Annotated in this window: 56 protein-coding genes, 1 tRNA gene and 1 pseudogene (1 of these 58 running past the window's edge); 23 read left to right on the top strand and 35 right to left on the bottom strand. The window is 59.2% G+C overall.

Annotated features, from left to right (window positions below; translation table 11 throughout):
• Positions 1–407, bottom strand: the 5' portion of a protein-coding gene (locus ACIOWA_RS01635; protein ID WP_401157836.1) for an FMN-dependent NADH-azoreductase. 193 nt of this gene lie to the left of the window's left edge; 407 of the gene's 600 nt are visible here — the first part of the coding sequence; its start codon is at positions 405–407; the stop codon falls past the left edge of the window.
• Between the two features lie 230 nt (positions 408–637).
• The gene (locus tag ACIOWA_RS01630) at positions 638–952 is read right to left on the bottom strand and encodes a 3-phosphoglycerate kinase (RefSeq protein ID WP_221729354.1); all 315 of its coding nucleotides are present in this window, start codon (positions 950–952) and stop codon (positions 638–640) included.
• Between the two features lie 49 nt (positions 953–1,001).
• Between ACIOWA_RS01630 and ACIOWA_RS01625 the strand changes: the two genes are divergently transcribed.
• The 5 genes and pseudogenes from ACIOWA_RS01625 to ACIOWA_RS01605 form a co-directional block, all read left to right on the top strand.
• The gene (locus ACIOWA_RS01625) at positions 1,002–1,925 is read left to right on the top strand and encodes a LysR family transcriptional regulator (protein ID WP_339431060.1); all 924 of its coding nucleotides are present in this window, start codon (positions 1,002–1,004) and stop codon (positions 1,923–1,925) included.
• A gap of 14 nt (positions 1,926–1,939) precedes the next feature.
• Positions 1,940–2,743 (top strand): alpha/beta hydrolase, encoded by an 804-nt coding sequence (locus tag ACIOWA_RS01620; RefSeq protein ID WP_339493613.1) that lies wholly within the window; start codon positions 1,940–1,942, stop codon positions 2,741–2,743.
• Positions 2,744–2,746: 3 nt separating this feature from the next.
• Positions 2,747–3,310 carry a peptidylprolyl isomerase gene (locus ACIOWA_RS01615; protein WP_339431058.1) on the top strand — a complete coding sequence of 188 codons (564 nt, stop codon included), beginning with the start codon at positions 2,747–2,749 and terminating at the stop codon, positions 3,308–3,310.
• A gap of 88 nt (positions 3,311–3,398) precedes the next feature.
• Positions 3,399–5,231: an ABC transporter ATP-binding protein gene (locus ACIOWA_RS01610; RefSeq protein ID WP_339431057.1), complete on the top strand. Its 1,833-nt coding sequence runs from the start codon at positions 3,399–3,401 to the stop codon at positions 5,229–5,231.
• A gap of 26 nt (positions 5,232–5,257) precedes the next feature.
• A pseudogene (locus ACIOWA_RS01605) lies at positions 5,258–5,638 on the top strand (aquaporin); the annotation flags it as partial.
• A gap of 110 nt (positions 5,639–5,748) precedes the next feature.
• On the opposite strand, the gene ACIOWA_RS01600 reads toward ACIOWA_RS01605, so the two are convergent.
• Positions 5,749–6,873 (bottom strand): GNAT family N-acetyltransferase, encoded by a 1,125-nt coding sequence (locus ACIOWA_RS01600; RefSeq protein ID WP_401157833.1) that lies wholly within the window; start codon positions 6,871–6,873, stop codon positions 5,749–5,751.
• A gap of 281 nt (positions 6,874–7,154) precedes the next feature.
• Between ACIOWA_RS01600 and ACIOWA_RS01595 the strand changes: the two genes are divergently transcribed.
• On the top strand, positions 7,155–8,477 hold the full coding sequence (locus tag ACIOWA_RS01595; protein WP_221729360.1) for a putative porin: 1,323 nt from the start codon (positions 7,155–7,157) through the stop codon (positions 8,475–8,477).
• A 132-nt stretch (positions 8,478–8,609) separates the two neighbouring features.
• Here ACIOWA_RS01595 and ACIOWA_RS01590 read toward each other — a convergent pair whose 3' ends face one another.
• The 5 genes from ACIOWA_RS01590 to aceK form a co-directional block, all read right to left on the bottom strand.
• The gene (locus ACIOWA_RS01590; protein WP_401157831.1) at positions 8,610–8,846 is read right to left on the bottom strand and encodes an anti-sigma factor family protein; all 237 of its coding nucleotides are present in this window, start codon (positions 8,844–8,846) and stop codon (positions 8,610–8,612) included.
• Positions 8,840–9,451: an RNA polymerase sigma factor gene (locus ACIOWA_RS01585; RefSeq protein WP_339431054.1), complete on the bottom strand. Its 612-nt coding sequence runs from the start codon at positions 9,449–9,451 to the stop codon at positions 8,840–8,842. The genes ACIOWA_RS01590 and ACIOWA_RS01585 overlap by 7 nt, the downstream gene beginning before the upstream one ends.
• Positions 9,452–9,597: 146 nt before the next feature.
• Positions 9,598–10,719: a beta-ketoacyl-ACP synthase III gene (locus tag ACIOWA_RS01580; protein WP_339464887.1), complete on the bottom strand. Its 1,122-nt coding sequence runs from the start codon at positions 10,717–10,719 to the stop codon at positions 9,598–9,600.
• A 328-nt stretch (positions 10,720–11,047) separates the two neighbouring features.
• Positions 11,048–14,959 (bottom strand): ATP-dependent RNA helicase HrpA, encoded by a 3,912-nt coding sequence (gene hrpA / locus ACIOWA_RS01575; RefSeq protein ID WP_401157829.1) that lies wholly within the window; start codon positions 14,957–14,959, stop codon positions 11,048–11,050.
• Between the two features lie 135 nt (positions 14,960–15,094).
• Positions 15,095–16,816: a bifunctional isocitrate dehydrogenase kinase/phosphatase gene (gene aceK, locus ACIOWA_RS01570; RefSeq protein WP_401157827.1), complete on the bottom strand. Its 1,722-nt coding sequence runs from the start codon at positions 16,814–16,816 to the stop codon at positions 15,095–15,097.
• Between the two features lie 227 nt (positions 16,817–17,043).
• Between aceK and ACIOWA_RS01565 the strand changes: the two genes are divergently transcribed.
• Entirely contained in the window at positions 17,044–17,952 is a 909-nt protein-coding gene (locus ACIOWA_RS01565; RefSeq protein ID WP_339431051.1) for a DMT family transporter, read from the top strand.
• 58 nt (positions 17,953–18,010) lie between these two features.
• Here the strand turns inward: ACIOWA_RS01565 and ACIOWA_RS01560 are convergent, their stop codons facing one another.
• The 4 genes from ACIOWA_RS01560 to cysK all read right to left on the bottom strand — a co-directional run bounded on the left by ACIOWA_RS01560 (position 18,011) and on the right by cysK (position 21,498).
• Positions 18,011–18,874 carry a DMT family transporter gene (locus ACIOWA_RS01560; protein ID WP_401157825.1) on the bottom strand — a complete coding sequence of 288 codons (864 nt, stop codon included), beginning with the start codon at positions 18,872–18,874 and terminating at the stop codon, positions 18,011–18,013.
• Between the two features lie 93 nt (positions 18,875–18,967).
• Positions 18,968–19,132: a hypothetical protein gene (locus ACIOWA_RS01555; protein WP_339431049.1), complete on the bottom strand. Its 165-nt coding sequence runs from the start codon at positions 19,130–19,132 to the stop codon at positions 18,968–18,970.
• Between the two features lie 268 nt (positions 19,133–19,400).
• Positions 19,401–20,339, bottom strand: coding sequence for an aspartyl/asparaginyl beta-hydroxylase domain-containing protein (locus ACIOWA_RS01550; RefSeq protein ID WP_339431048.1), 939 nt, complete (start codon positions 20,337–20,339; stop codon positions 19,401–19,403).
• 184 nt (positions 20,340–20,523) lie between these two features.
• Positions 20,524–21,498 carry a cysteine synthase A gene (gene cysK, locus ACIOWA_RS01545; protein ID WP_339493620.1) on the bottom strand — a complete coding sequence of 325 codons (975 nt, stop codon included), beginning with the start codon at positions 21,496–21,498 and terminating at the stop codon, positions 20,524–20,526.
• A 128-nt stretch (positions 21,499–21,626) separates the two neighbouring features.
• Between cysK and ACIOWA_RS01540 the strand changes: the two genes are divergently transcribed.
• From ACIOWA_RS01540 to ACIOWA_RS01530, 3 genes are all read left to right on the top strand, one after another.
• Entirely contained in the window at positions 21,627–22,700 is a 1,074-nt protein-coding gene (locus tag ACIOWA_RS01540; RefSeq protein ID WP_339538276.1) for a DUF748 domain-containing protein, read from the top strand.
• Positions 22,701–22,923: 223 nt separating this feature from the next.
• Positions 22,924–23,769, top strand: a complete 846-nt coding sequence (locus tag ACIOWA_RS01535) for a MoxR family ATPase (RefSeq protein ID WP_007911294.1) — start codon at positions 22,924–22,926, stop codon at positions 23,767–23,769.
• A gap of 12 nt (positions 23,770–23,781) precedes the next feature.
• On the top strand, positions 23,782–24,960 hold the full coding sequence (locus tag ACIOWA_RS01530) for a VWA domain-containing protein (RefSeq protein ID WP_339431045.1): 1,179 nt from the start codon (positions 23,782–23,784) through the stop codon (positions 24,958–24,960).
• Between the two features lie 69 nt (positions 24,961–25,029).
• Here ACIOWA_RS01530 and ACIOWA_RS01525 read toward each other — a convergent pair whose 3' ends face one another.
• The 5 genes from ACIOWA_RS01525 to ACIOWA_RS01505 form a co-directional block, all read right to left on the bottom strand.
• The gene (locus ACIOWA_RS01525; RefSeq protein WP_401157821.1) at positions 25,030–25,578 is read right to left on the bottom strand and encodes a hypothetical protein; all 549 of its coding nucleotides are present in this window, start codon (positions 25,576–25,578) and stop codon (positions 25,030–25,032) included.
• Between the two features lie 119 nt (positions 25,579–25,697).
• On the bottom strand, positions 25,698–26,615 hold the full coding sequence (locus ACIOWA_RS01520) for a biotin-dependent carboxyltransferase family protein (protein WP_339431043.1): 918 nt from the start codon (positions 26,613–26,615) through the stop codon (positions 25,698–25,700).
• Entirely contained in the window at positions 26,612–27,316 is a 705-nt protein-coding gene (gene pxpB, locus ACIOWA_RS01515) for a 5-oxoprolinase subunit PxpB (RefSeq protein ID WP_401157819.1), read from the bottom strand. Before pxpB ends, ACIOWA_RS01520 begins: the two co-directional genes overlap by 4 nt.
• Entirely contained in the window at positions 27,313–28,065 is a 753-nt protein-coding gene (locus ACIOWA_RS01510; RefSeq protein WP_401157817.1) for a 5-oxoprolinase subunit PxpA, read from the bottom strand. Before ACIOWA_RS01510 ends, pxpB begins: the two co-directional genes overlap by 4 nt.
• 76 nt (positions 28,066–28,141) lie before the next feature.
• Positions 28,142–29,440: an MFS transporter gene (locus ACIOWA_RS01505; protein ID WP_339493625.1), complete on the bottom strand. Its 1,299-nt coding sequence runs from the start codon at positions 29,438–29,440 to the stop codon at positions 28,142–28,144.
• Between the two features lie 159 nt (positions 29,441–29,599).
• On the opposite strand from ACIOWA_RS01505, the gene ACIOWA_RS01500 reads away from it, so the two are divergent.
• Positions 29,600–30,514: a LysR family transcriptional regulator gene (locus ACIOWA_RS01500; RefSeq protein WP_339464878.1), complete on the top strand. Its 915-nt coding sequence runs from the start codon at positions 29,600–29,602 to the stop codon at positions 30,512–30,514.
• A 41-nt stretch (positions 30,515–30,555) separates the two neighbouring features.
• Here ACIOWA_RS01500 and ACIOWA_RS01495 read toward each other — a convergent pair whose 3' ends face one another.
• From ACIOWA_RS01495 to ACIOWA_RS01485, 3 genes are read right to left on the bottom strand one after another with little or no spacing between them, the layout of a single operon-like run.
• Entirely contained in the window at positions 30,556–31,098 is a 543-nt protein-coding gene (locus ACIOWA_RS01495; RefSeq protein ID WP_339464877.1) for a DUF2937 family protein, read from the bottom strand.
• Between the two features lie 12 nt (positions 31,099–31,110).
• Positions 31,111–31,887, bottom strand: coding sequence for a class II glutamine amidotransferase (locus ACIOWA_RS01490; protein ID WP_339431037.1), 777 nt, complete (start codon positions 31,885–31,887; stop codon positions 31,111–31,113).
• A gap of 15 nt (positions 31,888–31,902) precedes the next feature.
• Entirely contained in the window at positions 31,903–32,409 is a 507-nt protein-coding gene (locus ACIOWA_RS01485) for an MFS transporter (protein ID WP_339431036.1), read from the bottom strand.
• 236 nt (positions 32,410–32,645) lie between these two features.
• Here ACIOWA_RS01485 and ACIOWA_RS01480 point away from each other — a divergent pair, with 236 nt between their 5' ends.
• Complete coding sequence (locus tag ACIOWA_RS01480; protein WP_339431035.1) at positions 32,646–34,700, top strand: S9 family peptidase; 2,055 nt, start codon at positions 32,646–32,648, stop codon at positions 34,698–34,700.
• A 136-nt stretch (positions 34,701–34,836) separates the two neighbouring features.
• Positions 34,837–35,310, top strand: a complete 474-nt coding sequence (locus tag ACIOWA_RS01475; RefSeq protein ID WP_339431034.1) for a cyclic nucleotide-binding domain-containing protein — start codon at positions 34,837–34,839, stop codon at positions 35,308–35,310.
• On the opposite strand, the gene ACIOWA_RS01470 is transcribed toward ACIOWA_RS01475, so the two are convergent.
• Positions 35,307–35,591: a hypothetical protein gene (locus ACIOWA_RS01470; RefSeq protein ID WP_339431033.1), complete on the bottom strand. Its 285-nt coding sequence runs from the start codon at positions 35,589–35,591 to the stop codon at positions 35,307–35,309. The two genes, ACIOWA_RS01475 and ACIOWA_RS01470, sit on opposite strands and share 4 nt — an antisense overlap.
• 78 nt (positions 35,592–35,669) lie before the next feature.
• Between ACIOWA_RS01470 and ACIOWA_RS01465 the strand changes: the two genes are divergently transcribed.
• The 4 genes from ACIOWA_RS01465 to ACIOWA_RS01450 all read left to right on the top strand — a co-directional run bounded on the left by ACIOWA_RS01465 (position 35,670) and on the right by ACIOWA_RS01450 (position 37,899).
• The gene (locus tag ACIOWA_RS01465; protein ID WP_401157813.1) at positions 35,670–36,356 is read left to right on the top strand and encodes a spermidine synthase; all 687 of its coding nucleotides are present in this window, start codon (positions 35,670–35,672) and stop codon (positions 36,354–36,356) included.
• A gap of 49 nt (positions 36,357–36,405) precedes the next feature.
• The gene (locus tag ACIOWA_RS01460) at positions 36,406–36,777 is read left to right on the top strand and encodes a YajD family HNH nuclease (RefSeq protein WP_007911336.1); all 372 of its coding nucleotides are present in this window, start codon (positions 36,406–36,408) and stop codon (positions 36,775–36,777) included.
• 192 nt (positions 36,778–36,969) lie between these two features.
• Positions 36,970–37,440, top strand: coding sequence for an RNA methyltransferase (locus ACIOWA_RS01455; RefSeq protein ID WP_221729385.1), 471 nt, complete (start codon positions 36,970–36,972; stop codon positions 37,438–37,440).
• 81 nt (positions 37,441–37,521) lie between these two features.
• Positions 37,522–37,899: a DUF2892 domain-containing protein gene (locus tag ACIOWA_RS01450; RefSeq protein ID WP_401157811.1), complete on the top strand. Its 378-nt coding sequence runs from the start codon at positions 37,522–37,524 to the stop codon at positions 37,897–37,899.
• A 113-nt stretch (positions 37,900–38,012) separates the two neighbouring features.
• Here the strand turns inward: ACIOWA_RS01450 and ACIOWA_RS01445 are convergent, their stop codons facing one another.
• Positions 38,013–39,242 (bottom strand): hypothetical protein, encoded by a 1,230-nt coding sequence (locus ACIOWA_RS01445; RefSeq protein WP_401157809.1) that lies wholly within the window; start codon positions 39,240–39,242, stop codon positions 38,013–38,015.
• A gap of 35 nt (positions 39,243–39,277) precedes the next feature.
• A complete protein-coding gene (locus tag ACIOWA_RS01440; RefSeq protein WP_339431028.1) occupies positions 39,278–39,727 on the bottom strand; it encodes a YcgN family cysteine cluster protein in 450 nt (149 codons plus the stop codon).
• Between the two features lie 163 nt (positions 39,728–39,890).
• Here ACIOWA_RS01440 and ACIOWA_RS01435 point away from each other — a divergent pair, with 163 nt between their 5' ends.
• Positions 39,891–40,484, top strand: a complete 594-nt coding sequence (locus tag ACIOWA_RS01435) for a nitroreductase family protein (RefSeq protein WP_339431027.1) — start codon at positions 39,891–39,893, stop codon at positions 40,482–40,484.
• Between the two features lie 124 nt (positions 40,485–40,608).
• On the opposite strand, the gene ACIOWA_RS01430 is transcribed toward ACIOWA_RS01435, so the two are convergent.
• The 4 genes from ACIOWA_RS01430 to ACIOWA_RS01415 all read right to left on the bottom strand — a co-directional run bounded on the left by ACIOWA_RS01430 (position 40,609) and on the right by ACIOWA_RS01415 (position 44,883).
• Positions 40,609–41,541, bottom strand: a complete 933-nt coding sequence (locus ACIOWA_RS01430) for a D-2-hydroxyacid dehydrogenase (protein WP_401157807.1) — start codon at positions 41,539–41,541, stop codon at positions 40,609–40,611.
• A 105-nt stretch (positions 41,542–41,646) separates the two neighbouring features.
• Positions 41,647–41,940, bottom strand: a complete 294-nt coding sequence (locus tag ACIOWA_RS01425; protein WP_339431025.1) for a YcgL domain-containing protein — start codon at positions 41,938–41,940, stop codon at positions 41,647–41,649.
• On the bottom strand, positions 41,937–43,070 hold the full coding sequence (rnd, locus tag ACIOWA_RS01420) for a ribonuclease D (protein WP_221729391.1): 1,134 nt from the start codon (positions 43,068–43,070) through the stop codon (positions 41,937–41,939). The genes ACIOWA_RS01425 and rnd overlap by 4 nt, the downstream gene beginning before the upstream one ends.
• 163 nt (positions 43,071–43,233) lie before the next feature.
• Positions 43,234–44,883 (bottom strand): phosphoethanolamine--lipid A transferase, encoded by a 1,650-nt coding sequence (locus ACIOWA_RS01415; RefSeq protein WP_339431024.1) that lies wholly within the window; start codon positions 44,881–44,883, stop codon positions 43,234–43,236.
• A 343-nt stretch (positions 44,884–45,226) separates the two neighbouring features.
• Here ACIOWA_RS01415 and ACIOWA_RS01410 point away from each other — a divergent pair, with 343 nt between their 5' ends.
• Positions 45,227–46,411: a cyanate transporter gene (locus ACIOWA_RS01410; RefSeq protein WP_401157841.1), complete on the top strand. Its 1,185-nt coding sequence runs from the start codon at positions 45,227–45,229 to the stop codon at positions 46,409–46,411.
• 197 nt (positions 46,412–46,608) lie between these two features.
• On the top strand, positions 46,609–47,544 hold the full coding sequence (locus ACIOWA_RS01405) for a LysR family transcriptional regulator (protein WP_339431023.1): 936 nt from the start codon (positions 46,609–46,611) through the stop codon (positions 47,542–47,544).
• 3 nt (positions 47,545–47,547) lie between these two features.
• On the opposite strand, the gene ACIOWA_RS01400 is transcribed toward ACIOWA_RS01405, so the two are convergent.
• The 3 genes from ACIOWA_RS01400 to ACIOWA_RS01390 all read right to left on the bottom strand — a co-directional run bounded on the left by ACIOWA_RS01400 (position 47,548) and on the right by ACIOWA_RS01390 (position 50,191).
• A complete protein-coding gene (locus ACIOWA_RS01400) occupies positions 47,548–47,913 on the bottom strand; it encodes a 5-carboxymethyl-2-hydroxymuconate Delta-isomerase (protein WP_339431022.1) in 366 nt (121 codons plus the stop codon).
• A 53-nt stretch (positions 47,914–47,966) separates the two neighbouring features.
• The gene (locus tag ACIOWA_RS01395; protein ID WP_339431021.1) at positions 47,967–49,175 is read right to left on the bottom strand and encodes a low temperature requirement protein A; all 1,209 of its coding nucleotides are present in this window, start codon (positions 49,173–49,175) and stop codon (positions 47,967–47,969) included.
• Positions 49,176–49,270: 95 nt separating this feature from the next.
• Positions 49,271–50,191 carry a LysR family transcriptional regulator gene (locus ACIOWA_RS01390; protein ID WP_221729396.1) on the bottom strand — a complete coding sequence of 307 codons (921 nt, stop codon included), beginning with the start codon at positions 50,189–50,191 and terminating at the stop codon, positions 49,271–49,273.
• Positions 50,192–50,532: 341 nt separating this feature from the next.
• Between ACIOWA_RS01390 and ACIOWA_RS01385 the strand changes: the two genes are divergently transcribed.
• The 3 genes from ACIOWA_RS01385 (at position 50,533) to ACIOWA_RS01375 (ending at position 51,554) form a co-directional block, all read left to right on the top strand.
• Positions 50,533–50,724, top strand: coding sequence for a DUF1508 domain-containing protein (locus ACIOWA_RS01385; RefSeq protein ID WP_221729401.1), 192 nt, complete (start codon positions 50,533–50,535; stop codon positions 50,722–50,724).
• Positions 50,725–50,875: 151 nt separating this feature from the next.
• Positions 50,876–51,082 carry a hypothetical protein gene (locus ACIOWA_RS01380; RefSeq protein WP_339431019.1) on the top strand — a complete coding sequence of 69 codons (207 nt, stop codon included), beginning with the start codon at positions 50,876–50,878 and terminating at the stop codon, positions 51,080–51,082.
• Positions 51,083–51,374: 292 nt separating this feature from the next.
• Positions 51,375–51,554 carry a DUF3077 domain-containing protein gene (locus ACIOWA_RS01375; protein ID WP_401157840.1) on the top strand — a complete coding sequence of 60 codons (180 nt, stop codon included), beginning with the start codon at positions 51,375–51,377 and terminating at the stop codon, positions 51,552–51,554.
• Between the two features lie 77 nt (positions 51,555–51,631).
• Here the strand turns inward: ACIOWA_RS01375 and ACIOWA_RS01370 are convergent.
• The 5 genes from ACIOWA_RS01370 to dapA all read right to left on the bottom strand — a co-directional run bounded on the left by ACIOWA_RS01370 (position 51,632) and on the right by dapA (position 55,325).
• A tRNA-Ser gene (locus tag ACIOWA_RS01370) sits at positions 51,632–51,721 on the bottom strand.
• Between the two features lie 84 nt (positions 51,722–51,805).
• Positions 51,806–52,519, bottom strand: coding sequence for a phosphoribosylaminoimidazolesuccinocarboxamide synthase (gene purC, locus ACIOWA_RS01365; protein WP_122608857.1), 714 nt, complete (start codon positions 52,517–52,519; stop codon positions 51,806–51,808).
• A gap of 28 nt (positions 52,520–52,547) precedes the next feature.
• Positions 52,548–53,309, bottom strand: coding sequence for an MBL fold metallo-hydrolase (locus tag ACIOWA_RS01360; protein WP_339493638.1), 762 nt, complete (start codon positions 53,307–53,309; stop codon positions 52,548–52,550).
• Positions 53,310–53,313: 4 nt separating this feature from the next.
• Positions 53,314–54,429 carry an outer membrane protein assembly factor BamC gene (gene bamC / locus ACIOWA_RS01355; RefSeq protein ID WP_339464863.1) on the bottom strand — a complete coding sequence of 372 codons (1,116 nt, stop codon included), beginning with the start codon at positions 54,427–54,429 and terminating at the stop codon, positions 53,314–53,316.
• 17 nt (positions 54,430–54,446) lie between these two features.
• Complete coding sequence (gene dapA / locus ACIOWA_RS01350) at positions 54,447–55,325, bottom strand: 4-hydroxy-tetrahydrodipicolinate synthase (protein WP_339430751.1); 879 nt, start codon at positions 55,323–55,325, stop codon at positions 54,447–54,449.
• Positions 55,326–55,380: the final 55 nt, after the last annotated feature.

The following is a 55,380-nucleotide window of genomic DNA, read 5'->3' as shown; positions in this document are numbered from 1 at the left end:
TAGGCACGCTTGCCGCTCAGCAGGCCTTGCGGACCGGTGTCGGTGTACTTGAAGGTGACGCCGGCACGCAGCACATGGTCAAGCCAGGCCTTGAGGGTGCTCGGGATCGCGAAGTTGTACATCGGTGCGGCCATGACCAGCACGTCGGCAGCCAGCAGTTCATCGGTCAATTCGTTGGAGCGATCCAGAGAAGACTGTTCGCTGTCGTTGCGCTGATCGGCAGGCTTCATCCAGCCACCCAACAGGTTGATGTCCAGGTGCGGCACCGGGTTCACGGCGAGATCACGCACAGTGATCTGATCGTCGGGGTGCGCGGTTTTCCACTGATTGATGAAGGTCTGGGTCAACTGACGGGACACCGAGTCTTGCTGGCGGGCGCTGCTTTCGATGATCAGAACGCGGGACATGCTGTGTAGCCTCCATCCGAGAATGTTGTAGGTCGATGGAGTGAAGGTTAAACAGAGCTGAATCGATGAAAAAGCGCAAATAATTGCTGCAAAGCATCGAAAATTTAGTTTAGATGCAACTCAACCCTTTGAGAGTGAGCTTGCTGGCGAAGGCGATGTGTCAGCACGAGCATGGATGACTGATCTACCGCCCTCACGAGCAAACCCGCTCCCACAAGGAAGATTTGCTGTTATTTCGGGGTACAGGTCAGATCGATGCGCAGTTTGATAATGGTGCGGGTGAACTTGGCCGTGGCGTTTTTATGTTTGCCGGCCACGACTTCGATGTTACGTGTCCGTGGCGCCTCGGGACCGTTGCGGAACACCACTTTGCAGCTCGCGTCGACGTCGCCGTAGTTGGCCACCTGGATGGAGCCAATGTCGTTATCCGTGGCGAAACTCTGGTAGTCGATCTTCATGCCATTGAGATTTTTCTGCACATCGATCGGATACGCAAAGGCTGTCAACGGCAGCAGTGCCAGCACCACACAACAGAATTTTTTCATTCGACAGTCTCCAATGGGGACCGTCAGCTTAGGACAAGAGGAGCTATTGATGAAAGCGCCCCGCGTGACCCTGGATCAATGGCGAACATTGCAGGCCGTAGTCGACCACGGCGGATTCGCCCAGGCCGCCGAGGTTCTGCACCGTTCGCAGTCGTCGGTGAGTTACACCGTTGCCCGTATGCAGGATCAGCTCGGTGTGCCGTTGCTGCGGATCGACGGTCGTAAAGCGGTACTGACCGAAGCCGGCGGCGTGTTGCTACGCCGCTCGCGGCAACTGGTCAAACAGGCCAGTCAACTGGAAGATCTTGCCCATCACATGGAGCAAGGCTGGGAAGCGGAAGTGCGGCTGGTGGTCGATGCGGCTTATCCAAGCGCACGTATCGTGCGTGCGTTGACTGCGTTCATGCCACAGAGCCGTGGCTGTCGCGTGCGTCTGCGTGAGGAAGTGTTGTCGGGTGTCGAGGAGGTGCTGCTCGAAGGCGTGGCCGATCTGGCCATCACCGGCCTGAGCATTCCCGGTTACCTGGGCGCGGAGTTGAGCGACGTGGAGTTTGTTGCGGTTGCTCACCCAGACCACAGCCTGCATCGGCTCAATCGTGAACTGAGCTTCCAGGATCTGGAAACCCAGATGCAAGTGGTCATCCGCGACTCCGGTCGTCAACAGCCACGGGATGTCGGCTGGCTCGGCGCCGAACAGCGCTGGACCGTCGGCAGTCTCGCCACGGCCGCGACATTCGTCAGCAGCGGCCTGGGCTTTGCCTGGTTACCGCGACACATGATCGAACGGGAACTGAAAGAGGGATCGCTCAAGCTGCTACCGTTGGATCAGGGCGGCAGCCGCAACCCGAGTTTCTATCTGTATTCGAACAAGGACAAACCGCTGGGCCCGGCGACACAAATCCTCATCGAACTGTTGCGCACCTTCGACACCTTGCCGCTGGACGCACCGTTCGCCGCCCCTGAGCAAGTCTGACACGGAGTCCAGCGATGGCCTATTTTGCGCACGAAGGTTGCAACCTGCACTACGAGGAATATGGCCACGGCACGCCGTTGCTGCTGGTTCACGGGCTCGGCTCGAGCACGCTGGATTGGGAAATGCAGATCCCTGCGCTGGCCGCGCACTACCGGGTGATCGTCCCGGATATCCGTGGCCACGGGCGCTCGGACAAACCCCGCGAGCGCTACAGCATCGCGGGGTTCAGCGCCGATATGGTGGCGTTGATCGAGTATTTGAACCTTGGTCCGGTGCACTACGTCGGTCTGTCGATGGGCGGCATGATCGGCTTCCAGTTGGGTGTCGATCAGCCGCAGATGCTCAAGAGCCTGACCATCGTCAACAGCGCCCCTGAAGTCAAACTGCGCAGCCTCGACGACTATTGGCAATGGTTCAAACGCTGGAGCCTGATGCGCGTGCTGAGCCTGGCGACCATCGGCAAGGCGCTGGGCAGCAAACTGTTCCCAAAACCCGAACAGGCGAATCTGCGGCAGAAAATGGCGCAACGCTGGGCAAAAAACGACAAACGTGCTTATCTCGCCAGCTTCGATGCAATTGTTGGCTGGGGGGTTCAGGAACGACTTTCCCGGGTGACCTGTCCAACGCTCATCGTCAGTGCCGACCGTGATTACACACCTGTGGCACTTAAAGAAACCTATGTAAAACTGCTGCCCGATGCGCGGCTGGTGGTGATCGCTGATTCACGCCATGCCACCCCGCTCGATCAGCCCGAACGCTTCAATCAAACGCTGCTGGCGTTTCTCGCCGCAGCCGATATTCAATCTCAGGATCACTGACCCATGCTGAAAAAACTCGCCCTCGTCGCCGGCACCGTGCTGTTTGCTGCCAACCTGATGGCTGCTACCCCGGCCAAAGCGCCGCACGTGCTGCTGGACACCACCAATGGCCAGATCGAAATCGAACTGGACCCGGTCAAAGCGCCGATCAGTACCAAGAACTTTCTGGCGTACGTCGACAGTGGCTTCTACAACAACACGATTTTCCACCGTGTGATCCCGGGTTTCATGGCTCAGGGCGGCGGTTTCACCCAGCAGATGCAACAAAAGGACACCAAGGAACCGATCAAGAACGAAGCCAGCAATGGCCTGCATAACGTTCGCGGCACCTTGTCGATGGCCCGTACTTCCAATCCGAACTCGGCCACCAGCCAGTTCTTTATCAACGTCGCTGACAACGCCTTCCTCGATCCAGGCCGTGACGCCGGTTATGCGGTGTTTGCCAAAGTGGTCAAGGGCATGGACGTCGTCGACATCATCGTCAACTCGCAAACCACCACCAAAAGCGGCATGCAGAACGTGCCTGTCGACCCTGTGATTATCAAGTCGGCCAAACGCCTCGACTGAGTACAGCAGGGCATATCGAGCGGCGACGGCCTGATCCCGCGCCGCTCACACTGATAAAAGGAGAGCCCGTACTCCGGGCGGTTATCTGATGCTCTATCGCCGTTTTGAACAACTGATCGACATATTCCGCGACGCCCCGACGGCCTCTCCACCGGACCGTGTGCTCCCCTTCTATACCTATTACCTGAAGCAGGTCTGGCCGAGTTTCGCCGCCCTGCTGGTGGTCGGCCTGTTCGCCGCGCTGATCGAAGTGGCGCTGTTCAGTTACCTGAGTCGCATCATCGACCTGGCCCAAGGTACGCCAAATCCGAACTTCTTCAGCGATCACGCCCTCGAACTGACGTGGATGGTGGTGGTTGCGCTTGTGCTCAGACCGATTTTCTTCGGCCTGCACGACCTGCTGGTGCACCAGACGTTAAGCCCCGGCATGACCAGCATGATCCGCTGGCAGAACCACAGCTACGTGCTCAAGCAGAGCCTGAACTTCTTCCAGAACGACTTCGCCGGGCGCATTGCCCAGCGCATCATGCAGACCGGCAACTCGCTGCGTGATTCAGCAGTGCAGGCGGTGGATGCACTGTGGCATGTGGTGATCTACGCGATCAGCGCGCTGGTGCTGTTCGCCGAAGCCGACTGGCGTCTGATGGTCCCGTTGCTGACGTGGATCGTCGCCTACATCGGCGCACTCTGTTACTTCGTGCCGCGGGTCAAGGACCGCTCGGTGGAAGCCTCCGACGCACGTTCGAAACTGATGGGCCGAATCGTCGACGGCTACACCAATATCGCCACGCTCAAGCTGTTCGCTCACACTCATTTCGAACAGCACTACGCCAGGGAAGCGATCGAAGAACAAACCGTCAAAGCGCAAATGGCCGGCCGCGTGGTCACCAGCATGGACGTGGCGATCACCGCCATGAACGGCTTGCTGATCGTCGGCACAACCGCGCTGGCCCTGTGGCTGTGGACGCAATCGCTGATCACCGTCGGCGCGATTGCCCTGGCCACCGGTCTGGTGATCCGCATCGTCAACATGTCCGGCTGGATCATGTGGGTGGTCACGGGCATCTTCGAAAACATCGGCATGGTCCAGGACGGTCTGCGGACCATCTCGCAGCCGGTCAGCGTCACCGATCACGAACACGCCAAACCGCTGGCCGTGGCCAATGGCGAGGTGTGTTTCGAGCACGTCGATTTTCACTACGGCAAGAAGAAAGGCATCATCGGCGACCTCAACCTGACCATCAAACCGGGTGAAAAAATCGGTCTGATCGGGCCGTCCGGCGCCGGTAAATCAACCTTGGTCAACCTGCTGCTGCGCCTCTATGACGTCGAGGGCGGGCGCATCCTGATCGACGACCAGAACATCGCCGACGTCAGCCAGGAAAGCCTGCGTGAGCGGATCGGTATGATCACTCAAGACACGTCGCTGCTGCACCGTTCAATCCGCGACAACTTGCTGTATGGCAAGCCTGACGCGACTGACGCACAGCTTTGGGATGCCGCGCACAAGGCCCGTGCCGATGAGTTCATTCCGTTGCTGTCGGACGCTGAAGGCCGCACCGGCTTCGACGCGCATGTCGGCGAGCGCGGGGTGAAGCTGTCGGGCGGTCAACGTCAGCGCATCGCGATTGCCCGCGTGCTGCTCAAGGACGCGCCGATTCTGATCATGGACGAAGCAACCTCGGCCCTGGACTCGGAAGTCGAAGCGGCGATTCAGGAAAGCCTGGAAACCCTGATGCAGGGCAAAACAGTGATCGCCATTGCTCACCGCCTCTCGACTATCGCGCGCATGGATCGCCTGGTGGTGCTGGAAAACGGCAAGATCGCCGAGAGCGGCACCCACGCCGAACTGCTGGCCCATGGCGGACTGTATTCGCGGTTATGGGCGCACCAGACCGGCGGATTTGTCGGGATCGATTGATCATTGGGTCAATACAATTGCAATGTGGGAGTGAGGGTTTGGACATTGCCGCCGGCCTCGCCTCCAACGGTTACGGCGAGCATTCGCCCGGTCAGTATTCGATGGCGGCCGGGTTTGTCACCGAACGGGTGATGACTGCGATGTTTGTGATCATCATTCTGGGCGCCACCGATAAACGTGCACCGCCGGGCCTCGCACCGATTGCCATAGGTCTGGCGCTGACGTTGATCCACCTGATCTCGATTCCGGTGACCAATACCTCGGTGAACCCGGCGCGCAGTACCGGGCCGGCGCTGATGGTCGGCGGCTGGGCCATCGCGCAGTTGTGGATGTTCTGGGTGGCGCCGCTGTCGGGTGCGGTGGCCGGTGAAGTGATTTATCTCTGGTTGGGTAACGAAAAAACCTGAGTCCAACACAAAACCAAATGTGGGAGCGGGCTTGCTCGCGAAGGCGTGGTGTCAGGCAATATTTGCTGTACTGACACACCGCCTTCGCGAGCAAGCCCCACATTGGAGATTTAGGTTTGGCGGTAGGGCAAGGCTGCTCTCGCTTCTTCGGCGTAGGCCAGGACACCGGCGCGTTCCTGCTGCAGGAAGTCTTTTACCGCCGCTTTCAGACCCGGATGCCGCAGGTAATGCCACGAGTGAGTGATCACCGGTTCGAAGCCACGAATCAGTTTGTGCTCGCCCTGAGCACCGGCATCGAAACGCTGATAGCCCTGGGCAATCGCGTAGTCCATGCCCTGATAAAAACAGGTTTCAAAGTGCAGCCGATCAAATTCGGCAAGGCATCCCCAATAGCGCCCGTAAAAACTGTCACCGCCAACCAGACTGAAGGCCATGGCCACCGGCCGTGAGCCCTGCCTGGCCAGCACCACGCGGATCGATTCGGGCATGCGCGCGGCCAGCAAACTGAAAAACTCTCGCGTCAGATACGGTGTCTGCCGACGCACGGCGTAGGTATTGGCATAGCAGGCGTAGACGAAATCCCACTGCGATTCGTTTAGCTCTCGCCCTTGTAGCCATTCAAATTCGAAGCCCTGCCCCGCCACCTGCTCGCGCTCCTTGCGCATCTGTTTGCGCTTGCGCGAACTGAGCACGTCGAGAAAATCCTGAAAGTCGCGATAGCCTCGATTGTGCCAGTGATACTGACAGCCGATGCGCTGCAACCAGCCCGGCTGCTCGGCCATGGCGGCGTCGGTGAACGGATCGGTGAAATTGATGTGCGCGCCGGACAGCCCTTCGATTTCCAGATAACCGGGCAGGCTCTTGAGCAGCTCAAAACCGTCTTCGAACTTGGACGCCAGCAACCGAGGGCCGCTGACTGGACTGAACGGCACAGCCGTCAACAGTTTGGGGTAGTAATCGATTCCGGCTCGGGCGCAGGCATCGGCCCAGCCATGGTCGAACACATACTCGCCGTAGGAGTGCCACTTGCGGTAACCCGGCAAGGCGGCGATCAGCCGACCATCTTCGATGTGCAGTAAATGCTCCGGCTGCCAACCGGTGTGAGGGCCGACGCTGCCGCTGTCCTCCAGCGCACTGAGAAAAGCATGACGCAGAAACGGCTGATTGTCCGGCACCAATTCATCCCAAGTGGCCGGGGCGATTTCTGACAGGTTCTGCAGGCATTGCAACGGCATCAAAGAGCTCTCCACATCGGGGTTTCAGCGCTCGGCGAGTATCGCCGATTGCGCCGCATTGCACACCCGTCATCGGGCGACAGCGCTCTAGATCAATGGTTCACGACCAACGCGTACCGTCATCAACCTGCCATCACCGTGCCACTGCCCTGTCATAAACCATCGCGATACTGGCGCCTGTTTTTAGAGCGCCGGGTTCTACCCGGACACTGTTTTCCGACCTTCAACCGTCGGTTGTGCCCAGGATGGTTCAGCCATCCCACTCATCTTCGGAGATTGCTATGCGTCTTGCTTCCACGAAAACTGCGGCGGCCCTGTGCGGTGGCCTGTTACTGGCCATGAGCGTTCCGGCCAGTGCTGCAGTCGACGCCAAACTGCTCGACATGCTCAAGGCTAACGGTTCGATTTCCCAGGCGCAGTATGTAGAACTGCAAACTGAACTGGCCAAGGATCAGAAGGCTCAGCAAATCGCCCAGCAGGCGCAGCAAGAGACCAATGAACAAGTCGCGGCTGTCGCGAAGAAGACCAACGAACAAAGCGTCTTCGACCAGAAACTGGCCTGGGCTGCCAAGACCCAGTTCAAGGGTGACGTGCGCATCCGCCAGGAGACCGTCAAGATCGACGGCGAAGCCAACAACGGCGGCCGCGAAAAGGATCGTCAGCGCATCCGTGCACGTCTGGGTGCCTACACCGAGATCAACCCGCAAGTGGACACCGGCATCCGTATCGCCACCGGCGGCGGCGACGATGCTCGTTCGACCAACCAGGACCAGGACAACTACTTCGACAAGAAGCAGATCTGGCTGGACCTGGGCTACATCGACTACCACCCTGATGCGATCAAGAACCTGCATGTGATCGGCGGCAAGATGCTGCAACCGTGGGTGAGCATGGGCGACGTGATCTGGGACGGCGACATCAACCCGGAAGGTCTGGCCGTCACTTACAAGTACCCACTGGGCAGCAGTGCCGAACTGTTCGGCAGCCTGGGCAACTACAACCTCAAGGACAACGTCGACGGCGAAGGCGTGCAATTCCGTCACGACCTGCGCCTGACCTCCGGCCAGTTGGGTAGCCGCATCGCCATCACCGACAACCTGAAACTGACCGTTGGCGGCAGCGTCTACGCCTACCAGAACGATCAGGACAGCCGTTGCACGGGCTCTTCCACACCGTGCGCACTGGCCGTCAATGGCAACTCGGCCAACAACGAATTCCGTCTGTACGAGGGTTTCAGCCAGATCGACATCGGCGGTCTGCCAATGCCGCTGTCGTTCTACGGTCAGTATGTGAAGAACAACGATGCCGTGACCGATCAGGACACCGCCTGGTTGCTCGGCGCCAAGTCGAAAGTCTTCGGTCTGAACCTCGACTACAACTATCGTGACGTGCAGCGCAATGCTGTGGTCGGCGCCTTCACCGATTCCGACTTCGCCAACGGCACCACCGGTTCGCGTGGGCACAAGTTCAAAGTCGGCTACGACATCGACAAGAATTTCGCCCTCGGCGCCACGTACTTCCTGACCAAGGCTGACTACTCCAGCCGCACTCAGCGCGACGCCGACACCAACATTCTGCAACTGGACGCAGAAGCGAAGTTCTAAGCAACAGAGCAACAGATCTCAGGCGATGCGCTTCTCATCCGGGTGCAGCGCTTGAGATGCTTCAACAGTCTGGCGCGGCTACGGCGATCCCCATCATCCGTGTGCCGCAGGCGCGTCAGTCTGCTTCTCCCCCTAGGGGCTGTCTTCCCGAAGCCGCGCCGCCAACCGCTCGGCCAACGCATCCACCCCCTCTTCAGGTTTCTCCGGCATCGCCTTCAGCGTCGCCTGCATCAATCGCATCTGGCGTATAAAACGCCGGCAATTGGGGCAGAACAACAGGTGATGACGCACCATCAGTTTTTCGCGAAAGCTCAGCTGGCCATCGAGATAATCGCTGGAGCGCGCCACTTGTTCCTTACAGGTCAGCATTCCCCGGTCTCCTCAAAATGCTCCACTGTCGCGAAGACTTTCAGCCGCGCACGATGCAGCAGCACACGGACATTGGAGAGCGATATCTCCAGAAGATTACAGATCTCTTCGAGCTCAAGGCCTTGGCGTTCGCGCAACAACAAAACGCTGCTTTGCAGTTCCGACAGGTTGAGCAGTGTGTGTTCGAGGCACTCACGCAACTCGCTTTCGGTGAGCAGCGCTTCAGGCGTGTCCTGGTGCCAGGCGAACGGTGCGATCAGCCAGTGGCCATCGCCGGGGGAAAAGCGGTCATCATCAATGGTGCCGTGGGGTGACGGCAGATCATCCATCAACACTTCGCGGCGATTGTGCTTGTAGCGACTTTTGGCCGAGTTGGCGGTGATGGTCAGCAACCAGGTCTTGAGACTGGAGCGGCCTTCGAAACTGCCGATATGGCGCACTACCGACAGCCATGCATCTTGCACCACTTCTTCGACGTGACGCTGGCCGACAATCGCATAAGCGACGGCGCGCATGGCGCTTTGATAAGTCGTGACCAGTTCCTTGAAAGCCTGTTGCTCGCCTGCCAGCAAACGCGCGAGCAGTTGGGTGTCGTCAACCGCCATCCATCAATCCCCTTGTTCCGACTTCGAAAATGATAGCGGCAGGATTCGCCTGAAGCGTCTCCTGCCGCCATTTCCGAAAACTACAGCGTTTCAACCGACTCGGATGTAGGAAAGGTCAGCGTGATTAAGCGGAAATTAAACCACTTTCAACGCTTGCGCAGAATCACGCTACCGATCGAGTAACCCGCACCGAACGAACTCAATACCGCCAGCGAACCGGCAGCCAGATCATCCTGATACTTGTGGAAAGCAATCACGGAACCGGCAGAGCTGGTGTTGGCGTAAGTGTCGAGGATCACCGGGGCTTCCTCTTCGGTGGCCTCGCGGCCCAGCAGTTTGCGCACGATCAGATGGTTCATGCTGAGGTTGGCCTGGTGCAGCCAGAAACGCTTCACATCGCCGACATTGAGCTGGTTCTCTTCCAGATGCGCACCGACCAGTTCAGCCACCATCGGGCAAACATCCTTGAACACCTTGCGGCCTTCCTGCACGAACAGCTTGTCGCGAGTACCGACGCCCTCTTGCGCTGCGCGGTTGAGAAAGCCGAAGTTGTTGCGGATGTTGTTGGAGAACTTGGTCAGCAGTTTGGTGCTGACCACGTCGAACTGGTATTTGGACGTAGCCAGATCGGCGCGCTCGATGATCACGGCCGTGGCGGCGTCGCCGAAGATGAAGTGGCTGTCGCGGTCACGGAAGTTCAGGTGACCGGTGCAGACTTCCGGGTTGACCATCAGGATCGCCCGGGCCTGGCCCAGTTGCACGCTGTTAGCGGCTGCCTGAATGCCGAAGGTGGCCGAGGAACAGGCCACGTTCATGTCGAAACCGAACCCCTGAATGCCCAGGGCTTCCTGGACTTCGATGGCGATGGCCGGGTAAGCACGCTGCAAGTTGGAGCAGGCGACGATCACGCCGTCGATGTCAGCGGCGGTTTTGCCGGCGCGTTGCAAGGCTTGTTCGGCAGCACCGATGGCCATTTGGCAAAGTACCGACCATTCCTCGTTGGAACGCTCCGGCAGACGCGGGGCCATGCGCTGCGGATCAAGAATGCCTTCTTTGTCCATGACAAAGCGGCTCTTGATGCCCGAGGCTTTTTCGATGAAGGCGGCGCTGGATTCCGTCAGGGCCTGGATGTCGCCGCTGGCGATGGCGTCTGCGTTGTCCGCGTTGAATTGCGCGACGTAGGTATTGAAAGACTGCACCAGCTCTTCGTTGGAGATGCTGTTGGCCGGGGTGTACAGGCCGGTGCCGCTGATGACGACGTTATGCATGGTCGTTTCTCTAATCTGTTCAGGCAGAAAGTGCTGGAACCGTCGTACCAACACACAAAGGGTCTATTCCCATCCGGGGGACGCAAACCTGGCATCGTTTTATTCCGTTGCGTGACCACGCCGAAGGCTCTGGGTCGCGAAACAGGCATTTATGGTCGCGAAGTTTGCCATAAACCCAAGGTTTTGGCCCCTTTCTCAAGCACAACGCAAATCCCAAGGCGGGGGGCTTGCTCGCGAAGGCGGTGTGTCAGTCACCGAATCAGTTATCTGACACTACGCCTTCACGAGCAAGCCCGCTCCCACAGGGGGACTGTGCACGTCGATAGATCTAGGGTTCGACCTGGGTCCATTGTTTATTCAGGCGCTTATCGGAAATCGGCACTTTCGTTCCCAACTGCTGGGCGAACAGCGAAACCCGATATTCCTCCAGCCACCAGCGATACAACTCAAGCTGTGGATCGCGTTTGCCTTCCTGGGCATGCTTGGCGGCGCGGGCCTGGTATTGGGCCCACAAACCGGCCAGATCACCGCTCCAGACCCGATCCTTCTGCAGTTGCGCGCCCAGTTTTTCAAAACGCTGCTCGACCGCTTTCAGATAACGCGGCAGCTCCTTGAGCCATTGCATCGGCGTTTCCCGCACGAACCCCGGGTAAACCAGATGACTGATCTGTTGCTTGATGTCATTCAACGCCACGGCTTGGGCCAGATCGATCTTGCCCTTGAAGCGCTTTTGCAGACCATGCCAGATCTTCAGAATCTCCAGCGTCAGCCGCGCCACGCGCTCGGCGTGTTCGGTCCAACTGCCACGCTTGCGTTCGGCCAGCGCCGCCAACCCTGCACCGTCACGCGGCAACGGGTCTTCGCCGTCGAGAATGCAACTGTCGAGACTGGCCAGCAGAATGTCTTCGACCAGCGCATCGACCCGGCCCAGTTCACGGTAGAGCAAGCCCAGTTCGGTCTGCCCCGGCAATTTTCCGCGCAGGAATTTGGCCGGTTCGGCCAGTTGCTGCATGAGCAAGCGCTGCAACGCACGACGATGCTGGAACTCGGCTTCGGCCGGGGTCGAGAACCGCCCTTCCTTGACCGTGCCGCCCTCTTCCACCAGCGCCGGGTAGACCGTCATCGACAGCCCGGCAATTTTCTGCAGAGTTTTTGCTGCCACCGGCGCGAAGACTTTCGCCTCCACCGGCTGCTGACTCTTGGCACTCTGCGGCACGGCCAGTGCGGCCTGACTGGCTTCGGCGAAACGCGCAGTCAGTTCGGCCAGATCCCGTCCTTCGCCAAGGAATTTGCCTTGGCCGTCGACGATTTCCAGGTTCATGCGCAGATGCCCTTCGACCTGCTGCGCCGCTTCCGCCCACGCCTCATCGCTGACCCGCGCACCGGTCATGCGCAACAACTCGCGCCCCAACGCCTGGGGCAGCGAGCCCTCGGCGAAGGTCATGCGTTGCAGCGCAGCCTTGATGAAGTCCGGCACCGGCACGAAGTTCTTGCGCAACGCTTTGGGCAGATTGCGCACCAGAGCGATGCACTTGGCCTCGATCAGCCCCGGCACCAGCCATTCCAGACGCTCCGGCGGCAGCATCGGCAGCAACGGCGCCGGCACCCGCAGGGTCACGCCGTCACGGGGGTGATTGGGTTCGAAGTGATAACTGAGCGTCAGTTCCAGATCACCGATGTGCAAGGTATCGGGGTAATGCAGTGCGGTGACTTCACTGGCCTCGCGGGCCAGCACGTCTTCTTCGCGCATGATCAGCAGTAGCGGGTCTTTCTGGCTGTTGATCCGGTACCAACTGTCGAACGTCGCGCTCTGGTGAATCTCCGCCGGCAGCCGCGCATCGTAGAAGGCGTACAGGGTTTCTTCGTCGGCCAGAATGTCGCGGCGACGGGCCTTGGCTTCCAGTTCATCGAGCTGTTCGAGCAGTTGTTTGTTGGCGCTCAGGCACTTGGCTCTGGACTGAATCTCGCCCCGCACCAGACCTTCGCGGATAAACAGCTCACGCGAAACCACGGGGTCAACCGGGCCGTAATGAACCGGTCGGCGCCCGACCACAATCAGCCCGAACAGGGTGATCTGCTCGAAGGCCACGACCTGGCCGCGCTTCTTCTCCCAGTGCGGTTCGAAGTGATTTTTCTTGATCAGATGCCCGGCCAGCGGCTCGATCCAGTCGGCGTCGATCTTGGCGACCATGCGCGCATAGAGCTTGGTGGTCTCTACCAGTTCGGCGGTCATCAGCCATTGCGGACGCTTCTTGCCGATGCCCGACGACGGGTGAATCCAGAAACGTCGCTGACGGGCGCCGAGGTAATCGCCGTCCTCGGTTTTCTGGCCGATCTGGCTGAGCAAACCGACGAGCACCGCTTTGTGCAGTTTCGGGTAATCGGCTGGTTCTTTATTGAGGCTCAACTGCATGTCGCGGCAGATCAGGCTCAACTGGCGATGGGAATCACGCCACTCGCGCAGACGTAAATAGTTGAGGAAGTTCTTGCGGCACCAATTGCGCAACGGGCTGGCGGTCAGCGCCTGGCGCTGTTCTTCAAAACCACGCCACAGATTGACCAGGCCGGCGAAGTCGGAATCGACATCCTTCCATTGCGCGTGAGCCTGATCCGCCGCTTGCTGGCGCTCCGGCGGACGCTCGCGCGGGTCCTGAATCGACATGGCACTGGCGACGATCAGCACTTCCTGCAAGCTGCCCAGTTTCGCCGCTTCAAGCAGCATGCGGCCCATGCGCGGGTCAACTGGCAGGCGCGCCAACTGACGGCCGAGCGGGGTCAACTGACTGTTGCGATCCACCGCCGAGAGTTCTTGCAGCAGGTTGAAACCGTCGCTGATCGCCTTGCCGTCCGGCGGCTCGATGAACGGGAACGCAGTGATTTCGCCGAGGCGCAGATGCAGCATCTGCAAGATCACCGCCGCGAGGTTGGTGCGCAGAATCTCCGGGTCAGTGAATTCCGGGCGACCGAGGAAATCTTCTTCGCTGTACAAACGTATGCAAATGCCCGGCTCGACCCGGCCGCAGCGGCCCTTACGCTGGTTGGCGCTGGCCTGGGAAATCGCTTCGATCGGCAAACGCTGAACCTTGGCGCGGTAGCTGTAGCGGCTGATGCGCGCAGTGCCGCTGTCGATCACGTAGCGGATGCCCGGCACGGTCAGCGAGGTTTCAGCGACGTTGGTCGCCAGCACGACGCGACGGCCGGGGTGTGACTGGAAAATCCGCTGCTGCTCGGCCGGCGACAGGCGCGCGTACAGCGGCAGAATCTCGGTGTGTTTGAGTTGGGCCTTGCGCAGCATGTCGGCGGCATCGCGAATTTCGCGCTCACCGGGCAGGAACACCAGCACATCGCCTGGGCTGCGACGTTCGCTGCGCTCGTAGGCGGCAATTTCGTCGAGGGTGGCGAGGATTGCCTGATCGACGGTCAGGTCGTCCTCAACGCGGTTGCCCTCCTCGTCCTGCTCCAGGGTCAATGGGCGATACCAGGTGTCCACCGGGAAGGTGCGGCCGGAGACCTCGACAATTGGTGCGTCATCGAAATGCTTGGAGAAACGCTCCAGGTCGATGGTGGCCGAGGTGATGATGACCTTCAGGTCGGGACGGCGCGGCAACAGGGTTTTCAGGTAACCAAGCAGGAAGTCGATGTTGAGGCTGCGTTCGTGAGCTTCGTCGACAATGATCGTGTCGTAGCGTTCCAGATAGCGGTCGTTCTGGGTTTCCGCCAGCAGGATGCCGTCGGTCATCAGTTTGATCAGGGTGTTGGAATCGCTCTGATCTTCGAAGCGTACCTGGTAGCCCACCAGCGACCCGAGCGGCGTCGCGAGTTCTTCTGCGACGCGACTGGCAACACTGCGGGCAGCGATCCGCCGTGGCTGGGTGTGGCCGATCAAACCGTGTTGGCCGCGACCGATTTCCAGACAGATTTTTGGCAACTGCGTGGTTTTGCCCGAGCCGGTTTCGCCCGCAATGATCAGCACCTGATGCTTTTCCAGCGCCTTTTTGATCTCGTCACGCTTGGCCGCAATCGGCAGGCTGTCGTCGTAACGAATCACCGGCAGGCTGGCCTTGCGCGCCAGCACCTGATCACAGGACGCCTGCATGCGCGCCACCCACTGGGCCAGCTTGGCCTCGTCTGGCTTTTTGCGCAGCTCAAGCAACTGCCGCCGCAGCCGGTGGCGGTCGGCGAGCATGGCGTGGTCGAGGTTTTTCAGCAGTTTGTCGATGGAGGGCGATTCTTCGGTCATCGGGTACGCAATTCAGTCGTCTAGTGGCGCAGGGTGGCGATTGTCGCAGAAAAGCAGCTACAAGCGGCAAGCTACACGCCGCAAGTTGAATCAACTGCTGGCCTGAAGCTTGTCACTTGCCGCTCGTCGCTGCTGTTATTCGTTATCCAGGCCCTTGCGCCGGTACGGGAAGACGTCGATGACCTTCCCTGCCCGAATCGCCTCCTGCAGGCTCTTCCAGTAATCGGCGTTGTACAGCTCGCCATGCAACTGATCAAACAACTTGCGTTGACCGGCATCGGCGAACAGGAACGGCGGAAACTCTTCGGGAAACACATCCAGCGGCCCGATCGAGTACCACGGCTCTGAAGCCATTTCATCCTCTGGCGTGCGCGGGGTCGGGATGTGGCGGAAGTTGGCTTCGGTCAGGAAGCAGATTTCGTCGTAGTCATAGAACACCACCCGCCCGTGACGGGTGACGCCGAAGTTCTTGAGCAGCATGTCGCCGGGAAAGATATTCGCCGCCGCCAATTGCTTGATCGCCAAGCCGTAATCCTCCAGTGCCTCACGCACCTGCGCTTCGTTGGCGTTCTCCAGGTACAGGTTGAGCGGGGTCATGCGCCGTTCAGTCCAGCAGTGGCGGATCAGCACAGTATCGCCTTCCACCGACACCGTGGACGGCGCCACTTCCAGCAATTCTTCAAGGCACGCGGGGTCGAACTTGCTCAGCGGAAAACGAAAATCGGCAAACTCCTGGGTATCGGCCATGCGCCCAACCCGGTCGACACTTTTCACCAAGCGGTATTTCTCGATGACCGTGGCGCGGTCGACGTTTTTCGACGGTGAGAAACGGTCCTTGATGATTTTGAACACGGTGTTGAAACCCGGCAGCGTGAAGACGCTCATCACCATGCCGCGCACACCCGGGGCCATGATGAACTGATCGTCGGTGCTGGCCAGGTGATTGATCAGCGCGCGATAGAACTCGGACTTGCCGTGCTTGTAGAAACCGATCGAGGTGTACAACTCGGCGATGTGCTTGCCCGGCAAAATGCGCCGCAGAAAGCCGATGAACTCCGCCGGCACCGGTACGTCGACCATGAAATACGAACGGGTGAAGGAGAAGATGATCGACACATCGGCTTCATCGGTGATCAGCGCATCGATCTGAACCCCACGACCTTCGCGGTGCAGCAGCGGAATGACCAGCGGCCACTGTTCGTCACGGGTGTAAATGCGCCCGACCAGATACGCGCCCTTGTTGCGGTACAGAACCGAAGAAAACAGTTCGACGCTTAGTTCCGGATCCTTGCAGACCCAGTCCGGCAGGTTCTCGCGCAATTGCGCTTCGAGGCGGTGCAGGTCACCGGGCAAATCGGCGTAATCCTCACCGAAACGGTAGTCGGCAAAGATACTCGCCAGCATCCCGGACAACTGACCTTGCGGCTTGTAGGTGCGTGTTTGCGCGGCGCGTGCTCGGCGCAGGCTCGGCCGGGTGGTGTGGATGAACATGCAGCCGTCGCTGATCAGGTCATGGCTGAACAGCCCGCAGAAAATCGAGTTGTACCAGGTCTCGGACAGCTCATCGTCGAAGCGCAAATCGATGACGCGGATGTAGGCGCTTTTCACCAGTGGCCAGCCATTGACGTCCATCAGTGTTTCGTCGTCGAAATGTTCACGCAGCCGGGCGATGGTTTCGCCGACCTTGTCTTCGTAGAGGTTGATCCGCGCCGCCGAGGCCGTCTGGATCTCCTGCCAGCGCGCCTGCTCGAAGCGCTCCCGGGCGCCGTCAGTGATCCGACGGAAATGCTCGCGGTAATCGTCAAAGCCATCGAGGATCATGCGGGCGATGTCGGGGGCTGGCCATTGCTGCGGCATAGATGAGACCTCTGCGTGCATTCGGAATGCCTGAGCTTAGCCACGGAACCGGCCGCAGGTGAAGTGCAATTTGTGCCAAAACCGCGTCGTGGTTGCACATGACAGGAATTATTCGTTGCCGGCGTCAACACTGGACCGGTCGAACCAAAGTTAAATGCCCCAATAGCGGTTGCCATCGTCAGGGCGCTCGGCAACACTCTCGTCCCGATAAAGGAAGGAGTGTCACCGTGAGCCCCGTCGATATTTTCCGCATGCTGTCGCTCGCTGCTATATGGGGCGCGAGCTTCCTGTTCATGCGCATCATCGCGCCAGTGGTCGGTACGGTGCCGACCGGGTTTTTGCGGGTATCGATTGCCGCTGTCGGTCTGGTGGTGATCCTGGGGTTGATGCGCGTGCGCTGGGATTTCAAAGGCAAACTGAAAACCGTGATGCTGCTGGGCGTGATCAACTCGGGCATCCCGGCCACCCTGTATTCGGTCGCGGCCCAAGTATTGCCGGCCGGCTATTCAGCGATTTTCAACGCCACCACCCCCTTGATGGGCGTGCTGATCGGCGGACTGTTCTTCAGTGAAAAACTCACCGTGGCCAAACTTGGCGGGGTATTCCTCGGACTGTTCGGCGTCGGCGTGCTGACCCGTGCCGGCCCCGTGGCGTTTGACCTGCAATTGCTGATGGGCGCCATTGCCTGCCTGCTCGCGACCACGTGTTACGGTTTTGCAGGATTTCTCGCGCGACGCTGGCTGGATCAGGCAGGTGGACTGGACAGTCGCCTCTCGGCCCTGGGCAGCATGCTCGGCGCGACGCTGTTCCTGCTGCCACTGTTCGGCTACAGCGTGATCACCGCACCACCGGCAAATTGGGGCGGCTGGAGCGTGTGGCTGTCGCTGCTGGGCCTGGGCCTGGGCTGCACCGCATTTGCCTACATCATTTACTTCCGTCTGCTGAGTTCCATCGGCCCGGTCAAGTCGATGACCGTGACCTTCATGATCCCGCCGTTCGGCGTGTTGTGGGGCGCTTTGTTTCTCGATGAGCCGCTGTCGATGGCGCACATCTATGGCGGGGTTTTGATTGCACTGGCGTTGTGGTTGGTGCTAAAGCCGGCGGTGGTCAAATCTGCCCGAGCCGCCGCGCAGTAATTCAGCAGATGCAAAAAGGCCCGGGCATCATCTCCCGGGCCTTTTTTTACGCAAGGTTTTATGCGGTTTTACGGAACACAAACGCCAGGCCAACGATGATCAACAGCATCCCCAGCACACTCAGCACGGCCAGGCGATTGCCGAAGATCAAATAATCCATCACCGCCGTCACTGCCGGTACCAGGTAGAACAAACTGGTGACATTCACCAGATTGCCCCGGGCGATCAGGCGATACAGCAACAGTGTCGCCAGCACCGACACCACCAGACCCATCCACAACACCGGCACGATAAAACCTGCACTGTGTTCAAAATGAAACGGCTGGAACGGCACGAAAACCCCACACAACAACAGCCCGGCCAGGTACTGCACCGGCAATGTGCCCAGGGGGTTGTCGGTGATGCGTTTCTGCATGATCGAACCCAGGGTCATGCTCGCCAGCGCCAGCAGGCCAAACAGCATTCCCGCCCAGGACATCCCGGCCAAACCCATCCCCTGATAAACCACCATGATCAGACCGGCCAACCCCAGCGCCAGACCGAACAGCCGGCTTGCCGAGCGCTGCCGCTCCATCAAGACAACGGTGAGAATCGGCTGCACGCCCATGATGGTTGCCATCACGCCCGGGGTTACTTTGGTGTTCAAGGCCAGCAGATAGAAGATCTGATAAGCCCCCAGCAACACCACGCCTGTGGCAATCGCAAACAGCATCGGCTTGCCGCCCTTGGGCCGTTTCAGCTTGAGCAACGGAATCAGCAGCACCAACCCGCCCAAAGCAATGGCAAAGCGAATCAGCAGGAACGCAAACGGTGAAGCGTGGGCCAGGCCCCATTTGGAGAAGATCGCGCCGCTGCTCCACAGCAACACGAACAGGCTCGTGGACATCGCCGCAAGCGCGGTTTTTTTCGACAGGACAAACATGAATACCACCTGTAGTCAGGCAAATAGCCAACTCAGCCGAGGCTGAAATTCAGTAGTTTTCTGGCGGGCGCAAGGGTCAGCAGAGAATGCTGATCAGCCCGAAACGCCAACGCCCGGCGGTGCTACGACTGCGCACACCGGCGTGCTACTGACAGGTGGAGGGTAATGACTGATCTGCTTGGTCTGCTGATTCCCGCACGGCACGACGCCAGCGTTGAGCGCTGAATCGACTACCGCGTTGATGAGGGATGCAGGCATTTGGGCAGATCTTTGTTTGAGGGTGGCTGGGTGAGTCGTTGGGCTCACGATGGCCGACTATAACCAGCGCGGGACATGGATTGCAATGATTTTGGCTGCGTGTCGGTAGCGACAGATTCAAGGGCATTGCTTCGGCCAGACATGGCTCGCAAGCCATATCGACGAGTATCGAAGACGAACCAAGCCTCCTTGCCGACTGTCCTGTTTGCCTGTATTCCGAGATAAAAAAACCGCTCACAAGGAGCGGTTCTTCGTTTCGGGTTCGGCCTCAACCAAACAGCCAATACCCGAGTAACGTCAACACCACCACCGCCAGGATCGGGCGCATCACGCGGTAGGCTTTCGGATTGCGGCGCTTCCACTGCTTGACCACACCGCTGAACCTGTCGCTGAAGTTCTTGCTCCAGGCGTAAGCCTGGTTGATGCCGCCAACGCGTTCGTCGTCGAGGTTCTGCGGCGCAGTCGCGCGGCCCAGCCAGCCACTGATAAAGCGGTTGATGCGGGTCATCAGGCGATTGCTCAACGGTCGCTCGATGTCGCAGAACAGGATCACGCGGGTCTTGTCGGTTTCGTTCTTGACCCAGTGCACGTAGGTCTCGTCGAACATCACGTCTTCACCGTCACGCCATGCGTAGACCTGACCGTCGACGAAAATCCGGCAATCGTCGGAGTTCGGTGTCGACAAGCCAAGGTGATAACGCAGCGAACCGGCAAACGGGTCGCGGTGCGGGTTCAAATGGCTGCCGCCCGGCAGCAGCGCAAACATGGCGCCTTTGACGTTGGGGATGGCACTGACCAGCGCCACGGTTTTCGGGCACAGGGTTTCGGCAGATGGCAGCGGTTTGTCGTACCACTTGAGGTAGAAACGCTTCCAGCCCTTCTTGAAGAACGAGCCAAAACCGGCGTCGTTGTTCTTCTCGGCAGCGCGAATGTAGCCCTCGTCAAACAGGTGCATGGCCTCGTCGCGGATGGTTTCCCAGTTATCGCGCAGCACATCCAGTTCCGGGAATTTGCTGCGATCCAGATAGGGCTTGGACGGCACGCCGGAGAACAGGTACATCAGGGCGTTATACGGGGCGAACAGCGCCGAGTGGTTGACGAACTGACGCAGTACCGGCAAACGCGCCTTGCCGCGCAAATGCACATAGAGCGTACTGCCCACAAACAGCAGCAACACCAAAGCCTTGGCGGTAAACGAAAAGGTCATCAACAACTCCCAGGAAAAAGACAACGCTACGCCATGCCACGTACCCGGCATGGCAGCCGGCCATGATAAACACTACTGGCCAAGGGAAAAACCCATCCAACCCAAGATTCAGTGTCAAGCCTTGCGCAACAAAGCACTCAATAACATAACGCCCCTGAATCCTGGCTGATCTGAATCAATCCGCTTACTGCTGGTTCTCCTGCTCAGTGAACAGATCACTGAACAGCATGCTCGACAGATAACGCTCACCCGAGTCCGGCAAAATCACCACGATGGTCTTGCCCTGCATCTCGGGGGTCTCGGCCAATCGCACGGCCACGGCCATCGCCGCACCGCAGGAAATGCCGCACAGGATGCCTTCTTCCTGCATCAGACGCAGCGCCATGGCTTTCGACGCTTCGTCGGTGACTTGCTCGACCCGGTCAACCATCGTCAAATCGAGGTTTTTCGGCACGAACCCGGCACCGATACCCTGAATCTTGTGCGGGCTCGGCTTGATCTCTTCGCCAGCCAGCGCCTGGGTGATCACCGGCGATGCCATAGGCTCCACGGCCACCGATAGAATCGGTTTGCGTTGGGTATTCTTGATATACCGCGAAACACCGGTGATGGTTCCGCCGGTACCGACCCCGGCCACCAGCACATCGACCGCACCGTCGGTGTCATTCCAGATTTCCGGCCCCGTGGTTTTTTCGTGGATAGCCGGGTTGGCCGGGTTATCGAACTGCGCCGGCATGAAGTATTTGCCGCAATCACTGGCAACAATTTCTGCCGCTTTTTCAATGGCGCCTTTCATGCCCTTGGCGGGCTCGGTCAACACCAGTTCGGCGCCAAGGGCCTTGAGGACTTTGCGACGCTCAATGCTCATCGATGCCGGCATGGTCAGCATCAATTTGTAACCACGAGCGGCCGCCACGAAGGCCAGGCCAATGCCCGTATTACCCGAAGTCGGCTCGACGATGGTCATGCCCGGCTTGAGTTTGCCGCTGCTTTCGGCGTCCCAGATCATGTTGGCACCGATCCGGCACTTGACCGAATAACCGGGGTTGCGCCCCTCGATCTTGGCCAGGATGGTCACCCCACGCGGCGCAATGCGATTGATCTGCACCAGCGGCGTGTTGCCAATGGAATGGGCGTTGTCAGCGTAAATACGGCTCATGGCTGGGTCCTTATGCAGCATTGAATTCAGCGCTCAAAGGTATGCCTGTTACCCATCACAGTCCAGTCGGGTCGAACGTCTGCGGCGCATGACAGTCCATCGCTTTATATCGTTTAGGAAATGTCGCCATGAAGCGTCGTTATAGCTGGCCGTTATGGACTCTCGCCACGATTGTCGTGCTGCTGATCGCACTGCACATCGCCCTGCCCTACCTGGTGCGTGACTACCTGAACGGCAAACTGGCGGACATGGGCGACTATCGCGGCCAGATCACCGATGTGGATCTGGCACTGTGGCGTGGCGCTTACAAAATCAACGGCCTGAAGATCGTCAAGGTCGACGGCAAGGTGCCAGTCCCGTTCGTCAATGCACCGCTGATCGATCTTTCCGTGAGTTGGCACTCGCTGTGGTACGACCATGCCGTGGTGGCCGAGGTGCAATTCATCAAACCCGAAGTGAACTTCGTCGATGGAGGCAATAAACAGGACTCCCAGACCGGTAAAGGCACCGACTGGCGTGAGCAACTGGGCAAACTCCTGCCGATTACGCTTAACGAAGTGCGGATCAGCGACGGGCGGATCAATTTCCGCAACTTCAATTCCAAACCACCGGTGAACATGAATGCGACAAATGTCGATGCCAGCCTCTACAACCTGACAAACGTGGTCGACACCGCAGGTAAACGCAACGCACGCTTCGAGGGCAAAGCGCTGTTGTTAGGCCACGCGCCTCTGGAAACCACCGCGACCTTCGATCCACTGAGCAACTTCGAAGACTTTGAGTTCCGCCTGCGCGCCCGTGATATCGAACTCAAGCGCATGAACGACTTTGCCTCGGCCTATGGCAAGTTCGACTTCAACGCCGGCCATGGTGATGTGGTGATTGAGGCCAAAGCCGAAAACGCCAAACTTACCGGTTACATCAAGCCGCTGCTGCGCGATGTCGAAGTGTTCAACTGGCAGCAGGACGTGGAAAACAAGAACAAAAGTATCTTTCGTTCGGTCTGGGAGGCACTGGTCGGCGGCACTGAAACCGTGCTTAAAAACCAGGGCAAGAATCAGTTCGCCACCAAAGTCGAACTCAGCGGTAACGTCCATCAGCAAGATATCAACGCGTTCGAAGCGTTCTTGCAGATTTTACGCAATGGATTCATCCAGGCGTTCAACGCGCGGTATGAGCGACCCAAGCCGGATGCGGGTTAGTGTGTTTGGGGCAGCTTCGCAGCCATCGGGGACCAATCCCCTCGCCACAGGGGTGTTTGTCTGGCCCGAGACCAAAACCCAGTCAGCATGTGACGCTCCATTCAGAGACTGAATAACCCGTCTGCGTTCACAGTCGACCGGGGCGCGCGTTATAGTCGGGCATCCGATTATTTCGCCCCCGCCCTGCCCGTTCAGGTCGGCGTTACCGTTCGAGGATTAGCAGATGAAGTTCGAAGGCACCCAGGCCTACGTCGCCACCGATGACCTGAAGCTGGCGGTCAACGCCGCCATCACCCTGGAGCGGCCGCTGCTGGTCAAGGGTGAGCCGGGCACCGGCAAGACCATGCTCGCCGAGCAACTGGCCGAGTCGTTCGGCGCCAAGTTGATCACCTGGCACATCAAGTCCACCACCAAGGCCCATCAGGGCCTCTACGAGTACGACGCGGTCAGCCGTCTGCGCGACTCGCAACTGGGCAACGAAAAAGTCCACGATGTTCGCAACTACCTGAAGAAAGGCAAACTCTGGGAGGCATTCGAGTCCGAAGAGCGGGTCATTCTGTTGATCGACGAAATCGACAAGGCCGACATCGAGTTCCCCAACGACTTGCTGCAAGAACTCGACAAGATGGAGTTCTACGTTTACGAGATCGACGAAACCATCAAGGCCAAAAAACGCCCGATCATCATCATTACCTCCAACAACGAGAAAGAACTGCCGGACGCCTTCCTGCGCCGCTGCTTCTTCCACTACATCGCCTTCCCCGACCGCACCACCCTGCAGAAAATCGTCGACGTGCATTATCCGGACATCAAGAAGGATCTGGTCAGCGAAGCGCTGGACGTGTTCTTCGACGTGCGCAAGGTTCCGGGCCTGAAGAAGAAGCCGTCGACCTCGGAACTGGTCGACTGGCTGAAGTTGTTGATGGCCGACAACATCGGTGAAGCGGTACTGCGCGAACGCGATCCGACCAAAGCGATTCCGCCGCTGGCCGGTGCGTTGGTGAAGAACGAACAGGACGTGCAATTGCTTGAGCGTCTGGCGTTCATGAGCCGTCGCGGCACCCGCTAAGAGGCTGATGCCATGCTGCTCAACCTGTTCAATGAAATGCGTGCAGCCAAAGTGCCGGTATCGGTGCGCGAACTGCTCGATCTGATCAACGCGCTGAAACAGCGCGTGACCTTCGCCGACATGGACGAGTTCTATTACTTGTCCCGGGCGATTCTGGTGAAGGACGAACGGCATTTCGACAAGTTCGACCGTGCGTTCGGCGCCTACTTCAATGGCCTGGAAAAACTCGACGATCACTTGCAGGCGCTGATTCCCGAAGATTGGCTGCGCAAGGAGTTCGAACGTTCGCTGAGCGACGAAGAGCGCGCGCAGATTCAGTCACTTGGCGGCCTGGACAAGCTGATCGAAGAGTTCAAAAAGCGCCTGGAAGAACAGAAGGAGCGCCATGCCGGCGGTAACAAATGGATCGGCACCGGCGGCACCAGCCCGTTTGGCTCCGGCGGCTTCAACCCGGAAGGCATTCGCGTTGGCGATGCCGGCAAACGCCAGGGCAAAGCGGTAAAGGTCTGGGATCAGCGCGAGTACAAGAACCTCGACGATTCCGTGGAGCTGGGCACGCGCAACATCAAGGTCGCCCTGCGCCGCCTGCGTAAATTCGCCCGTCAGGGTGCGGCGGAAGAGCTGGACATCGACGGCACCATCGATCACACCGCCAAGGACGCCGGCCTGCTGAACATCCAGATGCGCCCGGAACGGCGCAACACCGTGAAACTGTTGCTGCTGTTCGACATCGGCGGCTCGATGGATGCCCATGTGAAAACCTGCGAGGAGCTGTTCTCGGCCTGCAAGACCGAGTTCAAACATCTTGAGTACTTCTATTTCCACAACTTCATTTATGAATCGGTGTGGAAAAACAACATGCGCCGCACGTCCGAGCGTTTCGCCACTCAGGACCTGCTGCACAAGTACGGCGCCGACTACAAAGTGATCTTCATCGGCGACGCGGCCATGGCGCCTTATGAAATCACCCAGGCCGGCGGCAGCGTCGAGCACTGGAACGAAGAGCCGGGTTATCTGTGGATGCAGCGCTTCATGGAGAAGTACAAGAAACTCATCTGGATCAACCCGTACCCGAAAGATACGTGGGGCTATACCTCGTCGACCAACATAGTGCGCGACTTGATCGAAGATCAGATGTATCCGCTGACGTTGCGCGGCCTGGAAGAAGGCATGCGGTTTCTGTCCAAGTAAAAATACTCGATGCCCTGAAAGGCAACAGCCTCAACACTGTCGCCTTTCAGGGCATTTGGCGAAGACTCTTTACCAGTTCAACGCGATATAGGCTTTGCATAGCCTGTTCATAAATCGAGTGTCTTGTACCTCTGGGAGTACAGCACCCGGTTTTTTCTTGCTGCGCCTTTTTTTGCCCGGCGTAATGGCTTCGGTCCCGCGAATTTCCAACTCTGCACTCCTCGCCCTCGCAGCATCGGTTTGCGGACTGAGGAACACTTCGTTGTTGACTTGACCGTCTTCTGTCAAAAAGCGGAACTTCACCTTTGTTGCGATACCGTCCGTGGCGTGCCCCTCGGCAATAAGCTCCATGGATTTGCCGTTCTGATCGCCGCGATGGTTCCAGTCAAACATACGCTTTATATCGAGGCTGGCACTCGACATGAATCGTTCGATTCGACCCACCAGTTCTTCGCAATGGATGCTGTCAGCACTGAGCCTCTGCACATTGCCAAAGCGATCTATCTTCACCTCATAAACAGCGTCAACTTCGGCGCGATCATAAAAACCGACAATACGGCTTCCGACACTGACGCCACCTTCGGCACCCTCCTGAGCAACGACTTTCATATAACGCATCTGTAACTTCCTTGTTTGAGATAAGGCTAAATAGTTCCACACGCTCCAGGGAAGTGCTGTAGGGCAATGTACTTAGAAAGAAAGGAAGCATCTCGCAACTCAGTCTGAAACAGCCAATTTCACAAGTAGGACTTCAGATAGTCGATGTGTTTTTTCCAGCCATTTTCTTGCATCACAGGCCGCAATCTCACCTTCGCCCCCGGCAGACACTGCGCCAGGCTCGCCAACGCCAAGGGCGTCAACGCTCCCAACCGGGGATAGCCACCGATGGTCTGTCGATCATTGAGCAACACGATGGGCTGCCCGTCGGGCGGCACCTGCACCGCGCCAAGAGGAATGCCCTCGGAAATCATCGGCAAGCCCTGATACTGCAACGCCGTGCCCAGCAAACGAATGCCCATGCGATCGGCGCGACTGTCCAGTGTCCAGTCACTGTTGAACACATCAAACAGACTCTGCCCGCTGAATTGACCGATCTGCGCACCCAGCACCAGATCAAGCGGCGCATTCAGCCGCAGATCCGGTCGATGCTCCAGTGGCACCTCCCGAACCAGAAAGGTTTGCCCCTGATAGCTCAGCGTCGCCCCTTTGGCCAGAGGCAGGCCCATGCCATCAAGACCGCCAAGTCCCTCGCGCACAACCGTGCAATGGCTGCCAAGAACCCTGGGCGCATCAAATCCACCGGGGGCCGCCAGATAAGCCCGAGCCCCGAGCAGCGGCCGGGTGAACTGCAACGTCTGTCCTTTGTGCAATTTGAAACTGCGCCACGGCGCCAACGACTGGCCATCGATGTTCGCGCCCAGATCAGCCCCCGCCAGCGCCAGCAGGCAATCTTCTGCTGCCTGCACGGTAAATCCGCCGAGGGTAATTTCGATCACCGGCATGTCCAGATCATTGCCCAGCAGCCAATTGGCCCAGTTCATCGAGCGCCAGTCCGTCGCGCCGCCCTGAGTGACGCCCAGATGTCGCACGCCAAAACGCCCAGCGTCCTGCAACAGACATAACGGCGTACTGGCTTCAATCGTCAGTCGGCTCATGCCAGTGCCTCCTGCGGGGTGTCATCACCACCCAGACGGATGAACTCGGCATGGCTCACCGCTTCGAAACGCACGGTGTCACCGGGCTGCATCAGGCTGTACCCGTCGCGATGACGGTCGAACAGTGTCGCCGGGGTGCGGCCGATCAGGTTCCAGCCGCCGGGGGACACCACCGGATACGCGGCCGTCTGGCGCTCGGCGATGCCGACGCTGCCGGCGGCGACTTTCTTGCGCGGGGTGTTCAGGCGTGGTGCGGCCAGAATGTCTTCGACCAGGCCCATGAAGGCAAACCCCGGTGCAAACCCAAGGGCGAACACCTGGTATTCCCGGGCACTGTGACGACGGATCACCTCCTCCACCGCCAGCCCGCTTCGCTCAGCGAGCAAGCTCAGTTCCGGCCCGACGCTCAAGTCGTACCAGACCGGCAGCACATGGCTCTGGCCGTCGGTTCGCACATTCGGCGAGAGGTCGATCAACGCCTCGGCAATCAATGCCCGAGCCTGAGTAGGACTCAGGGCCAGCAGATCGTAATGCACCATCAGCGTGGTGTAGGACGGCACCAGATCGATCAGTTGCGGGCCGAACCCCGCACGCAAGCGCTCACTGGCGGCGAGCATCCACGGCATGTTGGCCTCGGCGATGTCATCGAACAGGCGCAGCATCAGACAATCCAGCGCCACGACTTCAATCCTTGGGTTCATGACGCGCTCTGCTGGTTCAAGGCCTCGCGGATGCGTTGCACGGCAGCCACCGAGCTGGCGTTATCGCCATGCACACACAGGGTGTTGGCGTGCAGGTACAACGCGCTACCGTCGCTCGCAGTGAGGGGGCCCCCGCTGGCAATGGTCAGGGCTTGTTCAATGATTGTGTGCGCAGCGTGATGCACCGCACCCGGCAATTGCCGCGAGACCAGTTTGCCGGCGCTGTCGTAGGCGCGGTCGGCGAAGGCTTCGAACCACAGGGTCACGCCGTATTCGTCCCCGAGCTGCTGCGCTGCCGAGTTGTCACGGGTGGCCATCAACATCAATGGCAACGTCGGGTCGTAAGCGGCAACCGCCTGAATCACTGCGCGCAACTGTGCCGGGTTGGCCATCATGTCGTTGTACATCGCGCCGTGCGGTTTGACGTAACTGACCCGACCGCCCTGCGCCCTGCAAATGCCGTCGAGGGCGCCGATCTGGTAATGCAGGATGTCTTGCAGTTCCTGAGCGGAATACACCATGGAGCGCCGGCCGAACCCGACCAGATCCTGATAAGCCGGATGTGCGCCGATCTGCACGCCGTGGCTCAGGGCCAGACTAACGGTTTTGCGCATGATGCTCGGGTCGCCGGCATGAAAGCCGCAGGCCACGTTGGCGCAGTCGATGAAGGGCATGACCTCGGCGTCCAGACCCATGGTCCAGTTGCCGAAACTCTCGCCAATGTCGCAATTCAATAGCAGGCGGCTCACGGTGAACACTCCTGTAGCTTCTTGTCTTTTTATCCGTAGGACATTTGCCGATTGGGCTGTCCCCGCAGGTTATCAGTTACTGCGCATCGAGTTGCTTGCCGCGAGTCTCCGGCAAGCTCAATGCAGCAAGAATCACCACGCCGTAGGACACTGCAGCGAAGGCACCGATGCCCATGCTCAATGGCACTTTCTGGCTGAGCAGACCGATCAGCAATGGAAACAATGCCGCCAGCGCCCGGCCGATGTTGTAGCAAAAGCCCTGGCCGGAACCGCGAATCCGCGTTGGAAACAGCTCAGTGAGAAACGCGCCCATGCCGCTGAAAATCCCCGAGGCAAAGAAGCCCAGCGGGAAGCCCAGCCACAGCATCACACCATTGCTCACCGGCATCTGCGTATAGAGCAGAACGATGGTGAAAGAGCCGACGGCGAACAGAACGAAGTTCTTTTTACGGCCCAACAGGTCGGTCAGATAGGCGCTGATCACGTAACCGACATACGAGCCGACGATCACCATCGCCAGATAACCACCGGTGCCGAGCACGCTTAAACCGCGTTCATTTTTGAGAAAGGTCGGCAACCAGGACGTGATCGCGTAGTACCCACCCAGCGCACCGGTGGTCAGCAGTGAGGCGCGAATCGTGGTGAACAGCATGCCTGGCGCGAAAATCTCGTAGAACTTCGCCGGGTTTTCCGGGGTTTGTGCAGCCTTGGCCTGGCGATAGATCTCCGGATCCTTGACCAAGCGCCGAACGAAGATCACAAAAATCGCCGGGACGATGCCGAGGATGAACAGCGCCCGCCAGGCGTCTTCCGGTGGCAGTAGCGAAAACAGCAGCGCATACAGAATCGCCGTCAGCCCCCACCCCAATGCCCAACCGGATTGCACCATGCCCACTGCTTTGCCGCGATCCTTGGCGCGGATCACCTCGCCGATCAACACGGCACCGGCGGTCCACTCGCCACCGAATCCAAAACCCATCAGGGTGCGGGCAATGAGCAATTGCTCGTAGTTCTGAGCGAAGCCGCAGAGGAAGGTAAAGAAGGCGAACCACAGCACCGTCAGTTGCAACGTGCGCACGCGCCCGATGCGGTCGGAAAGAATCCCGGCGACCCAACCGCCGATGGCCGAGGCGATCAGCGTGCTGGTGTGAATCAGCCCGGCTTCGCCGGTGGTGATGCCCCACATCGCAATCAGCGTCGGCACGACAAAGCTGAGCATCTGCGTGTCCATGCCGTCCAGACCGTAGCCGATCTTGCAGCTCCAGAACGTGCGACGCTCCTGTTTGTTGATGTTGCGATACCAGTCGAACGGGCCCGGACGCGCCGTTGCCGTGGGTGTATCGAGTGTGTCGGGAAGGGTATCGGGAGCACTCATGGCCAATCTCCGCAGGTTTTTTATTGGTCTTGTTCGAAGCCCCGACGACGCCTATCGTGGGAACCGGATGCGCCGATTTTTCGTCCCATGGCCCTGCTGCGTCCAACGAATAAAAACCCGCCTTAGGCATAAGAAAAATTTGTCACCCGAGCCTTGCCCATGAACCTGAAGTTTCTCGAGACCTTTGTCTGGGTCGCCCGACTGAAGAGTTTTCGCCTGACCGCCGACAAGCTTTTCACCACTCAGGCGTCGATTTCCAGCCGCATTGCGGTGCTTGAAAACGAGTTGGGGGCGAAGCTGTTTCTGCGCGATTCACGCGGGGTCAGCCTGACGCCCGAAGGCCTGAAAGTGCTCGAATATGCCGAGCAGATGCTCGACACCATGAGCGCGCTCAAGCAATCGATCGAAACCCGTTCGAGCCAGGTCGGCCGGGTGCGCATTGGCGTGATGGACACGGTCATCCACACATGGCTCAGCCCCCTGGTGGCGCACATGACCGACCTGTATCCACGGGTGGAAATCGAGCTGGTGGCCGATACGTCGCTCAACCTCTGCGATCAGCTGCAAAAAGGCTTTCTCGATCTGATCCTGCAAACCGACCTGGTGCGTCATGAAAGCGTGCGCAGTCTGGAGCTGGCCAGCCATCCGCTGGGCTGGATCGTGGCGAGCCATTCGATCTACAACCGCGACTTCTCAAGCCTTGCGGATCTGGCCCAGGAACGGATCATCACCTACTCGAAAAACTCCCGGCCACATCAGGACGTTCTGGCGTTGATGCAGGCCAACGGCGTGCTGACACCACGCCTGAATTGCGTGAATTCGGTGTCGGCGATCACGCGTTTGTTGCGCGATGGATTCGGCATTGGCGCGCTGCCGCCGGTGTTGGTGGCCGAAGAATTGATGCGGGGGGAATTGACCTTGCTCGCCATCGACCAACGGCCATCGAACTTGCAGGTGGTGGTGTCGTGGCGGGTGGGCGTGGATTGGGTCGAGGAGATTGTGTCGTTGTGTCAGCAGGTGCTGGCAGGGTATGCGCGCGAGATGGGCGAGCGCTACATCACATTGACTGACTGAGCAGCGAGGGGATTTATCCCCTCGCCACAGCGACTGAACCCTTACAACCCGCGCACATCGCGGTCTTCGATAGGCCGGCTCTGGCGCAGGCGCTTGCCACCGAGCACCACCCAGTCGATCAGACGGAACAGGCATTCAATGCCGAACGACAACAGCAACGCCCCGCTCATGCCCCAGATCATCGCTTGCGGGGTCAGCAGAATCTGATAGCTGTAGCCGTTCCAGGTTTCCTTGCGAATATCCGGATCGGCAGCCAGCACCACTTGCAGGAAGCGGATGTACCAAGGCCCCTGCATCGCCTGGAACTGTTTATCCAGCGCCAGTTGACGATTGAGCAACGTGCTCAGGCTGTCGGCATCGCTGCGAAACACCGGGTCGTCACTGGCGCGGTAATGAGCGACCAGCGCCTGCAAGTCGCCCTTGAAGAATTGCTCGGCCGTGCCCTGGAAACCGCGCAGGCCGGTCTGCGCCTCGATCAGATGCGCCTCGACCCGTTTCGCGTAATCGTTGATGAACCCAGGCACCTGGACACCAATCAACAGGCCCGCCGCAAACAACACCAGCCGTAGATAACTGAGCAACATGGGGTGCAATCCTTATTCGGTAGTGCCCTGGCTTACGCATTCGCCGCGTCGCCACAGGCTCCATTGGCCCGGTTCGTAGCGGGTCCAGTTTTCATTTTCGGTCAAAGGCTCGGTGGCAATCACCGTGACCACGTCGTTGGGCGTGGTTTCGGCCTGGAAATCGACGATCACATCGACATCCTTCAATCGCGCCGGGCCGAACGGTGCGCGCCGGGTGATCTGTGCCAGTTTGGTCGAGCAATAGCAGAACAGCCAGTCACCATCGCTGAGCAGGCAGTTGAACACGCCTTTGCTGCGGTAGTCGGCGCACGCGGCGACCAGGTCGGGCAACAGCACTTCTATATCGACCGGTTCCGGAAACGCTGCACGCACGCGGTTGAGCAAATCACAGAATGCCGCTTCGCTGTCGGTATCGCCGACCGGGCGGTAGAAACTGTTGATCGGGGTGAAATCGGCGAGTTGACCGTTGTGCGCAAAGCACCAGTTGCGTCCCCACAGTTCACGGACGAACGGATGGGTATTGGACAGGCAGACCTTGCCGACATTGGCCTGACGAATATGGCCGATGACCACTTCGCTCTTGATCGGATAACGCTGCACCAGATTGGCCACTTCCGACTCGCAACTGGCGGCCGGGTCCTGGAACAGACGCAAGCCACGGCCTTCATAGAACGCGATGCCCCAACCGTCACGGTGCGGGCCCGTGCGACCGCCGCGCTGCATCAGCCCGGTGAAGCTGAACACGATATCGGTCGGCACGTTGGCACTCATGCCCAGTAATTCACACATGTGCGGGCTCTCGGGTTACAGACGCGGCTCGACCCGCATGCGCTGCGGATTGCTCGGCACTGGCGCACGGCCGTAGCGATCATCACCGGCACCGCCGAACGGTTGATCATCGTCGCGGTCATCCGCGCGGGCCGCAGCGTTGGCGGCTTTGGTGGCTTCAGCCTGTTCGCGGCGAGCGCGTGAAGCACGCTCGACCGGAAAGCGGATCAGCACGAAAACCAGGTAAATGCCAAAGGCGATCATGCCGTACATGAACAGGTCGGAAATCGCCCGCCAGGCGTTGTTGCCGACCTTGAACGCCAGATCCAGCGTGGTGATGGCAATGGCCGGAGCGACCTTTTCCTTCACCGGGTCAATGATGGTCGGACTGAACAACAGCACCGCCATCAAGACACGCAGCGGCTCGCGCAGCCAGCGCCACATCCAGCGGGTCAGGCGCATCCATACCAACAGGCAGCCTACAGCGGCAAAGGCGTAGAGGCCCCAGGCGATCAGATAGTCGTTCTCGGTCATGGTGTCCATGGCAAGGCAGGCAAAGAGGCGCTTATAGTAACGACTTTTCGCGCTTCAGGCTTGTCCCAATGCCAGACGGCCAGCCGCAAACATTGTGGGAGCGAGCTTGCTCGCGAAAGCGGCGGGTCAGTCAAACAGGTGTGATCTGGCAGAACGCCTTCGCGAGCAAGCCCGCTCCCACAGGTTCTGCATTGGCTTCATGCGCTGCGCAAAACCTCATTCCGTACATTGTCCGAGAGCCATTCATGCCCGAATCCGCCAACGCCATCAGTGCCCCGATTGCCCACAAGGCCGCCGGCGCCGACCCGTATGCCTGGCTGCAGGAGCGCGACACCGACGCGGTGCTCGACTACCTCAAGGCCGAAAACGCCTGGCAAGAGACGCAAACCGCCGATCAGGCGCCACTGCGCGAAACCCTGTTCGAAGAGATCAAGGGCCGGATCCTCGAAACCGACCTGTCCCTGCCCTCGCCATGGGGGCCGTATCTGTATTACACACGCACCACCGCCGGTGACGAATACGCCCGGCACTACCGCTGCCCGCGTCCTGCCGACGACAGCCTGACCCTCGACGAAAGCCGCGAGCAACTGCTGCTCGACCCGAACGTGCTTGCCAATGGCGGGTTCTTTTCGCTTGGCGCGTTCAGCATCAGCCCCGATCACCAGCGTCTGGCCTACAGCGTCGACGCCTCGGGCGAGGAGGTTTACACGCTGTTCGTCAAGGAGTTGGCCAACGACAAGGTCAGCGAACTGGCCTTCGAGGATTGCGACGGCAGCATGACCTGGGCCAACGACAGCCTGACCTTGTTCTTCGGCGTGCTGGACGACACTCACCGCCCACACAAATTGTTCCGTTACCGCCTCGACGGCACCGCTGCCGAAGAGGTGTTCAACGAAGCAGACGGACGTTTCTTCCTGCATTGCTATCGCTCCAGCTCCGAACAGCAATTGCTGCTGTCGCTGGGCAGCAAGACCACCAGCGAAGTCTGGGCGCTGGACGCCAATCAGCCGCATCTGCCCTTCACTTGCCTGGCGCCACGGGTCGAGGATCACGAATACGATGTCGATCACGGCCTGCTCGATGGCGAGTGGACATGGTTTATCCGCACCAACCGCGACGGCATCAACTACGCCTTGTATCAGGCGCCGGACACCGGCGTCGCACCAACGGAGGCCGACTGGCAGAACCTGATCCCTCACAGCGACAGCGTGATGCTCGACGACGTGAGCCTCAACACCCAAGCCATGACCCTGAGCCTGCGCGAAGGCGGCTTGCCGATCATCGAAGTTCACCCACAGGGGCTGGCGCCTTATCGCGTGCAATTGCCGGACGCGGCCTACAGCCTCTATGTGCAAAACAGCCTGGAGTTTGAAAGTGACCGGATTCGCCTGCGTTACGAGGCGTTGAACCGTCCGGCCCAAGTGCGCCAACTGATCCTCGCGACCGGCGAGCAAACCGTGCTGAAAGAAACCCCGGTGCTAGGCCATTTCGACGCCGACGCCTACGTCAGTCAGCGTTTGTGGGCGAACGCGCCGGACGGTACGCAAGTGCCGATCAGTCTGGTGATGAAACGCGAAATGGTAGGCAAACCGGTGCCGCTGTACCTGTACGGTTACGGCGCATACGGTTCAAGCCTCGACCCGTGGTTTTCCCACGCACGCCTGAGCCTGCTCGATCGCGGCATGGCCTTCGCCATCGCCCATGTGCGCGGCGGCGGTGAGCTGGGCGAAGCCTGGTATCGCGCCGGCAAGCAAGCACACAAACACAACACTTTCAGTGATTTCATTGCTTGCGCCGAGTTCCTGATTCTCAACGGCATCACCACGGCGCAAAAACTGGCGATCAGCGGTGGCAGCGCCGGTGGCCTGTTGATTGGCGCCGTGCTCAACCAGCGTCCGGATCTGTTCGGCGTGGCAATTGCCGAGGTACCGTTCGTCGACGTGCTCAATACCATGCTCGACCCGGATCTGCCGCTGACCGTCACCGAATACGACGAGTGGGGCAACCCCGAAGAGCCAGACGTCTATGAACGCATCAAGGCTTACGCACCGTACGAAAACGTCGCCGCGCAGGACTACCCGGCGACGCTGGTGATCGCCGGCTACAACGACAGCCGCGTGCAGTACTGGGAAGCGGCCAAGTGGGTGGCGAAGCTGCGCGCGACCAAAACCGACAACAACCCGCTGCTGCTCAAGACAGAGTTGGGCGCCGGGCACGGTGGCATGAGCGGGCGTTACCAGGGATTACGTGACGTAGCACTCGAATATGCATTTGTCTTCAAGGTTTTGGGGCTGGCCTGAGGAACTCCGTCGGTCACTTGGGTCTTAACTACAGACCCCGGCTGTCGATAACACACAAAACCCTGTGGGGGCTGGCCCGCCCCCACAGGGTTCGTGTAACGCCGAGCCCATGTGAAAACAAAAAGATCGCCAAGACATGTCAGAACCGACTTTACTGAACAACGAAATCCGCGACTGGCTGATGGACTGCGGTCTGTTCGATCAGTTGCAACTGGCAGACTTCGCCGCCGCCTCCGGCTACTTCAGCATCAGCACGGTGGCCGAGGGCGAAGCCATCTTCCGCGAGGGCGATGCTGGCAGCTTCATGTGCATCCTCCACACCGGCCAGGTGGCCGTGCAGAAAACCGGCCCCGACGGCCAGACCATCACCATGGCCACCCTGCGCAGCGGCCGGGCATTCGGCGAAATGGCTGTGCTCGACGGCGAGCGGCGCTCGGCGACCTGCATCGCGGCGAGCAACTGTCAGTTGCTCAACCTGGGCAAAGACTCGCTGGAGAAAATGCTCAACGATGCGCCGAAAATCGCCGCCAAGATCATCCGCGCTCTCGCTGTCTCCCTCTCCAAACGCCTGCGCATGGCCGACGGTCAACTGGCGGCGCAACAGGTCTAACCGCCGGGAGATTTGGCTTTGGTGCCGGTCGGTTCAATGCCCGGCACCGCTTGATCCTTGCTCGGCGGACTTGGCATTTCGATCGGCACCAACGGCGGGCTGCCACTGCCGGCGCCAGACTTGGGGATGTTGATCGGCGTGATCTGCGGATAGGGTGTTGGCGTTGCGGTGCCGGGCGAACCCGGTTGTGGCATTGGGCTGACCGCAATGGTCTGCTGCGCCTGCACGGCACTAATCGAGAGCGCGGCCAGGGCAATGACCGTTAGAATGGTGCGCTTCATCAAGGGCTCCGTTGGCCTTAGTCTGTGCTCAGGCTACTCCCAACGGGCCTGCTTGCCTTCCCCCTTGTAGAGATTTCCATGAAACGTTTCATTCTGCTCGACACCACGCCGATCCCTGAAAACGGCGGTGCCCTGTGCCTGTTCGAATATGGCGAGGATTTCGTCATCAAGATTCAGGGCGGCGATGGCGGGCAATTGATGAACACGCGCATGCACGGTTCAGAAGATGCGCTGGCCGAGATCCCTTGCCGCAAGGTCGCCGGCCGACCGGATTCGCGGGTGCTGATCGGCGGGCTGGGCATGGGTTTCACCCTCGCCTCGGCGCTCAAGCACTTGGGCAAGAGCGCTGAAGTGGTGGTCGCTGAACTGGTACCGGGCGTGGTCGAATGGAATCGTGGGCCGCTCGGTGAAAAATCCGGCCGTCCCCTGCTCGACCCGCGCACAGTGATCCGTCAGGACGATGTCGCCAAGGTGCTGCAAAGCGAACCCAATGGCTTCGACGCGATCATGCTCGACGTCGACAACGGCCCCGAAGGCCTGACGCAGAAGGCCAACAGTTGGCTGTACTCCGCCGCCGGGCTCAATGCGTGCGCCAAGGCCCTGCGCCCCAAAGGCGTGCTGGCCGTGTGGTCGGCTAGCGCCGATCGGCAGTTTTCCGACAAATTGAAGAAGGCCGGTTTCAAGGCTGAGGAAGTGCAGGTCTTCGCCCACGGCAACAAGGGCACCCGCCATACGATCTGGATTGCCGAGAAGCTCAAGGGCTGAGCTAAACTGCGAACATAACCGTCATCCGTCTTTCTACAAAGGTGAACCCATGAGTTCGTCCACTCCAACCAACACGTCGAAGCTGGATCGCATCCTCGCCGACAACCAGCGCGACAAGGAAATGGGCTACCGCGACAAGGCCCTGAAAATGTACCCGCACGTCTGCGGTCGCTGCACCCGTGAGTTTTCCGGCAAGCGTCTGAGCGAACTGACCGTGCATCATCGCGACCACAACCACGACAACAACCCGCAGGACGGTTCGAACTGGGAGTTGCTGTGCCTGTACTGCCACGACAACGAACACTCGCGTTACACCGACCAGCAATATTTCAGCGAAGGCTCGCTGAGCACGCCGAAGATTGCCAAAGCGACGCATAACCCGTTTGCCGCCCTGGCCGGGTTGATGAAAAAAGAAGACTAAAGATCTTCATTGGCCTGAATGGCCTCTTCGCAAGCAAGCCCGCTCCCACATTGGTTTTGTGTACGACGTCGATCCAATGCGGGAGCGCGTTTGCTCGCGAAGGCGCCCGCCCAGGTACCGCCAATCCATGACCTGACCACAACCACCCAATCCCCGTATAATCGCCCTCTTTTTCCCGAAGGCTCCCCGCTCGTGGCAGACAAACGTTACAGCTGCATTGGTTTGTACAACCCCAAATCACCGGAGAACGTCGGTTCGGTGATGCGCGCCGCGGGCTGTTATGGCGTGTCGACCGTGTTCTACACCGGCAAGCGCTATGATCGCGCCGCCGACTTCGTCACCGACACCAAACGCGTGCACTACGACATCCCGTTGATCGGCATCGATGATCTGAAAAAAATCCTGCCGCTCAACTGCGTGCCCGTCGCCGTGGAACTGGTCGAAGGCGCTCGCCCGCTGCCGGAATACACCCATCCGGATCGCGCGCTCTACATCTTCGGCCCGGAAGACGGCTCGCTGGATAAAGAGATCCGCGACTGGTGCGAAGACGTCGTGTACATCCCGACCACCGGTTGCATGAACCTCGCTGCCACGGTCAACGTCGTGCTCTACGACCGCATGGCCAAGGGCCTGAACACCCGCTCCGGGCCGAAATTCCGCTAAAACGTCGCCTATCCGATGGAACAAGCTGTCCGCCCGCGCAGTCAGCTTGTTTATCCACTACCCAATGCCTGGAGAAAGATCATGACCGAGCTCAAACGCGTCGAACGTATCGAATCCACCCCGTTTCAGAGCCGTTCGGAACAGAACGTCGAAGGCTGGGAGCGTATCGGCTCGCTGGCCGGCGGCGTGATCATGGTCGGCAAAGGCCTGCGCCGTGGCGGCGTTTTCGGTTGGATTCAAGTAGCGATCGGCGGTGTGGCCATGGCTCGGGGGATTACCGGGCACAGTTCGGTGAAAAGCCTGTACGAGAAAAGCCGTCAGGACATCAATAACGTGCGGGCCAGGATCGAGCGTGCCGGGGATGAGTTGAGCAAGCTGAAGGCCAATGCCGAGGCCGCGACCAGCACGGCGACGGTGACTGGCAATGAGTCGGTGAAATCGCCGAAAGCCGGGGTTTGAATCCTTAATTTGTTGTGAGGCTGATGACCTCCTCGCGAGCAAGCCCGCGCCCACATTTGATCTGCGTCGAACACAAAACCAATGTGCGAGCGGGCTTGCTCGCGAAGGCGGTATTACTGAAGCAACGCGGTATCAAGAACTTTGGAAGACTCGCCCAGAACACGCTCGGCCAGTTGCACAAACTCCTGGGTACTCACCGTCCCCAGATGCATCGCGCCCCGCAACACATCATCCAGCGAACGCTTGTTGCGCGTCTTCAAGCGAATCTCGCCATCGAGCTCCTGCAACATCACCACCGCCCTTGAAACCTGCGCCGGGCTGATCTGTTCGCCGCGCAGCGTCGTGACCTTTGCGCCATCCCTGGCCAATTTCGCCTGCAAACTCCGATAGCGCTCATCGCTCATGCCGCCAGCACGGCGCACCAGTTCGATCGCGTAAAACTCGGCAAAACCCTCGCTGATCCAGTCGCTGCGCTGCTCGTCATTGATCCGAGCGAACACCTGAGCCAACTCACGCACCAGCGCGCTGCTGCCACTCTCGCTGACCAACGGCAAACGCGTGTTGAGATAGATCGACTCGTGCGCGCCCAGGCTGCCGCGCCACATCGGGTCGCTGGCGCCGACGATCAACAGCTTGGCCGGATGACGCGGATACAGCGCCTGCACCTGCGGCCAGACAAACGTCAGCAACGTCAGCACGTCCATGCGGCGCATCCCCTGCCCTTGCGGCGAGGCCACGGTGACTTCGGTTTCACCTAACCGGGTGCGACGGCTGCCGAGGTGGCCGGCCAGCATCCAACCGGTCGGGCGGTCGAACAAGCGTGAGGGATTGTCGATGCGGAATTTGTTTTTGCCGATGCGTGGCCACGCGGTTTCGATGCTTTTCCAGCCGTCGGGCAACTCAAATTGAAGGCGCGAAACCAGTTCGGTGCCGTCCTGTTGATCCAGCTTGGCCGTCGGCACCAAATCGTCACCGCGCATCAACGCCCACGTTGACGTCATGCGCGTGTCGAAGCTGCCGTTCCTGTGACCGTGGCTGATGCGCACGCGATAGGTCAGGCTGGCCTTTTCGCTCGCCGGACGCCAGACACCGCGCGCCTGCTTGCCCGGCGTCAGTTGCCATTGGCCATCGGCCTTGAAGTCGCTGTAATGGCTGCCATCGCCGAGGTCAAAATCGAGGCTGCGCACAACGGCGCCCTTGGCCAGGGTCAAACGCACTTCAGCCTGATCGCTTTTGGGCAACAAGCGCACGTGATAATCCAGGTCGACTTTCTTCGCCGCCCACACCGGCGCACTCAGCGCCAGCAGCCCGGCGATCAACGCCCGCCGCAATCCCACAGCCATACACACTCCTTGTTGAAACTTGAATCCGTGGGCGCTTAGCCGGCCCGGAAAATCAGGTGATCTTCCCAGTCGTCTTCCGGCACGCTGCCTTCGGCGAGCATGCGCCCGGATTGGGAAATCCGCTCGTGGTGCACCGCCTCGCGATCACCGCACACCAGGTGATGCCATAACGGCAGATCCTTGCCCTCGCTGACCAGCCGATAACCGCAGGTCGGCGGCAACCATTTGAACGCTTCGGCCTGCCCCGGCGTGAGCTGGATGCAGTCCGGGACAAACTTGATGCGATTCGGATAATCGCTGCACTGGCAGGTTTTCAGATCCAGCAGTTTGCAGGCGATGCGCGTGTAATAGACGCTGTTGTCTTCCTCATCCTCAAGCTTTTGCAGGCAGCACAGGCCACAGCCGTCGCACAGCGATTCCCATTCCTCGTGATCCAGTTGATCGAGGGTTTTGCGTTTCCAGAACGGTTCGACTTTGGCGGCCATGGCTCAAGCATCAACATCAGGTGGTGAAAAGGCCGCCAGTCTAGTGCCAGCGGGCTTGCGGGCCAAGCGCTGGCGACTGTCGGTAAAACGCGCTTGTCAGCCCAAGCGCCGCCCAGTAGGGTTTTGCCTCGCTTCTTTTAAAAACGTGTCCAGGAATTTCTTGATGAGTGCCAACCCTCGCGTTGCCGATTACGCCATTCACCCGCAATTCACCGATCGCTGGTCGCCCCGCGCCTTTACCGGCGAAGCGATCCCGGAAGAAACCCTGCTGAGCTTTTTCGAAGCCGCACGCTGGGCGCCGTCGGCCTACAACTCGCAGCCATGGCGTTTTCTCTATGCGCGTCGCGATACGCCGAACTGGGAGCGGTATCTGGGCCTGCTCAACGAATTCAACCGCAGTTGGGCGCAACATGCCTCGGCGCTGGTGATCGTCATGTCCAAAACCACCTTCGCCGTACCGGGCGCCACTGAAGAAACCCCGGCGCTGTGGAGCACCTTCGATACGGGCTCGGCGTGGGGCCATCTGGCGCTGCAAGCGAGCATCAGCGGTTGGCACACCCATGGCATGGCCGGTTTTGATCAGGAACTGACCCGCCAGGAGCTGAACATTCCAGAAGGTTACGCACTGCACGCCGCCGTGGCGGTGGGCAAGCTGGGGGACAAGGCGACCCTGGCCGATTACCTGCAAGCACGCGAGGAGCCTAGCCCCCGTCGTCCGCTGAGCGAACTGGCGGCTGAAGGCGACTTCACCCTCTAAGCCACACCACAAAAAAACAGTGGGAGCAGGCCAGCTCGCGAAGAGGGCGTGTCAGTCAACGTTTCTGATGACTGACACACCGCTTTCGCGAGCAAGCCCGCTCCCACTATTGGATCGGGAAAACTCAATAACCGCGGCTGAAATCCACTTCCCCACGCAACGCCTCACCGGCCTGATACGCCCGCAGGTTGTCGACAAACAACTGCACCATCAACGCAGGTGACGTCGGCGCCGAGCTGTGGCCGGTCAGCAACAAGCCCCACGCCGTCCAGAATGGATGACGTTGCGGCAACGGCTCCTGCCGGCAGACGTCGATCACCGCGCCCGCCAGATGCCCTTCCTTCAGGGCCTCCACCAGATCCGCATCGACCACCGCGACACCGCGCCCGGCATTGATGAACAACCCGGTCGATTTGAATTGCTTGAACAGCGCCGCGTCGTAGACATCGTGGGTGTGTTCGGTGTTGGGCAACAGGTTGACCACGTAATCCACTTCGCCCACCAGACGTGGCAAATCGGCCATCGAGCCGACTTCGACAAACGGTGCCTGCTCCCGTGCACTGCTGGCGATACCGTACAACTCGACGCCAAACGGCCGCAGAAACTGCGCCACGCTCAGGCCGATGTCGCCGGTGCCGACGATCAGCACCTTGCGTCCGACCAGACTCTGGCCCGTGCGGTTGTCCCACTTGCGCTCGACCTGGCTGACCAGACGCGCCAACACTTCGCGTTCGTGGCCGAGCATGTAAGTCAGCACGTATTCGGCCATCACCTGACCAAAAATCCCCACCGCGCGGGTCAAGCGGTAATCGCGGCGCAAGCCATCAGCCAGCAGTGGCGTGATACCGGCCCAGGTCGATTGCAGCCATTGGGGTTGATGGCCCTGACGCAACAGGGTCGCCAGCAGATCCGGCTGCCCCAGCCAAACCGGACAATCGGTGGCCTGACGAGCCAGTTCAGCGGAGTCGCCGCTGGTCAGTACTTGGAGCTCCGGCGCTGCCTGACGCAGCAGCCGGGCGTATATCGCGTGGTCGTGTTCAGCAATCAGAACGCGCATCTTCAAACCTTTCGCAAACCGTGCAGACAACCGCCGTATTTCGGGCGGTCATCGCGGTAAAAACAGTTCCAGGGTTACCAGAGGCCCAGAACAGGGCCCCGCCAATCAGATCGGGTCGTTGCGTCGCAGCAACTCTTCAGGCAAATGTTCGATGTACTCATCCTCAGCCGGCGGCATTTGCAGGTGATAGCCCTGCTTTTCGAGGTTTTCCAGGACCACAACGATATCTTCGCTGGCCAGTTTTCGCTCGGGCGACAGCACCAGATCGAAAGCATGTCTGGCTTTGCCGAAGGCCAGCATCAGCGCTTCGGGCACTTGTTCAAGTGCATCGCTTTTGAGCACATAAAGGTACATGCCGCTGCGCTTGGAGCTTTGGTAAATGGAACAAATACGTTTCAAGGCTGTTCTCCGGCGGTGGCCAGGCTGTCGAGCAGCTTCTGACCCATGAGTTCGCGGCGCCAGCCACGCAGCGACTCAGGTAATTGGTAAGGGCCCTCGGGGAAACCGCTCTTGAGCAGTGCTTCGAGGGTTTTCTTGCGCAGCATCAGTTCTGGCGCGATGTTCAGCCGTTCGGCTTCGGCCTGACCGAGCGCGCGCAATTGCTTGATCAACGTAGCCGCTTCGATCGGCAACGGTTCCGGCACCGCAGGCGGCCATTGATCGGGGCCCACACTGCCAGAGCGCTTGATCAGATCAAGTAGAAATTCGCCGTCCTGACGCACGGTACGCGGGTGCATGTCTTCGATCTTGCCCAGCGCACTCAAAGAGTCCGGTTGCGTACGGGCCAGCGGCCACAGCGAATGCTCACGCACAACGCGGTTGCGCGGCAGGTCTCGGGCGCGGGCCTCGCGCTCGCGCCAGGCACACAGTTCACGCAGCACGGCCAGTTGCGCGCGGGACAGTTTCCACGCCAGTTTGGCCTCGCGATACACCTCGTATGGGTCGGTTTCCCGACGCAGGTTGGCAACCAGCTCGGCGCCGTCCTCCAGAACCCAGTTGAATTTGTCGTCAGACAGTTTCGGACGCAGCTGTACGAATACCTCCGCCAGATGCACGGCATCTTCGGCGGCATAGCTGATTTGTGTCTCGGACAACGGTCGCTGCAACCAATCGGAGCGGGTTTCGCCTTTGGGCAGTTCGATGCCGAGCACGGCCTGCACGAGCCGCGAGTAGCCCATCGAGAAACCGAGGTTCAAGTAAGCCGCGGCCAGTTGGGTATCGAACAGCGGCGCCGGCATGCTGCCGGTCAGGCGCAACAGGACTTCGAGGTCTTCGCTGCACGCGTGCAGAACCTTGAGTACCGCCGGATTTTCCAGTAACGCGGCCAGCGGTTGCCAGGCGTTGATGGTCAACGGGTCAATCAGGTAGGCGCGCTTGCCGTCACCCACCTGCAACAGGCCGGCAATCGGGTAGAAGGTGTCGACCCGCATGAATTCGGTGTCGAGGGCCACGAAAGGCAGTTGCTGCCACTCGGCGCAAAATTGCGCGAGGCTTTCGTTGTCGCGAATCCAGTGAATATCGATGGCCACACGGCTCTCCCTTGAAGAATGGCGCGCAGTATATATCGCCACTGGCGATTTACGCGCCTGCGAAGGACAAGAGCTGTAACGAAATGTCCTGCCAAACAGCAAGAATAGTCTGATAGGGCAAACAGGCAGGCCCGTCGTATCAGGACAACGGGCCCGAAACGGCTCAGTCCTTGGCCAACACGCCATCAATCCCTGCGCCACGGCAACCGGCAAACATGTCCAGGCCCGGCTGATAAACCTTGCTGCGTACTTCAAGCAAGCCGAGCATCGAGTGAAACAGGTTGTCCTGACTCAACGGTTTGTCTCGGTTCATTTGCAGGCAGTGAGTATCGACCGAATAAGCCTTCTGATAACTGTCAGAGAACCACGCCAGCATCGCCACATGTTTCTGTTGCTCCGGCGCCAGCATGTAAGGCGTACCGTGCAGGAACAAATTGTATTCGCCCAATGACTCGCCGTGATCCGACAGGTACAACATGGCGGTATCAACCTTGTCCTGATTGGCGCGCAGTACATCGATCAGGCTCGACAACACATGGTCGGTGTAAACCAGCGTGTTGTCGTAACCATTGACGATACTTTCTCGGCTGCAATTGTTCAGCGCGTTACTTTCACAGACGGGTGTGAAGTGTTCGTATTCCTTCGGATAGCGCTTGAAGTATTCCGGGCCATGACTGCCCATCTGATGCAGGACCAACACAGTGTCCTTGTCCAGATGGTCGATAAAGCCTTGCAGACCTTGCAGCAGGATTTCATCACGGCATTCGCTGTTGGCGCACAGCGCCGGGTCTTTGAGGTTACTGACATCCTGCAGCGTGACCCGATCGCAAGTGCCTTTGCAGCCAGACTGGTTATCGCGCCAGATCACATCGATACCGGCACGCTTGAGCACGTCGAGCAGGCCCTCTTCGTTCTTGGCCTTGCTGGCGTCGTAATCCTTGCGGTCCATGTTGGAAAACATGCACGGCACCGAGACCGCCGTTTCAGTGCCGCAGGAATGTACGTCGGTGAACGCGATCAGCCCCGCTTCCTTGTCCAGTTTTGGCGTGGTGTCACGGTTATAACCCAGGATGCCGAAGTTCTGCGCCCGGGCACTTTCCCCCACGACCAGCACGGTCAGGGATTTGCGTGGCTGTACTTTCAAGTCCGGATTGCGTTGGGCGTCCTCGCCGATCTTGACGAACGGCTGATGCGCCGAGGCTACTTGCTCACGCAGGTAACCGGCCGTCGCGCCAATGTAGTTGCTCGGCACCAGCATCAAGTGCAATTCATGATGATTGCGAAACAGCGAGGACAACCCCTGATAGTTGGCCAGTGCAACCCCACCGATCACGGCAGCCGATACAAAACTGACAACAACTTTGCTGAACAACTCGCGATGCCAGCGACGATAGTTGACCGGCACTTTCCACAACAACCAGGAAGGCAACACACCAAGAAACAACAAGTAAGCAAACAACTTCAACGACAGCAGATCACGAACTTCCGTGGCATTGGTTTCGGCGAAGTTACGAAGCATGCCCGCATCAATCATGACGCCATACTGACTCATGAAATAAGCCACACCGGCACTGATCAAGAACATCAGTGTCAGAATCGGCTTGAGCAGCGGACGAAAGGCGAGAAAGGTCAGCACGATGTTGAACGCGGCAAGGATCATCACGCCAAAAGCCACGCGCATGGCAACGCCGTTGCCATCTGCGGCAGTGATCTCGACCAGGTGCTGCCAGAGCACAAAATTGAAACCGATCAACAGAAAGGCACTGGCAATCAACGTCACCCACTCCGGGCGCACGGAATTCAACTTCAACATAGTGGTGGGTTATTCCTGAAAAGAAGAGCCCCGGTTAGTTGTGAAAAATTCATTAACCAAGGCCTGCAAAACTGTAGACAGGCATCCATCAATTTTTCGTGAAAAAGTCGCCAACGATTAGTTAGGGCTTGGTAATAAGTCGAAATCCGAAAAGTATTTGAGAGTGTTTCAGGCTTGCTTCAGTTTTTGGCCTGCCCCCCATCCCTGTGCAAGCGAGCATGCCCGCGCCCACGGAGGGGGATTCGCGGTTATCGAATATTTAAATACTGCAGCGGATTTTCTGGTTTGCCCGCACCGAGTGGCCACGCGCCTAATCCTCAGCCCTGATATCGAAGGCCTGACGATGGAACACATCCGCACCACTTCCCGCCCCGCCGTCGGGCTAATGCTCGCGATCATTCTGGTCGCTCTCAATCTGCGACCATCGATGGCAGCCGTCGGGCCACTGCTTTCGGCGATTCGCGGCGACATCCCGTTGAGTTTCAGCCTTGCATCGTTGCTGACCATGTTGCCGGTGACGGCCATGGGCTTGGCGATGTTTTTCGGCATCGGTATCAGTCAGCGCCTGGGTGAACAGCGTACGGTGCTGTTGTCGCTGCTGATCATTGCTCTGGCGACGCTGTCACGGCTGTTTATCGACTCGGCTGGCGAACTGATTGTCAGCGCCATGTTGGCGGGCACCGGCATCGCGTTGATTCAGGCGTTGATGCCGGCGCTGATCAAATCGCGCTTCGCCGACAACGTGGCGCTGTGCATGGGCTTGTATGTCACCTCGATCATGGGCGGCGCGGCGATTGCGGCCTCATTCGCGCCACTGGTGAGGGTACAAACCGGTAGCTGGCGCCTGGGCTTGGCCATTTGGGCGGCGCTGGCGCTGCTGGCGTTCGTGTTCTGGTGGTCGCAACGCAGGTCACTGCCAAACACCCTGACGGGGGCGGCGAGGAAAGAAGCGTTTTTCTCCAATGCTCGCGCCTGGTTACTCGCAATCTTCTTCGGTCTGGGAACAGCGTCCTACACCTGTGTGCTCGCTTGGCTGGCGCCGTACTACGTGGAAAAAGGCTGGAGCGAACAAAACGCGGGACTGTTGCTGGGTTTTCTGACCGCCATGGAGGTCATTTCCGGACTCATAGTCCCGGCTATCGCCAATCGCAGCCGTGATCGGCGCGGGGTACTGATGGCACTGCTCGGCCTGATCATCGCCGGCTTCTGCGGGCTGATCCTCAGCCCGCAACACCTCAGCCTGCTGTGGCCGTGCCTGTTGGGCCTGGGCATCGGCGGGTTGTTTCCGATGAGCCTGATCGTCGCCCTCGACCACCTCGACAACCCGAAGCGCGCCGGCGGCCTCACCGCCTTCGTGCAAGGCATTGGTTATCTGATTGCCGGCCTCTCACCATTACTGGCCGGGATGGTCCGCGATCAACTGGGCAGCTTCGAATGGGCCTGGGGGGCGCTGACGGCCATGATGGTCGTCATGCTGCTGATGGTGTTGCGTTTCGATCCCCGGCATTACCAACGACATGTCCGCTGACCGCAAACCCGCAGTAACTGAAGGCTTCTGGCCATGTTTTAGCGCTTTGTCGGGCGACGTCGTGTTGCTAAAACTTTCTGTCCCACAACTGTCCGTGAAATATCCTACAGGGCTTTCTCCTGGCACCATCGTTCCGCTAGGATCGTTCGCACACGTTTGCGCGGATTCAGCGCAAGGAGCACAGCGAGATAGAACGGATGCTGAACAGTAACTTGCTTCGAAAGCTCGACATGCAGGATCTCATGGTGTTTATCGCCGTGTATGAGCAGAACAGCGTCACCGATGTATCGGAAACACTGTTTGTCAGCCAGTCCACCGTCAGTTATTGCCTGAAAAAACTGCGCACCAGTTTCGAAGACGAACTGTTCATCAACACACGCACCGGCATGCGTCCGACCTACAAGGCCTGCACCATGTACGGCCATGTACAGAAGATTCTCGAGAGCATCAATCTGTGCCACGCCGGCGCCCCGGTGTTCGATCCAACCCAGCAAGCGGTCACCTTCAACATCTGTGCCCCGGAATACTTCGAACAACTGATCCTGCCGCGTTTATTGAAACGCTTCGACTTCAATGATTTGCCGGTGATGGTCAACATGCACAAGTTTGAAACCGATGTGCCAGCGGATGAGCTGCGCGACGGCAGCCTCGATCTTGTGATCAGCTTCGGCCCCAACTTCCACCGCAACCACGCTGACCTGAAGTCTCGGATGCTGCTGGAAGATGATTTGGTCTGCGTCTTCGACAAGCGCGCCACACCACTGGAACCGCGCCTGAGCTTGCAGGCCTTCACCGAACGCCGGCATGTGTTCCCCACACCCTGGACCTCCACCACCAACATGGTCGACGGCTGGCTCGCGCGACAGGCACAGAAACGCCAGATTGTGGCGCGCTCGAACAGCTACAGTGCTGCGTTGAAATTGATCACCGGCACCGACTTCATCCTCACTCTGCCCCGGCGTATTCAGCGTTTACTGACCAACGAAGCCGTGTTTAACCACTGCGAGGCGCCCAACGGCTTGCCGGGGTTCACGCTCGACATGCAGTGGAGCCAGAACGTCGATCAGGACAGCGCCAACGTCTGGCTCCGCGAGCAGATAATCCAGGTGTGCAGTGAGCTGGAAGCGGCCTGACGCTTACATGCCAATAGCGGTTTTACTGTAGGAATCACGGTCGATATCGAGCAGTTCAACGCACAACTGCACCTCAATGTCGGCAGGCCATTCGCAAAGTTCTTGCAACACCGTCAGCAGGCTTTGCGAAAGCTGTTTCTTGATCTCCGGCGAACGGCCGCTGAGCAGGGCCAGCTTCACATGCACGAAAGCACGCTCGCCCATGGCGGTGCCAACCTTGAAGGTTTCCACTTTCACCGCACGGCTCTTGATATCGAACTCCGCCGCGAACTGACCGGAACCCACCAAGGTGTTGTTGAGCCGGATCAAAGCGACGTCAGCGTTCAGTTGCGGCAGGTTGGCGGTGTATTCCATGTGCAGGTGTGGCATCGGGGTACTCCAGTCGGGCGGCAGAAAGGCCGTACATATAACACAGCTGCGCCCTACTCCCTTGAGGCTTTTTCTGACACCACGGGTGACGATGTCTGACGTAGCGCCAAGGTTTCCCAGGCAGCGACCACGATCACGATCGTCGTGGTCAGCGCGCCCAGTTGCAACGCTGAAAACCAGTGATTCAACGCCAATGGGAAGGACAGCATCAGCAGAACCAGCCCGGCCAGATGCGACAAAGGGGGCAGCAACCGGTCGGCCATGACCCATTTGAACAGCGCATTGCCGAGCAGAAACAACCACGGTCCAGCAATGATCGCGAGGATACCGGCGTCACTGGCGTGATCCGGGTGCACCAGCACCAGCTCATCGGCCACGGCACTGACGATCACCCCGGCAACGATCAGCACATGCAGATAGGTGTAAGCGATCCGCGCCTGGCGCCCAGGATCAGTGGAATGAGCGATGCGATGGTGCGCGCGTTCGGCACCGCTGTCGAAATACACCCACCACATGGCGATACTGCCCAGCACCGAGACGAGAAAGGCGAGCAATCCGCCCGCACTCAGCGGTAATTCGGCAAACGTCGCACCGGTCACCAGCAACGACTCACCCAGGGCAATGATCACAAACAAGCCACAGCGCTCGGCCATGTGATTGCCTTCGACGTTCCAGTCGCTCAGCGACGAACGCCCAAGGCCCGGCACCCAGAAATACAGCGACGGCGAAATCAGCTCGATCAACAAAGCCGCCGACCAGCACCACAGGCGTTGCTCTGCCTCGACAAACGCCCCGGCCATCCAGAAAACCCCGGACAGCATCAGCCAGACGAGGATGCGCTGAAAGTTGCGGGTCATGCTCAGCGATTCGCCGCGCACCGCCCAAATGGCAAACAGCGTGCGCCCGACCTGCATGAACACAAACGCTGCGGCGAACATCAAACCGCGTTCGGTGAATGCCTTGGGAATGGCCGATGAGAGCAACAAACCGGCAATCATCAGGCCAAACAACCCGAGGCGGATCGGCAGTTTTTCCGGGTCGAGCCAATTGGTGATCCAGGACGTGAAGATCCACACCCACCACACCGCGACCATCAACAACGCTACCTGCACCGCGCCGAGAATCGACAAATGAGCGAGCAGGGAATGCGACAACTGGGTTACGGCGAACACGAACACCAGATCGAAAAACAGCTCGACCATGCCAACCTTGCCACTGTCGAGACTGCCGCGCCCACGCAGCAACGTACGGGTGATGCTCATGGCACAGGTCTCCGCCGGATTCATACGTCACAGCAAAGCAGGCAGACTTCCTCCCGGCAAGTTGAACAACGCCCGTCAGGGTCGTGTCGCGCGTTTTAGAGCGGTGTCGGGGGGCGCTCACTCATCAAGGCTTCGAGCCGCGAACGCAACCAGCGCTCTGCCGGGTCGCTGTCGACGTGGCTGAGCCAGACCATCGACAGGTCGAGTGTCGGCGTCTTGAACGGGAACGGTTCCTTGAACAGCAACCCGGAGGTGGCCATGGCAGCGGCGGCGTAATCCGGCAGGCTGGCAATAAGGTCCGTGCCGGCCAACAGTGCCGGCAGCGCGCTGTATTGCGGCACCGACAGCACCACCTGACGGGTACGGCCAAGCTCTGCCAGCCACTCGTCGGCGAAACCACTGACGTTGGCGGTGTGGGACACCAGGACGTGGGGACGTGCGCAATATTCATCGAGGGTCAGCGGCGTATCGCAGGCGTCGGCACGCAGGATGCTCGGTTGAATGTGCCGCAGCAGTTTGCGTTTGGCGTTGGCCGGCAGGCCACGGGTCTGACTGATACCGACCGTGATATCGCCGGCGGCCAGCAGATCGGGGATTCGCCAATAGTCGACGTGTTGCACCACGAACACCACGTTCGGTGCTTCCTGACGCAAAGCACGCAACGCCGGCGGCAACAGGCCGAACTCGACGTCATCAGACAGGCCGATGCGGAACGTCATGGTACTGACCGCAGGATCGAAATCACGGGTCAGGCTCAATGCCACTGACAACGAATCCAGCGCCGGTTTGAGGTGACGAAAGATATCTTCAGCGCGGGCTGTCGGCTCCATGCGGTGCCCGACACGAATGAACAACGGATCGTTGAGCATCGTGCGCAAACGGTTGAGCGCCGAACTGATGGTCGGCTGACCGAGAAACAGCTTCTCCGCCGCACGGGTCACGTTGCGCTCGAGCATCAAGGTTTCGAAGACCACCATCAGGTTGATGTCAGCCTTGCGTAGTTCATTGCGATTCATTCACTGCCCCCGCTCCCCGGAATACGGGCAGTGTAGAAAGGCCTGGGGCTCGGCGTCCATCAACCTTTGCCGACCTCACTGGACCTTCTGTGTTTTCACCCTCAGCCCATGACCTGTGCGTCACCGTTCAGTCCCGTATGTCGTGGACGGGAACGTCGTTCAAATACACATTGCAGCTCTTCGCCAAGCGACCATTCTCAACGTACTAAACATGCCCCCTTCAGAAACATCCGCGAACGATTGGAAACAAATGTCCGATAGCCAAAAAACCCGTCTGCGCTAGGCTTGCGACCATGCGTCAAAAAGGCTGTCGCACAAATAAATCGCATGGAGCGAACTGAATGTATTTCGAGATTTACAGACAATCCAAAGGCACCCCGAGCACCGGCAAAGGGCAATGGCGCTGGAGGCTGCGCGCAGGCAATCACGAAACCATCGCCAGTGGTGAGTCTTATGTGAACAAGGCCGATTGTTTGCATGTAATCGAGTTGATCAAAGGAGCAACAGGGGAGACGCCGGTGAAGGAGATTTAACCGCGAGAGTGAATGAGCGACTGCGTCCTACAACCTTTTCCTTTTTTGTTCGAACGACTGGCGGGCCGTCTTTACGTCCCTACGCTCAGTGACGTATGGGGCCATCCGGCCCTGTTTCTCCACATCATTTGAACCCAAAAGGAGCCGCACAATGGCTAGAGACAAAGCGAAAGACGACAAGTACTTCAACTGCACCCAAGAACATGAGGCCGACTACGTCGCCAGCCTCTACCCGCACGCCAAAGAAGAAGTCAAAACCTTCCTGGCTTCGGCATGCCAGGACAACACGCTGCATAACTCAACGCACAAGGAAGTTTATGAGCTGATCAAACAGGAGCTAGGGCACTCGCTGTCGTGAGTGGCTGAGTGCGGGGAGCGGTAGCTCCTGCAAAAATGAAAAGGCCCCACAGGTTTGATCCTGTGAGGCCTTTCCATGTTCGGTGAAGTAACTCGTCGGCAGAATGCGGCAGCTCCGGAATCGAGGGAGTTGAACGATACAAACAAGTAACCTGTTAAGCCCGCTTCGCCTGCACCGCGATACAAGCCTTCTCTCATCACACGTCTCTATGTACGGAGGCGCAAAATGACCGAAACCCCAGAAGAAAAAACCATCGGATTCGCCCCATCCATCTACGGCTCAGGGCAACGCACTGTTCCACGTCAGCGCCAGCGTCCCCGTCAGCGAAACGCTGTCGCAAGTTTCCGATTTGCCAGGCCTCGCCAAATTCTTCGCAGAAGACGCAGCTACCGTTATGCTTGGGTGCGTATACCTGACTGCGATGGGTAAAGCGGTGATTGACGATGTGAAAACACTCAAAGCCGGAAAATAGCGGTTGGCCGACCTCACTATTCGCCCAGAAACGAAAAAGCCCCGTAGATTCTCATCTACGGGGCTTCTTCTATGTAATGGCGGAGAGATAGGGATTCGAACCCTAGGTACCGGTGAAGGTACAACGGATTTCGAATCCGTCCCATTCGGCCACTCTGGCATCTCTCCAACGGCGCGCATCATAACAACACTTTCGCTAGTTGCGAACCCCCCAAGCGAAATTTTTTCCGTGCTATCAGATGCTTGCGTCGATTAAAGCGGTACGCCCAGACGATTGGCGACTTCTTCGTAGGCTTCGATGACGTCACCGAGGCCTTGGCGGAAGCGGTCTTTGTCCATCTTCTTCTTGGTGTCCTTGTCCCACAGACGGCAGCCGTCCGGGCTGAACTCGTCACCCAGGACGATGGAGCCGTCGCTGAACACGCCGAATTCAAGCTTGAAGTCGACCAGCAGCAGGCCGGCGTCGTCAAACAGCTTGGTCAGCACTTCGTTGACCTTGAGCGACAGTTCTTTCATGCGAACCAGTTGCTCGGCGGTGCCCCAGCCGAATGCGACAACGTGGGATTCGTTGATGAACGGGTCGCCCTTGGCGTCGTCCTTCAGGAACAGTTCGAAGGTGTAAGGGTTGAGCTTCAGGCCCTCTTCGACGCCCAAGCGCTTGACCAGGCTACCGGCGGCGTAGTTACGCACGACGCACTCGACCGGGATCATGTCGAGCTTCTTCACCAGGCATTCGTTGTCGCCCAGCAGTTTGTCGAATTGGGTCGGTACGCCGGCCGCTTCGAGCTTTTGCATGATGAAGGCGTTGAACTTGTTGTTCACCATGCCTTTGCGGTCGAGCTGCTCGATACGCTTGCCGTCGAACGCCGAGGTGTCGTTGCGAAACAGCAGGATCAAGCGGTCAGCGTCGTCGGTCTTGTAAACCGATTTGGCTTTGCCGCGGTAGAGTTCTTCACGTTTTTCCATGATGGGCTCCGCTTGCTAAGTAGGTGGGCTAGGCGATGTGGCGCCAGTCGAGCCCTGAATCTTGATCGGCCAGTTGCAGCCAGTCCGGGTCGCACCCGAGGGTGTCGACAAAACATTGCCGGGCCAGCTGCGGCAAATTGTTCTTGCTGCTCAGATGGGCCAGAACCAGGTGTTGCAAACCCTGCCAGCCCAACTCGGACACCAGGAATGCCGCCTGGTGGTTGTTCAAATGTCCCAGCTCGCCGCCCACCCGTTGCTTGAGAAAGTACGGGTAGTGACCACGAGCCAGCATATCGCGGCAATGATTGGACTCGATCATCAACGCATCGAGATCCCGATAACCGTCAAGCACCCGCTCGCAGTAGGAACCCAGGTCAGTCAGCAGGCCGAAGCGCCGCTGCTCGTGATCACTGAAGACATACTGGGTCGGTTCCTGCGCATCATGGGCCACGGCAATGACCTTGATGTTCAGTGCACCGATCTGCAGTTGCTCGCCGCCGGCCAGAAAGCCTGCGGGTTCAATCGGTTTGCGCATCCCGCGCAGTGTGCCGCGACTGAGGTAGACCGGTAGATTGTAGCGCCGAGACAGCAAACCCACGCCATGCACGTGGTCGGCATGTTCGTGGGTTACGAGTATCGCGCTCAGTTGCGCCGGGTTCACACCCAGGCGCAACAGGCGTTTTTCGGTTTCCCGCAGGGAAAAACCACAATCCACCAGCACATACGTATCAGCACTGGCGATCAGCGTGCCGTTCCCTTGGCTACCGCTGCCGAGAACGGCAAAACGCATGTGATCAGCCCAGATTGTCCTGAATCACGCTCAACACTTTGCGCGCTACGTCAGCCGGTGCGACGGTGTTGATGTTTTTCTCGACGGTGACCTGGATGTTCTCGCCAACCTTGCTCAGGCGAACCTGATAACGCTCGGCACGGGCTTCAATTTCTTCCTTGCTCGGCGCACTGCCAAACAGGCTGCTGAAGAAACCAGGCTTGTCGTCTTTCTTCTCGGCTTTTTCGGCCAGGTTGATGTAGTACAGGCCCAGGCTGCGGTTGATGTCTTCAACACGCCATTCGCCCTGCTCCAGCGCACGGCCAACGCTGGCCCATGCACGGTTCAGATCGGTACCGACGTTCAACACCGGGTTACCGCTGCCATCTTCGCTGAGGCTGACGCGGCTTGGCGTATCGAAATCACGCGAAGCGAGCATCGACACCGAACCGCCCTTTTCGGCAGTACGGCTCATGCTCGCGAGCATGTCGTCAACCAGCGCTGCGTCCAGGCCAGTGTTGACCGAACGATTGGTGAAGGCTACGTCTGCAGTACTGCCGGCAGGCCGCTCGGCACTGACCACATAGATTTCACTGGTATTGCGCTGCACACCCGGCTCGACACGCACACGAACGCGGGTTTCGCTGTCGGCGCCGACGCCCGCTGCGCTCAGGCGCTTGGCCATGGCAGCGGACAGTTCATCGGAGTGCTGCCAGGTGGTGGTGAATTCGCCCGTTTGCGGGCGCTGTTCATCCAGACGGAAACCGTTGTCCTCGAAGAACTGCACGGCCACTGGCCAGACTTCGGCCGGTGGATGCTGCCCCATGACCCAACGCGAATCGCCGCTTTTCTGCAGCGAATAATCGCTGGCATCGGCGATGGCCGACAACGGCTGAGGACGCGGAACAACGTACTCACCCTTGGCGGTATCGTCAGCGACGTTGCGCGGGATCGGCAGCAGCGGATCCAGACGTTTGGAGGTGCTGACATCCGATGGCAGTTGCATCGGTGCAGTCTGTTGCGCTTGCAGGTAATCGCTACCACGGTCGCGGAAATAACCTTCCGGCCCCCAGACCCATCCGCAGCCGCTGGTGCTGGAGATAATCAAGGCAAGTGCGGAAAGTCCGGCCATTCGCTTCATGCGTTGTACTTCCTCAATTAAACCAGGACGCTGCACTGGCGCAGGGCCGTGCGAAGCGTTTCATGACAAGGTGCGCTCAGCCACGTCAGCGGCAGGCGGATGCCTTCGTGCATCAGGCCCATTTCAACCAAAGCCCACTTCACCGGAATCGGGTTGGCTTCGATGAACAGGTCTTTGTGCAGAGGCATCAGTTTTTCGTTGATGGCCCGTGCGGTATCGGCGTCGCCTTTGAGCGCGGCCTCGCACAGATCCGCCATTTCGCGTGGAGCGACATTGGCGGTAACAGAGATATTGCCTTTGCCACCCAGCAGGATCAGCTCGACCGCGGTCGGATCATCGCCCGACAGCACGATGAAGTCCTTGCTCACGCCATCAATGATCGCTTTGGCACGCGTCAGGTCGCCGGTGGCTTCCTTGATGCCGATGATGTTAGGCACGGTGGACAGGCGAATCACGGTCTCGGCCTGCATGTCGCAAGACGTGCGGCCAGGCACGTTGTAGAGAATCTGCGGGATGTCGACCGCTTCAGCGATGTGCTTGAAGTGCTGGTACAGACCTTCCTGAGTCGGCTTGTTGTAATACGGGACGACCAGCAGGCAGGCATCGGCGCCGGCGGCTTTGGCGTTGCGGGTCAGTTCGACGGCTTCACGGGTCGAGTTGGCGCCGGTACCGGCGATGACCGGAATGCGGCCGGCAACCTGTTTGACCACGGCTTTGATCACGGCGATGTGTTCTTCTACATCAAGGGTTGCCGACTCGCCGGTAGTACCGACCGCGACAATGGCATGGGTGCCGTTCTTGAGGTGGAAGTCCACGAGTTTGCTGAGGCTGTCCCAGTCCAGACGCCCTTGTGCATCCATGGGAGTGACCAGTGCCACCATACTGCCCGCAATCATGAAACCGCTCCTGCCGGAAAAAGAGAGCGGTAATGGTACTGGCGCCAAGATGCTT

The organism is Pseudomonas sp. NPDC087614 (assembly GCF_044743485.1).
Lineage (GTDB): Bacteria > Pseudomonadota > Gammaproteobacteria > Pseudomonadales > Pseudomonadaceae > Aquipseudomonas > Aquipseudomonas baetica_A.
The sequence above is the reverse complement of the archived record's forward strand: the minus strand, read 5'-3'. Positions and strand labels throughout refer to the sequence as shown.

Bases quoted from the DNA above. Each gene is read 5' to 3' on its own strand.
- ACIOWA_RS01475 (WP_339431034.1), top strand. From the start codon at position 34,837: ATGTCAGAACCGACTTTACTGAACAACGAAATCCGCGACTGGCTGATG.
- ACIOWA_RS01390 (WP_221729396.1), bottom strand. From the start codon at position 50,191: ATGAATCGCAATGAACTACGCAAGGCTGACATCAACCTGATGGTGGTC.
- ACIOWA_RS01530 (WP_339431045.1), top strand. From the start codon at position 23,782: ATGCTGCTCAACCTGTTCAATGAAATGCGTGCAGCCAAAGTGCCGGTA.
- ACIOWA_RS01500 (WP_339464878.1), top strand. From the start codon at position 29,600: ATGAACCTGAAGTTTCTCGAGACCTTTGTCTGGGTCGCCCGACTGAAG.
- ACIOWA_RS01615 (WP_339431058.1), top strand. From the start codon at position 2,747: ATGCTGAAAAAACTCGCCCTCGTCGCCGGCACCGTGCTGTTTGCTGCC.
- ACIOWA_RS01435 (WP_339431027.1), top strand. From the start codon at position 39,891: ATGAGTGCCAACCCTCGCGTTGCCGATTACGCCATTCACCCGCAATTC.
- ACIOWA_RS01540 (WP_339538276.1), top strand. From the start codon at position 21,627: ATGAAGCGTCGTTATAGCTGGCCGTTATGGACTCTCGCCACGATTGTC.
- bamC (WP_339464863.1), bottom strand. From the start codon at position 54,429: ATGAAGCGAATGGCCGGACTTTCCGCACTTGCCTTGATTATCTCCAGC.
- ACIOWA_RS01380 (WP_339431019.1), top strand. From the start codon at position 50,876: ATGGCTAGAGACAAAGCGAAAGACGACAAGTACTTCAACTGCACCCAA.
- hrpA (WP_401157829.1), bottom strand. From the start codon at position 14,959: ATGACCGAAGAATCGCCCTCCATCGACAAACTGCTGAAAAACCTCGAC.
- ACIOWA_RS01450 (WP_401157811.1), top strand. From the start codon at position 37,522: ATGACCGAGCTCAAACGCGTCGAACGTATCGAATCCACCCCGTTTCAG.
- ACIOWA_RS01430 (WP_401157807.1), bottom strand. From the start codon at position 41,541: ATGCGCGTTCTGATTGCTGAACACGACCACGCGATATACGCCCGGCTG.
- ACIOWA_RS01360 (WP_339493638.1), bottom strand. From the start codon at position 53,309: ATGCGTTTTGCCGTTCTCGGCAGCGGTAGCCAAGGGAACGGCACGCTG.
- ACIOWA_RS01595 (WP_221729360.1), top strand. From the start codon at position 7,155: ATGCGTCTTGCTTCCACGAAAACTGCGGCGGCCCTGTGCGGTGGCCTG.
- ACIOWA_RS01445 (WP_401157809.1), bottom strand. From the start codon at position 39,242: ATGGCTGTGGGATTGCGGCGGGCGTTGATCGCCGGGCTGCTGGCGCTG.
- ACIOWA_RS01525 (WP_401157821.1), bottom strand. From the start codon at position 25,578: ATGCGTTATATGAAAGTCGTTGCTCAGGAGGGTGCCGAAGGTGGCGTC.
- ACIOWA_RS01495 (WP_339464877.1), bottom strand. From the start codon at position 31,098: ATGTTGCTCAGTTATCTACGGCTGGTGTTGTTTGCGGCGGGCCTGTTG.
- ACIOWA_RS01465 (WP_401157813.1), top strand. From the start codon at position 35,670: ATGAAACGTTTCATTCTGCTCGACACCACGCCGATCCCTGAAAACGGC.
- ACIOWA_RS01440 (WP_339431028.1), bottom strand. From the start codon at position 39,727: ATGGCCGCCAAAGTCGAACCGTTCTGGAAACGCAAAACCCTCGATCAA.
- dapA (WP_339430751.1), bottom strand. From the start codon at position 55,325: ATGATTGCGGGCAGTATGGTGGCACTGGTCACTCCCATGGATGCACAA.
- ACIOWA_RS01460 (WP_007911336.1), top strand. From the start codon at position 36,406: ATGAGTTCGTCCACTCCAACCAACACGTCGAAGCTGGATCGCATCCTC.
- ACIOWA_RS01555 (WP_339431049.1), bottom strand. From the start codon at position 19,132: ATGCCTGCATCCCTCATCAACGCGGTAGTCGATTCAGCGCTCAACGCT.
- ACIOWA_RS01560 (WP_401157825.1), bottom strand. From the start codon at position 18,874: ATGTTTGTCCTGTCGAAAAAAACCGCGCTTGCGGCGATGTCCACGAGC.
- ACIOWA_RS01415 (WP_339431024.1), bottom strand. From the start codon at position 44,883: ATGTTGAAGTTGAATTCCGTGCGCCCGGAGTGGGTGACGTTGATTGCC.
- cysK (WP_339493620.1), bottom strand. From the start codon at position 21,498: ATGAGCCGTATTTACGCTGACAACGCCCATTCCATTGGCAACACGCCG.
- ACIOWA_RS01625 (WP_339431060.1), top strand. From the start codon at position 1,002: ATGAAAGCGCCCCGCGTGACCCTGGATCAATGGCGAACATTGCAGGCC.
- ACIOWA_RS01395 (WP_339431021.1), bottom strand. From the start codon at position 49,175: ATGAGCATCACCCGTACGTTGCTGCGTGGGCGCGGCAGTCTCGACAGT.
- purC (WP_122608857.1), bottom strand. From the start codon at position 52,519: ATGGAAAAACGTGAAGAACTCTACCGCGGCAAAGCCAAATCGGTTTAC.
- pxpB (WP_401157819.1), bottom strand. From the start codon at position 27,316: ATGAACCCAAGGATTGAAGTCGTGGCGCTGGATTGTCTGATGCTGCGC.
- ACIOWA_RS01520 (WP_339431043.1), bottom strand. From the start codon at position 26,615: ATGAGCCGACTGACGATTGAAGCCAGTACGCCGTTATGTCTGTTGCAG.
- ACIOWA_RS01400 (WP_339431022.1), bottom strand. From the start codon at position 47,913: ATGCCACACCTGCACATGGAATACACCGCCAACCTGCCGCAACTGAAC.
- ACIOWA_RS01610 (WP_339431057.1), top strand. From the start codon at position 3,399: ATGCTCTATCGCCGTTTTGAACAACTGATCGACATATTCCGCGACGCC.
- ACIOWA_RS01550 (WP_339431048.1), bottom strand. From the start codon at position 20,339: ATGACCTTTTCGTTTACCGCCAAGGCTTTGGTGTTGCTGCTGTTTGTG.
- ACIOWA_RS01630 (WP_221729354.1), bottom strand. From the start codon at position 952: ATGAAAAAATTCTGTTGTGTGGTGCTGGCACTGCTGCCGTTGACAGCC.
- ACIOWA_RS01405 (WP_339431023.1), top strand. From the start codon at position 46,609: ATGCTGAACAGTAACTTGCTTCGAAAGCTCGACATGCAGGATCTCATG.
- ACIOWA_RS01470 (WP_339431033.1), bottom strand. From the start codon at position 35,591: ATGAAGCGCACCATTCTAACGGTCATTGCCCTGGCCGCGCTCTCGATT.
- ACIOWA_RS01480 (WP_339431035.1), top strand. From the start codon at position 32,646: ATGCCCGAATCCGCCAACGCCATCAGTGCCCCGATTGCCCACAAGGCC.
- ACIOWA_RS01580 (WP_339464887.1), bottom strand. From the start codon at position 10,719: ATGCATAACGTCGTCATCAGCGGCACCGGCCTGTACACCCCGGCCAAC.
- ACIOWA_RS01490 (WP_339431037.1), bottom strand. From the start codon at position 31,887: ATGTGTGAATTACTGGGCATGAGTGCCAACGTGCCGACCGATATCGTG.
- ACIOWA_RS01485 (WP_339431036.1), bottom strand. From the start codon at position 32,409: ATGGACACCATGACCGAGAACGACTATCTGATCGCCTGGGGCCTCTAC.
- aceK (WP_401157827.1), bottom strand. From the start codon at position 16,816: ATGCCGCAGCAATGGCCAGCCCCCGACATCGCCCGCATGATCCTCGAT.
- ACIOWA_RS01410 (WP_401157841.1), top strand. From the start codon at position 45,227: ATGGAACACATCCGCACCACTTCCCGCCCCGCCGTCGGGCTAATGCTC.
- ACIOWA_RS01585 (WP_339431054.1), bottom strand. From the start codon at position 9,451: ATGGCGGTTGACGACACCCAACTGCTCGCGCGTTTGCTGGCAGGCGAG.
- ACIOWA_RS01600 (WP_401157833.1), bottom strand. From the start codon at position 6,873: ATGCCGTTGCAATGCCTGCAGAACCTGTCAGAAATCGCCCCGGCCACT.
- ACIOWA_RS01535 (WP_007911294.1), top strand. From the start codon at position 22,924: ATGAAGTTCGAAGGCACCCAGGCCTACGTCGCCACCGATGACCTGAAG.
- ACIOWA_RS01590 (WP_401157831.1), bottom strand. From the start codon at position 8,846: ATGCTGACCTGTAAGGAACAAGTGGCGCGCTCCAGCGATTATCTCGAT.
- ACIOWA_RS01620 (WP_339493613.1), top strand. From the start codon at position 1,940: ATGGCCTATTTTGCGCACGAAGGTTGCAACCTGCACTACGAGGAATAT.
- ACIOWA_RS01505 (WP_339493625.1), bottom strand. From the start codon at position 29,440: ATGAGTGCTCCCGATACCCTTCCCGACACACTCGATACACCCACGGCA.
- ACIOWA_RS01385 (WP_221729401.1), top strand. From the start codon at position 50,533: ATGTATTTCGAGATTTACAGACAATCCAAAGGCACCCCGAGCACCGGC.